A 57671-nucleotide genomic window follows, 5' to 3' on the forward strand; every position below is an offset into this window, starting at 1 on the left:
GCCCCTCGTGACGCCTCTCGCGGCCGCACCTGCAGCGCCGACAGTGGTTGCTCCGCGGCCGACTCCGCAGATTGCGCAGCGCGGGCGCCAGGGCGGGATCATCGAGAATCCGGCCGACACCACGGTGGACAAGCTCACGCGCGCGATGGGCAGCGCAAGCCTGAAGGGCAGCCCGAGTGGCCGCGCCGCAGTAGCGCAAGCGATCTTGGGCGAGGCCGGCGCGCGCCAGGCAGAGCGCGCATCTGCGCTCCGCACGCAGGACGAAGCCGACCTTGCCGCCGGCCAGGTCAACGCCGTCGCTGCCCAGGGCGATGCGAACCGCGCGCTGCAGGCCGGCCAGTTCAATGCCCAGATGCAGGACAACGTCGCCAATCGCCAGGCGTCGCTGGAAACGGCCCGCATCGCTCGGCGGCCGGAGATCTCGGTTGCGGCGGATGGAAGCATGGGGGTTGTGGGCAGCGACGGCGGCTGGCGCCCCGTGACTGGTGCCGACGGACAGAACGTGCGGGCGGTCCAGGCGCCGCGCCAAACCGGCGAGCTCACCGATGCCGACCGCCTGAAGTCCTACACCGATCGATTCAACGCCATTTCCGGGAACGTCACGATGGACGAAGCCGCGAAGACCGCCGCTCTGGCCCAGCTCGATGCGGATCCGCTCTATGCCGGCCTGCGCCCGCAAGAAGCCCCGCCTGTGGCCGGTGCGCGTAGGGCACCCGATGGCAACTGGTACGTGCAGAACAACGACGGCAGCTACTCGAAGGTGAATCTCTGATGGCAACGTTCGAGAAGGTTGATGGAAATCCGTTCGGTGCGAGCCCGGCGCCGACTCAGGCGCCAGCGCCAACCACCGGCAAGGTTGCGCGCCGGCCGACGCTTTCACCCGTCCAGGGCGACCCGTTCCAGAAGGTCGCGAAGCGCCCGGAGCGCACCTGGGGGGAGGCCATCAAGGACACCGGCCTGGGCATCGCATCCGGCGCCGCCAACATCATCGGTGGCGCCGTGGAGCAGCGAAACTCCATGGAGCCGACCAACGTCGTGCGGCAGGGCCTGCGCTTCCTGGACAGGCTGGGTGTCAAGGGCGCATCTGAAACCGCTGCCCTGGTGCCGGGAACGCCCTCGGAGATCTTCGGCGGGCGCCGTGCTGGGTCCGATACAGCGGCCCTGTCCAAGGCAACGCAGGCGGCCACCGACTACCTGGCCGAGAGTCAGTCGGATGCGCTGAAGCAGGAGAAACAGGACCTGCAGGACACCAAGGGGTTCTTCCCCAGCGCCGGCAAGGTACTGTCCTCACCGCGACTGATCGGCAACTTCCTGGCAGAGCAGGTGCCCAACGTCGCCGCGATGGGAGCCGGCACTCGACTTGCTGCTGCGCGTGCCGGTGAACGCGCACTCGCGGGTGCGGTGGCCAAGGGTCTCGGTACCGAGGCCGCAGAAACGGCTGCCACGGCCGCTGGTCACCGCGCAGCGACCGCCGCTGCCACTGGCATGACGACCATCATGGAGACCGGGTCGGCGGGCCAGCAGACCTACCAGCAGGCCATGGCGCAGCCGCAGTCGGTCTGGGATGCCAACCCGGAGTACAAGCGCATGGTCGCCGCCGGCGGCGATCCGCAGACGGTGAAGGAAACGATCGCGCGCGGCGCATCGATGGAGGCGCAGGCGATCACTGCGCCGATCGCGGCGATCGCCGGCCGCATTGCGGCACCCTTCGAAGCGGACGTGTTCACCCGTGGCCTGGCTCGCAAGCCCAAGGCAATGCTTGCCGGCGCCGCTCGCGAGACCGTGGAAGAAGGCATCCAGGAAGGCGGCTCCCAGCTTGCCGGCAACCTTGGCCAGCGGCAGATCGATCCGACCCAGGCTGCATGGGAGGGTGTCCCCGAAGCGGCCGGTACCGGCGCGGCGATCGGCGGCCTGCTCGGCGGCGGCATGGCCGCCGGTGGTGCTCTGGCCAGCCGCGGCGACAACCAGGCTGCGGTGGCAGCCGATGCGGAACGGGAGCGCCTGGCGCGTCGGCCGACTCCGACACCCCCGTCACTGCCGCCGCCGCCGATTCCCCAGATGCTGGCGCTGCCTCCGCCGGAGGTAATGACTGCAGGACCCGATGGCACTATCACGCCGGGCAGTGTTCGCCCGGAGGTCATGGCAGAACCCGAAATGCGGTTCCCACAGGGTCGCGGCATGTCCGCGCCGTTTGACGGGCGCCGAGTCGCCGCGCGGCCGCAGCCGACGGTCCCGTTCCCGGATGCGGCACCTGACTCGATCGCCGGCATCGCCAACCTGGTATCGCGTGCTCGTCGGTCGGCAGATCCAGCTGCTGCAGGTGCACCTGCAACTGCAAGCACAGAGGCCCCAGCTCCGCAGGTTCAAGATGTGCAGCCCGGCCTGGCGACGCCGGAGGTCCCCGCGCCGGCATCGCCTGCATCGCCGCCGGCGCCGGCGGTGGCGCCGCCGTGGGTCGATGCGCAGACGGGCGAAACTCTGCGGGAGCCGACCTCGACCGACATCAAGCAGCTGCTACACACCGGTCTGCAGTACCAGGTCGAGACCCATGGCGGGATCAACACGCCGACCCTGCTGCGCTCCATGCGCGACCAGTACGGGCTGCCCAGCGCCCGGGTGCGGCCGCTGCTGGAAGAGGTCAAGGGCGAGCGTCGACGTGGCTTGACCGAGCCGCCGGCGGACGCCGGCAACGAGGCAACGGGTGAAGTAGCAGGCGCGGCGCAGCAGCCGCCGAAGGGCGCGGCGCCGCAGGCTGATCTGCAGCTGGATGGCACCGCAACCGCCGACCGTGCCGCGCCGGCTCCACTGGCCAGCGAACTGCAGCTCGAGCCAAGGCAAGCAGAGGCGCAAGGGGATACCGGTTCGTCTCGCGAACCGGTCGGCGAGCCGCGTGCGGTTGGCACCAGGCAGGCTACCAGCGCGGGCGATACCGCTCCGGAGCAGCCCATTGCAGAGGCGTCGGCTGGCCAGAACAGCGCGGCGGTGCCCGCGGACGCACCGAAAGTGGCCACCGCGGCAGCCGAGGCGGCGACCAACCCGGGGAACGACTTGCCGCTGCCTTCGGATGCGCAGAAGGAAGCTGGGAACTACAAGAAGGGCCATGTCCGCATCAATGGCCATGACATCAGCATCGAGAACCCTGCAGGTAGCCAGCGTGATCCTCGCTGGCCGGCGCTGAAGAACCACTACGGCTACTTCAAGGGCACGGTCGGCAAGGACAAGGACCACGTCGACGTGTTCATGACCGACCGCGCAGAAGATCCGTCCCTGCCGGTCTACGTGGTCGACCAGGTCAACAAGGACGGCTCCTTCGACGAGCACAAGGTCATCATGGGAACCGCGTCGGAGCAGGAAGCGCGCGACACCTACCTGGCCAACTATTCGAAGGGCTGGACCGGCCTGGGCGGCATCAAGGAAATGTCGCAGGAGCAATTCAAGGCGTGGGTGCGCGACCCGAAGAAGACTACGCGCCGGGTAACCAAGGCCGTGCCGGCGGCGCAGGCGCCAGCCACGAACGTAAGTGAACCAGGGCAGGGCGTCAGCGCTTCGGTCGAAAGCGTCAGTGCGCCGGCAGAAAGCGGCGGTGCGTTGGCCAAGACCGGGATGGAACCTGCAGCAGCTGCAGCTGCTGCAGCGCCGGCCGCAGGTGAGGCTGGCCCGGTCTATACGCCCAAGGTGCGACGCATCGGTGGCTCCCCGCAGTATGACCGCGGCGACATTGGCACCCTTGGTACGTACTTCGCGCCGGGGCGCATCGTGAACGCCTATGGCAACACCCGGGATCGAGTGATTGAGTTTCGTCCGCCGGGGAAGGATCCGCGCTGGCAGGTGAAGGTTCAGCAGGTCGATTCCGCTGGCAACCCGCTGCCAGGTGAGGAGCCGCGCTGGCACAGCACGATCCCGTCGCCGAACGACTTGGAACAGGTGCTCGGCAAGCCGGTCGCGAAGGCGCGCAAGGCTACCGCCTCTGCACAGAACAGCACCGCGGCGAACGACGCCGCGCCCGCGCTGCCGCAGAAGCAGGCCGCCACTCCGGCGGTGATCGAAGACCTGGGTGAGAAGCTGGGCGGTGCGCGCAAAGACCTGGCCAAGCCGACCGGTGCCCGGCCGCAGCGTCGGGCAGATCCGGACGGCGACCAGGACACCGGCGCCGCCTGGTCAAAGAAGTACGTCGCGATGGAAGACACCCGCAACCCGGGAACCTGGCGCCTGTTCAAGGCGAAGAAGGGCCGCTTGGGCAACCCGTTGGCCAGCCGGCAGACCTTTGCCAGCCAGGCCGAGGCCGACGCGGCAATCCCGATGGTCGAGCTGGCTCGCAATCACCGCGCTGTAGAGCGCGAGCCCAACAACTGGGCGATCGCGCGCGACGTCACCGACCGCAAGCGCGTCTATCTCAAGGACGGCTTCGACACCCGCGCGGCGGCGCTGCAGTACATGGCGGAGCACGCGCCAGCGCTGATCGATACCAAAACCACCGTGGGCGAGGATGCACTGCCGCGGCCGGACAAGGTCATGCGCATCGGTGAGGCGCGGCGGGAAGGTGATGTCCAGGGCCAGCAGTTCATGGACACCTTCGGCTTCCGAGGTGTCGAGTTCGGCAAGTGGAACAACCAGGACGAGCGCCAGGAGGTGATGAATCACGCCTTCGACGCGCTGGTCGACCTGTCCGAGCTGCTGAACCTGCCTCCGCGGGCGATGAGTCTGGACGGTCAGATTGGGCTGGCCTTCGGCGCGCGTGGCCACGGCCTCAGCGGTGCCCGTGCGCACTACGAGCGCGACTACGCGGTGATCAACCTAACCAAGCTGAAGGGTGCCGGCTCCCTGGCCCACGAATGGATGCACGCGCTTGACCATTACCTCGGCAGGCAGGATGGCCGGGGATCGGAGCAGGTGACCAACGGCCGCGGTGACAAGGTCATGAAGGCGTCCGGGGTCGAAGACTACCTGAGCAATGCGAGCCGCCTGCGGGGCAATGTGCGCCCGGAGCTCCGCGCGGCATTCCAGGAGCTCATGGACACCATGCGTACCCGTGCCGAGCAGTACGTCGAAGACACGGCGCGCGCTGAGTCCTTCCTCGGCAAGGCCCGTGACCAGGTGCAGAAGCAACTGGGGGACCTGCGCGCCCACATCGAGAAGGAGCGGGCCTGGGGCTCGCGGAAGCGACCCGCCACCCAGCAGGAGCTGGCCACCTTCGATGCTGCTGCCGATCGGCTGCTCAACGGTGACACGTTCAGCACCGATGCGAAGCCGACCAAGGGTGGTGGCGTCCGGTTCACCAACGAAGAACTGGACACGCTGGATGGCGTCCTGAAGGCGGTTACCAACCGCACCGGCTTCAACTCCGATCGCACCGGTTCGCTCGATCGGCTGCGCGACGCAATGGGTACGTACCAGCGCCGGGTGGAGCTCTGGCGGTCGGCTGATGCCGGCGAGACGAAGACCAAGAGCGTGCCGACCTCGTTCATGACCGAGGCCCGAAAGCTGGATGATGGCCGCGTGGGCAACTACTGGACCACGCCGCACGAGCTCCTGGCGCGCGCCTTCAGTTCCTACGTTGAAGACCGCCTGCAGGACGCCGGCCGCGCCAGTGCGTTCATGTCTTTCGGTTCGGATCCGCGCTTCGCTGTGCCGGTCGGTACCGAGTTCGCTCGGCCGTTCCCCGGCGGGGTCGAGCGCCAGGCCATGAATGCCGCGTTCGACCGCTTCTTCGCCGAGGTCAAGCACGAAGAGACCTCGACCGGTGGTGTCCGCCTCTTCTCCCGCCGTGGGTGGGAGGCCGACTTCCCCGATGTCGTGACGGCTCACCGTCCCGGTCGCCTGAGCGCGCATGCGGATTACGCAGCAGCCAAAGCCGGTGACGACACTGCGGCGCTGCGCGTAGCGCGCGACGTCATCACCCCGGAGTTTGTCCAGGACGTGCGTGCTGCGCTGCCGGAGGGCAGCAAGCCCCTGGTGGTGGCCGTGCAGTCCCAGGAAGCCACGGGCAACAACCGCATCCCGCGGATGGCTGCCGAGGTGCTGGCCCAGCGGCTGGGACTGCAGGTGTCCGAAGACATCGTCCAGGCCGCGAAGGTCAACCGTAGTGCCGGCGATGCTCTGCACCGGCTGGCCAACCAGCCCCCGTTCACCGGCAAGGTGGAGAAGGGCCGCGACTATGTTCTGATCGATGACACGCTGACCCAGGGCGGCACGCTGGCTCAGCTGAAAACCCACATCGAGGACAACGGCGGGAAGGTGGTGCTGGCCACGGCTTTGACCGGCAAGGACTATTCGCGGAAAATCGCCCTCAACTCCCAGAGCCTGGCCGACGTCCGTGAACGTTTCGGATCAATCGAACCCTGGTGGCGCGACCAGTTCGGCTACGGCTTCGAAGGCCTCACCGAGTCCGAAGCGCGCACCATCCTCACCCTCGACAAGGGACGTCTCGATGCTGACGCCCTCCGAGATCGAGTCGCTGAAGGCCGAGTATCGGGCCTCCGGCCAGTGGGCGAAGGAGCAGCTGGCGAAGGATCCGGAGCTGAAGCACCTGGGCCCGGCGGGCGGGTAAACCGATCCGCTGCACCGGCTGCCAGCGGCGGCCTTGACTTCGACCGCGCGCTGCAGCTCAAAACCGACCTGACCCAGCACTGGGGCGAGAACGCGCCCAGCGTGGTCGTGGTGCGCTCGGCCGAGGACTTCCCAGCCAGCGCCAAGGTCGACCCGGGCTATCGCCGGGCCGAAGGTGTGTACGACGGGCGGCCCACGGTCTGGATCAACGCCGGCAACATCGCCACCGAGCAGCGCTTCGCTCAGGTGCTGGCCCACGAGGCAATTGGCCACTACGGCGTCGAGTCCGTGGTGGGGGCCAAGGATTGGACCCAGATCGTGGACGCGATCGACAAGCTGGCCGCCGACGGAACCGGTACCGCTGCATTGAAGTCGGTGCTGGCTGATGTGACCAGGCGCTACGGCACCGTCGATCGCGAGACCTTCGCCAAGGAAGCGATCGCCGTCATGGCCGAGCGGGGGATCCGCAACAGCTTCACCAGTCGCGTCGCCGCCGCGGTGCGCCGGTTCCTGCGCCGCGTCATGCCGTCGCTGAAGTGGTCCGAGGCCGAGGTTCGGGACCTGTTGAGCCAGGCCGACGGCTTCCTGCGCGCCGGCATGTCGGCGCAGGCACAGCGGGAAATGGTGCGCTCCTACTCGTTCTCACAGCCGCAGATTGATGGCCGCGGCGAAGCCTTCCTCGAGCAGAATGGCGGTCGATTTCTTCGCCGCGACGATCAGTGGTACCTCGCCGACGAGCGCGGTCGACCGGCCGACTTCCTGACCCTTGGCGCCGCGCGTGCTGAGGCCGAGCGCACCGGTGGCCAGGTCCTGGCCGATCCGGTCGAGAATGGGCCGCGGACCTGGAGCGTGGTCCTGCCCAACGGTGCCGAGGTGACGCGCGCTGCTCGCGGCCGCCTCTTCAGCATGCCGCCGGCGGACGCACTGGCTGACATCGATGCGATCCAGCAGGGCATTCAGGGCGAGGGTGTGCTGGCGCGTGCCCGGCAGAAGCTGGCAGACCTCAGCCTGAGCAAGGTGAAAGACACATTGCGGCCCACCTGGCTCGGTACGCTGGCCACCCGGCACCTGACGGAGCTGGGACGCGACTATTTTCCGACCATCGATCGCTATTCGGACTACCTGGCCGAAATGCAGGCCGATCGGAACAAGCTGCAGGCGGAGGCGGACACGATCGCGGAGGCGGCGCGCCAGTGGGCCAGCAAGAACAAGGCCGAAAGCAGGCGCCTGTTCGATCTCATGCATCAGGCCACTATGGACGGCGTGGACCCGTCCCGCGAGTACCAGCCCCTGCAGTTCCGGATGCCTGGCGAGAAGGGCCTGCAGGAGGTCAACCGCAAAAACGTGCTACATGCCATCAAGGTGAAACAGCAGCAGATGCGGGAGCGCAGCGGCGACAGCAAAACGAACATCATGAACGAGGTCAAGGCGCTGAAGGCCATGCTGAAGGCGGAGCCGCGCCGGCGCCGGCAGTACGCTCCGTTGGTTGAGCAGTGGTCGCAGCTGTCGCCTGAAGCACGGAGGTTCTACATCCAGTTCCGTGATGCCTATCGAGCCAGGTCCGACGCGGTGGAGGAGGCCTTGGTACAGCGCATTGAGGATCTGAAGGGCGGCGACATGGTGGGAGGAACGGCCCTAAGCGATAGCAGTCGCCGCATGTTGGTGCACAAGGTTCGAGAACAGTTCGAATCGGCACGCCTGCAGGGTGTCTACTTCCCCCTGCAGCGCTTCGGCAAGTTCTTCGTTGCAGCGGAGAAGGACGGCACCAACACCTTCCTGATGTTCGAATCGCTGAATGAGCTGGATCGTGCGGCGGAGGATCTGCAGCGCAGGGAGTGGGTCATTACCGCTCGAGGGCAGAAGATGGAGGGCAAGGCAGCTGACGCACCGAGCGGCACCTTCGTTGCCGACGTGATCGACCAGTTGCGCACGGCCCATGTGTCCGACGCGGTCCAGGACCAGGTCTACCAGCTGTATCTGCAGACCATGCCGGAACTGTCGATGCGCAAGCATCAGATTCACCGCAAGTCGGTGCCTGGCTTCGATCCCGATGCCGTGCGTGCGTTCGCCTACAACATGCAGCACGGTTCCCACCAGCTGGCCCGGCTGCGCTACGCCCATAAGTTGCAGGGGGTGCTGACCGACCTGAAGGACGCACAGAAGAAGATCCAGGCGTCCCCCAGCGTCGACACGCGAAAGATCGTGGCCGGTGACGCTCTCCTGGAAGAGCTGGGCAAGCGGCACGACTGGATCATGAACCCCACCGACTCGGCGCTGACCAATCTGATTTCGTCGTTCGGCTTCACCTACTACCTGGGCGCCACGCCGGCGGCCGCACTGGTGAACGTTACCCAGACCGCCCTGGTCAGCTACCCCTACCTGGCCTCCCGGCACGGTGGGGTCAAGGCCATGAACTACCTGCTGGCCGCAAGCCGCGACGCCGTGCGCACCGTGGGCAACATCCAGAAGACCCTGACCGATCCTGACGAACTGCGTGCATATCAGGCGCTGGAAGTCGCCGGCGCGATCGAGAAGACGCAGGCCCACAACCTGGCCGGCATCGCCGAAGGCGGCATGACCGGCTACAACCCGGCCTGGAGCAAGGCCATGGAGATCATCGGCTGGGGCTTCCACAAGACCGAGGTCATCAACCGCGAGGCGACGGGCATGGCCGCCTACCGTCTGGCGCGCGCGGATGGCAAGTCGTTCGACGAGGCGGTGAAATTCGCCCGGGACGCCATCTTCGACACCCACTTCGACTACAGCAACGCCAACCGCGCCCGCTTCATGCAGAGCGGCACCGCCAAGGTGCTGCTGATGTTCAGGCAGTACAGCTTGAACATGACCTGGGCGCTCGGGCGAATGGTGTGGCAGGCCACCAAGGGGCAGGATCCGCAGGTGCGCCAGATTGCCCGGCGCAACTTGACCGGCCTGCTGGGCATGAGCGCGCTGTTCTCCGGCGCGATGGGCCTGCCGATGATGGGCATGATCATGGGTGCGCTGAACGGGATCCAGGCCACCTTCGGGGATGACGACGAACCCTGGGATGCCGAGACCGAGCTGCGGGCTTTCCTTACCGGCATGCTGGGGCAGGGCGGCGCGGATCTGCTGCTGCACGGGCCGGCCGACAAGCTGACCGGTGCGAACATTTCCGGCCGAGTCGGCCTGGACAGCCTGTGGATCCGAGACGCCGATCGCGAGCTCGACGGGCGCGGCATGTTCAACAACCTGCTCGAGCAGGCCGCAGGGCCGATGGGCGGCGTCCTGAAGAACGTGCTGGTCGGCAAGCAGCAGGTCGACGAGGGCCACATCATGCGCGGCGTCGAAACCATGCTTCCGAAGGGCCTGAAGGACATGATCAAGGCCGGCCGCTACGCCACCCAGGGCGTGAACACCCTGCGTGGCGATCCGGTCGTCGAGGACCTGTCGCCCTGGGAGATCCTGCTGCAGGCCAACGGGTTTGCGCCGGAGAAGGTGTCCCGCCAGTACGAGACCACCCGCGCGCTGAAGAACTACGAGCAGCACATCCTCGACCGCCGCAAGTCGCTGGTGAACGCTTTCGCCATGGCCTTGCGCAACGGCGACGCCAGCGACCGGGCTTCGGTGCTCAGCAAGATCGGCGCCTTCAACAAGGCAAACCCGGAGCTGGCGATCACCTCGAGCGGTCTACAGCAGTCCATCAAAAACCGGGCCCGCTACAGCGCCAGGGCGGAGGCCGGCATCGTGCTCAACCCGAAGCTGGAGGCGCGGCTGAACAAAGCCGTGACCGAGTGATTGTTGGAACTTAGTGGCCCAATCGGATCAGTCGGGATGAAAGCAATGTGAAGGCGCCGGCGCTGGTGCCGGCGTTACCGATACAGGGGTCAGTAACCGATGGACAAGAAGGACTCGCAGGTGGTGGCCATTGGAGAAGGAAAGCAGGAGAAGGGCCAGCCCACGGGCAGTGGTGCTGGTTTTCTTTCCCCTGCAACAGGCCTGGAGGTGGTGCCCAAGGCATCCAGGGGGCGGCACTCCCGCCGCCAGACGCTGGAGAAGGGCATGGAAGATGAGCGCCACAAGGCTCAGGTGGTCTCGATGGAGGCCTTCAAGGCAGGCCGGGTGGGGCAAATCCCCCCGGAAGTGCTGGACATGTATGACCAGCTGACCCGTGACCAGCACGCGCTGGTTCGGACCTCGATCGTCCTCCTGGCCGCCCTGCGGCGGCGATTGGGCTTGCCGGACCTGTAACGGTCCACGGGGCCGCCGAGGCGGCCCCTTTCGCGGCCTCAGGCGCTCACGGCGCCATAAGGCCGGCATGGTGTAATCGAGCCATGTGCTATTCCGCCCAGATCACCGCCGCCTATCAGAAGCTGGTCCGCATGACTGGCGCCACGATCTCCCTGCAGGAGTTCGCTGCTCTCTACGCCCATGACCCGGGGAAGAAGCGGCCGAAGACGCCGAAGGCGATGGATGATGCGTTCCGCGCCGGCGCGAGCCCGGCTGAGCTGGCCGTGTGGGCTGAGATCGAACAGTGGAACCGCGCCGAGACCGCCGTCCTGGAGCAGGAGCTGTTCGCGAACCGGAAGCGCCTGGCCGACGCGGAGCGCGCGCTGCAGGTGAAGGAAACCAAGAAGGCCCGGGAAGACGTGCGGATCGCCGGCAACAAGATCGAGCGCGCCCTGGGCAAACTGGCTGACCTCAAGCGCTCCGAGCCGAAGGACCGTGACAGCCGAATCTTCCCCGGGGTCTATGCCCCGGTGATCATTTCAGAGGGCGGGAAGCTGGTCATCAAGCCCATGCGCTACCAGTGCCGCCTGGCCGGGAAGCCGGCCAACTACGACCAGCGCTTCCCGGGCACCTACAACGCGCGCCGGGATAGCCTGGAGAAATTCTGGGCGCCGGCATTCGGCCACACCCACGGGCTGATGGTGGTGGAGACGTTCTACGAGAACGTGGAAGGTCCGGACGGCAAGAACCAGGTGGTGCAGTTCACGCCGCGCACCGGCGAACCGATGCTGGTGGCGTGCCTGTGGTCGCACTGGACGGACCCCGCGGGGAAAGAGCTCGATCTCCTGTCGTTCGCGGCGATCACCGACGATCCCGAGCCCGAAGTCGCTGCGGCTGGCCACGATCGAACGATCATCAACATCAAGCCCGAGCACGTCGACGCCTGGCTCCATCCGGACCCGGCTGACCTGGCCGCGTTGTATCGGATCTTCGACGACAAGCGTCACCCCTTCTACGAGCACCAGCTCGCGGCGTAGGAGGGGAGCGACGGTGGCGTGGCAATAGAGTGCTCACAATCGCAGCCGCTGCGACCGAGATTCGTATCCTGCCGGCCATGCCGCTTCCCGACTCCTTCTACTGGACCACACGTTCGGCCAGCTGGCCAAGCGACCCGCTGACTGTGATCGCCTGCCAGGGGATCTGGGTCGTCTCCATGACCCAGCGTGTCGATGACGGGATCTGGGTGGCACACCTCGATCGACATAGGAATGGTCCTGGCGGACCATGCCGGCGCTGCAGTAGCTACGACCAAGGTCGGGTCGGCGCCGAGCTCTGGGTCACTAGGCACCAAGCTCGATTGCGGGAGGACGTGGCCAAGATCACCGCCTGGCGGGAGGCTGTGCGGGCAAACAGGCTGACCAAGGCGCACATCGAGCCACCGTTCGGCTGGACGGGATAGCGAGGCGTGGAGAGCCTTGGCTCTCGATCAGCGTTGAATCCAGCTCGGTTTCTTGGCAAGCACGGCTCTGCTAGAGTTCCTGAACGAAATGCAAGGAGCACTCATGTCCGGTCGATGGCAGGGGATAGCATTTGCAGTCGCCGCAGTGGTGATTGCTTGCGGCACAGCATGGGCGGGCTACTGGATGGGCTTTGCCGGGCATCTGCCGAGCGACGCCTTGTTGCAAGCAGATCGCCACGTGGCCGGCTTGCTGAAGGCAGCAGCCCTCTTCACCCCACTGTTCGTCCTCTACTTGACGTGGAGGAACTGGCTGACCGCTCGACACAAGATCAAGGTTGATTTGTTCGATCGACGTTGGGGTCTTTGGCGCGAAGTGGAGCGCATCTACTCCGAAACAATAGAGGGGCGTGATTTCACCAGGGCGCTGCAGCTCAGTGCCATTCAGGCTTCTTGGCAGGCGCAGTACCTCTTCAGTGACGCTGCCGGAGAATACCTGCGCGACAGCTTCTTCGCGGATTTGAATGCTTGGTCGCTGGAAATGAATCGATCGGTTGCACCCGAACAAGAGGCTGATTGGTCGAAACGGGTGGACGAGCTGAACGATAGGCTGGGCAAACATGCATTTCGGTTTCACGAGGTGGTTGGCCAGCAGATGACAATTCGAGAGTAGTGTCGAAAGTGCCGCGGTGAACGCCAAAACTTCGGGTTGGATGGCAGAAGATCCCTGGGGGAATTGAAGATGCTGGAGGCTTTCTTCCTGGCGACCGCCAAGGCGGCGCCGGCGACCACTGCCGCGGCGAGTGCCGGCGAAGACTGGAAGTGGCTAGTGCCGGTAGCTACGCTGATCTTGGGCTTCGCTCTGAAGTGGTTTCAGGATTTCGTCACTGAGCGCCACCGTCGGGGCCATGAGCGGGCGTTGCGCCGAGAACAACGGTTTGACCAACTCCGAGCACGCAGGGTCGATGCGGAACGCGCGAATCTTCTAGAGTTGCAGCCCCTAGTGGTGAACTTCGTGCAGGCTGCGACCGACGCATACAGGCTGAAGATGAGGTCGTTTGCACAAGGGCTTGGACCGGCCTCGTATTTGCCGGGCAGCGAGTATCAGCATGAGGGGTCGCGTAAGGCCATGGCTGCGGTCGACGACGCGGTACGGCGGTCGTCGGCGGCAATTATCCCGCTACAGGCTCGGCTGCACTCCGTAGAAGTGCGAGTAGCGCTGAACGATCTGATCGACGTGGTCTGGGCGGCAATGGACGCCAAGTCCAGTGAGGACATGAGAAGGGCTTGGGACCAAGTCGATCTACCGCACAACAATCTGCACGGAGTGATGGGGCGAACCATCAAGCAGCTCGAGGACGAGAACCAGCAGCTCGGGGATCCGCCGATCCGCTGATCGTGGTGTTGGTCAACATCTAATGTTGACCAAGAAGTTGACCAAACGCTGCCAATCGATGCCCATTTCAGCCCATGCGGCAGTGATCAACGAAAAAGCCCATCAAGCTAAAGCATTGATGGGCTTCGTTATTTCTGCTTTCTGGAAGCCGGCGCCGATGGCGTCACGGGGACAATGCACCCCCGGTTTCTACAGTGCTGCAAGGTACAGGGCCGATTCCGTGTCGCCACGGGCAGGGCCTGCCCAACGATGCGAATGTTACGGCAATCTTGCTGAACAGTCACGCGGTCGGGCTTCACGTAGAGGCAGCAGTGCATTCCCGGCCGCGCGGCGGGTCACCTGGCACATTGCCGTGCCTGGTTCGACATGTTCGAATCCGTGGGTGCCTCTCCAGGATTGCGCGATGGCCGTTTTCATCAGTTCCGGCAGGATGCGGTTGCGATGGATGGGGATGGTGGCCGTGGGGGCCCTGGCACTGCAGGCCGGGACTGTCGCGGCCGCAGAATCCTCGCGTGCGTCGGTGGAGGTGGCGTACAGCCCCCCGCTGGACCTGTTCAACCTGCTCGACAACCTTCCGGATTGGCTGCCGGGCTATACCACTGCGGCCTACCAGCAGGAATGGCAGCGGCACTTTGGTCTGGACGAGCGTGATCGCCACTTGCTCGCCGGCTACGCTGCATTCCGCCGGCGTACGTCACCATTGGCACGGGACGATGAGGCCAAGGGCACGCCGGCTGATCGCCTGTTCGCGGGCTCCGATACCCGCACGGGTGATTCATATACGCGCCATTTCCTCGCTGCGGCCTCTTTCGATGCCGCCACTGAGAGTGCGATCGCCGCCCAGACTCCCGACGATCAGGCGCTGCTGAGGCAGTATTACGCGCGCTTCGCGCCGCGTGCACGGCGCCTGTTGACGGCGGCGCAACCGTTCCACGAGCAGCAGGACGCGCTTGCCCGTCAGCTCACGTCGCCTCCAGTGGGCAGGCTTGCGGATGAAATGAAAGCCTTCTTCAAGGTGGATGCTCCCCCGACCTTCCAGGTTCGTTTCCTCTGGTGGCCGGATGCCACGCAGACGCAGGCAAAGCTCCGTGGCGGTTACATTTTCCTGTTCTCGACGTTCGATGCCAAAGAAGACTGGGCACCGATCGTGATGCATGAATACAGCCATTTTCTTTCCGCGGGACAACCATTGAAGCAGCGGCAGCTGTTGGCTGGGGCGTTTGCTGCGCTATGTCCGGAAGCATTGACGTTGCCCAATCCGTTGAATGCCCTGGAGGAGCCGCTGGCCATCTACTGGGGCCAGTATCGGTTCCAGCATCAGGTGCGTGGCGAGACGCTGTCGGCGGCGTCCTCGTGGTACATCCAGCCGCGTGCGGATCGTGCGGCGAAGGCACTTGCCATTGCGTTTCCGGCGGGACGGCCCGCGCCACGCCTGGAGGTCGGCCCGCTGCTGGATGCGGCGGCATCGGTGTGTGCTTACGCCAAGGTTGAATAGCGTTGGGTGCTGTGACGGGCCCAGGCAGGATCGATGGCATCGGGACTTCGGCGTGACCTGCGCGCGGGCCGTCAATGTGCAACCTGTTGCAGTGCGCCGGTCATAGCGGATTGGTAACTTCATTGGCACGAATTTGCGACACACTGAAGACCACCATCCGAGCCAGGACAGACACGGAGACTGTGGGTGACCGAGGCAAGCCAACAACGCAGCCTGCGACAGCTGGTCGGACCCGTCGGGGCCGACTACCAGCGGCGGGCGTTGCCCCCCGGCTGGGTCTGGGCCGTGCTGGGCGTGCTGCTGGCGGCCACTTGGTTGACCGAGTTGCCGGCCACGGCCACGGCGGCGGCGGCCTTGGTGGCCAGCGCGGTGGTGGTGCATTGGCCGCAGCGCGACCGCACCCACTGGCTGGGCTGGCGCCTGCCGGCGCTGGCGGTGATGGCGGCCCTGCTGTGGGGGCCGGAGGTGCTGTCGCAGTGGTTCGAACATGGCCTGGCCGTGGTCCTGATGTCGCTGGCCAGTCTCAGCATCGGTGTGCATGTCTGGCAGTCACGGCAGCTGGCGCGCCAGTTGCAGGGCGCGGCCGATTCGCTGGATGACGCCCAGCTGCTGGCCCTGTTGCCGGCCGACGCGGCCCGGATGGCGCAGCAATGGCGCGCGGGCGATGACCGTCATGCGCTGGAACTGGCGGTGGTGATGCACCTGGCCGTGATGCACACGGCGCTGGCACCACGCATGCGCGGGCGGGGCCTGCTGGCAGGCTGACCGGCAGGCAGCTCCAGCGCCGACGCGACTACGAGCCCGACAACGACTTGCGCAGGTGGACCCGCTCGTGCCCGGGCGGGCAATCGGGCAGCCGCCCATAGACGGTGTAGCCCTGCCGCAGGTAGAAGGTTTCGGCCTGCCAGTCGAAGGTATTCAGCATCACGTTGCGGGCGCCATGGTGGCGCGCGGCGGTTTCTGCCTCCGCCAGCAGGCGCTGGCCGATGCCTTGGCCGCGCAGTTCCGGGTCCACCCACAGCACGTGCACCTGCAGCCAGCCGGCACAGACGTCGGCCAGCACGCCACCGCGCAGCGCGCCGTGCTGGTCATGCCAGGCCAGGCGGACCGGAATCTCATCGAACGCATCGCCGCCGTTGGCCTGGTTGAAGGCCAACAGGCGCGCGCACAACGTGCGCGATTCATCGGCGCTGGCGGTCACCATGGCGCCGATGGGGGCGGTCATGCGTCACGGTTGCCGCGACGCATCACACGCTGTTTCTCGATCGCCCAGTCGCGGTCCTTGGCAGCATCGCGCTTGTCGTGGGTCTGCTTGCCCTTGGCCAGCGCGACTTCGAGCTTGATCTTGTTCTTGCTCCAGTACATCGCGGTGGGCACGATCGTGTAGCCATCGCGCTCGACCTTGCCGACCAGCTTGTCGATCTCGCTCCGGTGCAGCAGCAGCTTGCGCTCGCGCCGATCATTGGCCACCACGTGGGTGGAGGCCTGGATCAACGGGGTGATCTGCGCGCCGATCAGGAAGATCTCGCCGTGTTTCACATAGGCGTAGGCGTCGATGATGTTGCCGCGGCCCGCGCGGATCGACTTCACCTCCCAGCCCTGCAGGGCCAGGCCGGCCTCGAAGCGCTCTTCGATGTGGTACTCGTGGCGGGCACGCTTGTTCAACGCGATGGTTTTGTTGGCCGTCGCGCTCTTTGCTTTATCCTTGCCGCTGTTCTTGCTCATTTCCGTATTGTCTCCGATTCGGGCCCGCCCGGTCGATTGCCGAAACGTCCTGTATTCATGCCTACTATCCGCCGCAGCGCCCTGGTCGAACATTCGGCCGCGCGCATGTTCGACCTGGTCAACGACGTCCAGGCCTATCCGCGCCGTTTCCGCTGGTGCTCGGCTGCCCAGATCCTGGAGCAGGGCGAGGACCGCCTGGTGGCGCGCCTGGACCTGGGCCTGGGCTCGTTCAGTACCTGGTTCCAGACCGAGAACACCCTGCAGCGCCCGCACAGCATCGACATGCAGCTGCGCGATGGCCCGTTCAAGCAGCTGCACGGCCGCTGGGAATTCCATGCACTGGCCGAGGATGCCTGCAAGGTCACCCTGACCCTGGAGTTCGAACCCAGCTCACGCCTGCTCGGTCCGGCACTGGCGATCGGCTTCCAGGGGCTGGCCGATCGCATGGTCAACGATTTCGTCCGCGTCGCCGACGAGGGCTGAGCGATGATCGAGGTCGAGGTGGTGCTGGCCTGGCCGCAGCGCGTACTGTCGCGCCACTTGCAGCTGGAAGAGGGGGCGACCGTGGCCGACGCCATCGCCGCCGCCGCGTTTGAAGGCAGTGCCGATTGTCCGGCCGCCGCCGTGCATGGCGTGCTGGCACGTCCACAGCAGGCGCTGCTGGACGGGGACCGCATCGAGCTGCTGCGCCCGCTGCTGGCCGACCCCAAGGACAACCGCCGGCGTCGCGCGCTCGGCGGTTGATCCCGGCAACCCGTCCTCGCGGACGGGCAGGGGCCTCAGCGGCCCTTCTTCTTCTTGTCCTTCGGCAGGTTGCGGCCGAACTGGCGCACGGTCTGCTGGGCCAGGGCCTTGTCGTTGCCCGGGAAGTAGTCGCCTTCCCAACGGGTCACGGCGTCATTCTCGAAGAACACCACGAAGTTCTTCACTTCGGTACGGCCGAGGCGGTTCACGCGCTGGCTGGAGGTGTAGTCCCAGCGCTGGGCGTGGAACGGGTCGGGAATGGACGGGGTGCCCAGCAGCGCGGTGACCTGCTGCTTGCTTTGCCCGACCTGCAGCTTGGCCACGGCATCTTCCCGGATCAGGTTGCCCTGATAGATGGGTTGCTTGTAGATGATGCCGCACCCGGCGGTGGACAGGGCGACGGCGGCGACCAACAGGAGATTGCGCATCGGGACTGGCGGTTGGGGAAATCAAACCGATGATACACTCCCGGCGTGCCACCGCGACCCAATCCGAGGCAGCTGGCGCTAAATCGCCAATGAACGGAGACCTATGGAAACCCACGACCTGCGTAAAGTCGGCCTGAAGGTGACCCATCCGCGGATGCGGATCCTGGCGCTGCTCGAGCAGCGCAATGCCCAGCACCACATGACCGCCGAAGACATCTACCGCCAGCTGCTGGAGCATGGCGACGAGATCGGCCTGGCCACGGTCTACCGGGTGCTGACCCAGTTCGAGGCCGCCGGCCTCGTGCTCAAGCACAATTTCGAGGGCGGCCAGGCCGTCTACGAGCTGGACCGTGGCGGCCACCACGACCACATGGTCGACGTGGACAGCGGCAAGATCATCGAGTTCGAAAGCCACGAGATCGAGGAGCTGCAGCGCAAGATCGCGGCCGACCACGGCTACGAGCTGGAAGAGCACTCGCTGGTGCTGTACGTGCGCAAGAAGCGCAAGTAAGCCGATCCGGCCAGCTGGATGCGACGAAACCCCGGGCTTGCCCGGGGTTTTTCGTTGGGTGGGGTCAGATCCCTTTCCCCTGGGAAAGGGATCTGACCCCAGGGGTTTCGGATGCGCCCAGCAACACCTCCAGATCCACCGCCTCGGCCATGGCCCGGTTACCTGCATCGCCCGGATGCAGGTGGTCGCCGGAGTCGTAGGCGGCGGCCATCCGTGATGGATCGGCCGGGTCGCGCAGCGCCGCATCCAGGTCGATCACCGCATCGAACGGGCTGTCGCTGCGCAGCCAGGCATTGAGCTGTTGGCGCAGGGCCTCCTTGTCCGGCTGGTAGTAGTCGTCCAGCGGCGTGCCGGGCAGGGCGTCGGCGAACGGCGTCAGGGTGGCGACGAGGATGCGTAGACCCCGCCGATGGGCCTGTTCGGCCAGGGCGCGATAGCCGGCCTGCAGTTCGGCCAGGCTGGGCCGGGGCTGCGCGCGGGCAAAGGCGGTGCCGGGCCAGCTGATGTCGTTGATGCCGATCAGCACGATCACACTGTCCACGCCGGGCTGATCCAGTGCGTCGCGCTGCAGGCGGGCCAGAACCGACTCGCCCATGCCGTCACGCAGCAGCCGGCCGCCGGAGATGCCGGCGTTGACCACCGCCACGCCCCGCGGTGCCAGGCGTGCGGCCAGGTGGTCGGTCCAGCGCAGGTCCTGGTCGAGGCTGGCGGTGGCGCCATCGGTGATCGAATCGCCGATCACCACCACGCTGCGCGCGCTGGCGCTGGCCTCGACCTCGATACCGGTCAGGAACAGGCGGGCGGTAGTGGAACTGGCACCCTGCAGGTCGCGCGCCAGGGTCTGGTTGCCGCCGGCGATCCAGCTGGTCTGGCGCCCCTCCCAATGGAAGGTCTGCAGTGGCGTCGGCCCCGGCACAAAGACATTGACCTGCAACGCCTGGCGGTCTTCCGTGGCCACCGCCAGTGGATCGCTCAGCCGTTCCTGACCGGGCTCGATCGATACGCCGGGCTGGCCGTCGAAGCTGAGCGGCTGCGGGGTGACACCCGCGTGTGCGGCCACGCTGGCCGCCCCGATCCGCAGCGGCTCGGTGCCGTAGGCATTGCTCAGCCGCACCCGCAGCCGGGGCCCGCCCAGGCTGATGCGCGCGGTCTGGCGGAAGGTCTGGTCCTGCAGCGTGGCCGGAACCAGGGTCGGGAACAGGAAATCGGCGCCCCAGACCGGTTGCGGACTGGCCTGCCAGCTGGCGACCCAGTGCGGGTCCGGGGCGGCGCTGGCTGCGCTGGACAGGGCGATCAAGGCGGTCGCGGTGAGCTGGCTGAAGCGGTTCATCGGGCAATCCCGGGAGGAGGGACGGCCATGGTGATTCTCCATCGATCTGTGAACTAGACTGCGCATGGATAATCATCTGTGAACTGGATTCATCGCCATGGCGCGACCCGACATCAACCGATCCGGCGAACTGGAAGTGTTCGTGCGGGTGATCGAGACCGGTGGCTTCTCCGCCGCCGCACGCACCCTGGACATGACGCCGTCAGCGGTGAGCAAGCTGGTGGCCCGGCTGGAGCAGCGGCTGGGTACGCGCCTGCTGCAACGCTCCACCCGCCAGTTGCAGCTGACCCCGGAAGGCTGCGCGTTCTACGAGCGCGGCCTGCGCGTGCTGGCCGACCTGGAGGAGGCCGAGCGCTGTGCCAGCGCCCATGCCGAGCCGCGTGGGCGGTTGCGGGTCAATTCCAACGTGCCATTCGGCCAGCATTTCCTGTTGCCGCTGCTGCCGGCGTTCCTCGAACGCAACCCGCAGGTAGGCGTGGACCTGACCCTCAACGACGAGGTGATCGACCTGCTTGAGCAGCGCACCGACGTGGCGGTGCGGGCCGGTCCCCTGAAGAGCTCCAGCCTGGTGGCGCGGCGGCTGGGTGCGACGCGGATGATGATCGTGGCTGCGCCCGCCTACGCGCTGCAGCACGGGCTGCCACGCACGGCTGAGGAGCTGCAGTCGCATAACCGGCTGGATATCGGCCATGCGCGGGCGATGCAGGGCTGGCCGCTGTTGCAGGACGGTCGCGAACGCATGCTGCTGCCCAGTGGCAATGCGCGCGCCAGCAACGGCGATGCACTGCGCCAGCTGGTGCTGGGTGGGCTGGGCATGGCGCGGCTGGCAGCGTTCCAGGTGCAGCAGGATATTGCCGCCGGGCGCTTGTTGCCGGTGCTGGAGGAAGCCAACCCCGGTGACCTTGAAGAGGTGCACGCCGTGTTCCTGGGGCAGGGCGGCTACCTGCCGCTGCGGGTGCGCGCCTTCCTCGATTTCCTGGTGGAAAAGGTCGATCTGACGCGGCCACGGGGGTAGTGCGGGCCGCTGGCCGCAACCTCACGATCTTCGCCGACCCCCATCGGGTTGCCGGCCAGCGGCCGGCACTACCGCGCGGAAGCCGGGCCCATGCTCGGCTCGGCCCGCGTTACACCTGCAGCAGCTTGCGGGCGGCGGCGCGCGCTTCCTTGCTCACTTCCACGCCACCGAGCATGCGCGCCAGTTCTTCCTCGCGCGCCTTGCTGTCCAGCTTTTCCACTGCGCTCTGGGTCATGCCTTCCACCGGGGCCTTGCTGACCCGGTAATGGGCATGACCCTTGGAGGCGACCTGTGGCAGGTGGGTCACGCACAGCACCTGGCGCTTTTCGCCGAGGGCGCGCAGCTTCTGGCCAACAATGTCAGCCACTGCACCGCCGATGCCGGAGTCGACCTCGTCGAACACCATGGTCGGCACCGCATCCAGGTCCAGCGCAGCCACTTCAATGGCCAGCGAGATACGTGACAGTTCACCGCCCGAGGCCACCTTGCGCAGTGCGCGCGGCGGCTGGCCGGCGTTGGCCGCCACCAGGAATTCCACGCGCTCGGCACCCTGCGGGTCGGGCTTGCCGGCGTCCTGCGGTTCCAGCTCGATCAGGAACTGGCCGCCGCCCATGCCCAGCTCGGCGATGATGCCGGTGGTGGTGGCCGACAGTTCGGCAGCGGCGCTGCGACGGCTGGCGGTCAGCACCTCGGCCTGTACGCGCCAGGCGGCGGCGGCCTTGTCGATCTCGCCGGCCAGGCGCTGCAAGCGTTCGTCGGCGCCGCGCAGCTGTTCCACTTCGGCATGCATGCGCTCGCGCTGCGCGCCCAGCTCGTCCATCGGCACGCGGTGCTTGCGGGCCAGGTCGTGCAGACGGCCGAGGCGACGCTCGTTCTCCTCGAACTGCTCCGGGTCGGCATCAAGGTCGTCGTGCACCCGGTCCAGCAGCGACAGGGCTTCGTGCAGCTGGATCGAGGCATTCTCGATCAGGCCGTCCACCTCGCCCAGGCGCGGGTCGTGTTCGATCAGGCGCGACAGTTCGTGGCGCACCTGCTGCAGCAGGTCCAGCGCGGAGCTGCCGTCGTCGCCATTGAGCTGGTTGCTGGCCGCCTGGCAGGCGCTCAGCAGGGCGCTGGCATGGGCCTGGCGGCGGTGGCTGGCACCGAGTGCGACGATCGACTCCGGTTCCAGGTCTTCGCGGTCCAGTTCGCGCAGCTGGTGTTCCAGGAAGCCGATCCGGTCACTGACGTCGCCCTGTTGCGACAGCGCCAGCGATTCATCGACCAGCGCCTGCCATGCGGCAGCGGCGCGGCGCACCTGGCGGCGCTCGTTCTCGTTGCCGGCATAGGCATCCAGCAGGGCCAGCTGCGATGGGCGCGCCAGCAGGGCCTGCTGTTCGTGCTGGCCGTGGATTTCCACCAGCAACGAAGCCAGGTCACCCAGCTGTGCCAGGGTCACCGGGCGGCCATTGATCCAGGCCCGCGAGCCGCCGTCGGCGCGGATCACCCGGCGCAGCTGGCATTGTTCCTCGTCGTCCAGCTCGTTGTTGGCCAGCCACTGGCGCGCGGCCTGCAGCTGGTCCAGCGCGAACTCGGCCGAAAGCTCGGCGCGCGCAGCGCCATGGCGGACCACGCCACTGTCGGCGCGCAGGCCGGACAGGAAGCCCAGCGCGTCGACCATCAGCGACTTGCCGGCGCCGGTCTCGCCTGAAACCACGGTCATGCCTGGCCCGAACTCCAGTTCGGTGGCGCGGACGACGGCGAAATCCTTGATCGAAAGATGTCTGAGCATGGGTAAGGGGGTGTCAGCAGCCGCGCAACGCTAGCACGCGGGCGAGGGAGGTCCAATGACTTGCCAAGGTGATCCGCCGCCATTATCTAGTGTCCGTGTCTCACAGGTTGATTCCATGCACGGTTCTCCCGACCAGCTTGCCCCGCGTGCGCGCCATCTGCTGCGCACGCTGATCGCGCGTTACATCCAGGACGGTGAGCCGGTCGGCTCGCAGACGCTGGCGCGCGTGGCCGGCCTGGAGGTCAGCCCGGCCACCATCCGCAACATCCTGGGTGACCTGGAAGACCTGGGGCTGCTGGCCTCGCCACACACCTCGGCCGGGCGCATCCCGACCGCGCATGGTTACCGGGTGTTCGTCGACAGCCTGCTGCAGATGCAGCCGCCGGGCGAGGGCGAACTGGCCCGCCTGCGCCAGGAGCTGGCCGGCGGCGGCAGCACCCAGGCCCTGCTTGGCAGCGCCTCGGAGCTGCTGTCGGCGATGAGCCACTTCGTCGGCGTGGTCAGCGCGCCGCGGCGCGAGCAGTTCGCGTTCCGGCAGATCGATTTCGTGGCGCTGGACGGGCGCCGGGTGCTGGCGATCCTGGTGTTCGCCGACAACGAGGTGCAGAACCGGGTCATCGAGACCCGCCAGGAGTTCGCGCCGGGGCAGCTGGAACAGGTCGCCAACTACCTCAATGCGCATTTCGCCGGCCTGCCGATGGCCGAGATCCGCACCCGCCTGCTGCTGGAGCTGCGCGATGCCCGCTCGGAGCTGGAGCAGCTGCTGGCGCACAGCATCGAACTGGCCGAGCAGGCCCTGCAGCCGGCGGCCGATGACATGCTGGTGGCCGGCCAGACCCGCCTGATGGGGGTGCAGGACCTGTCCGACCTGGAACGCCTGCGCGAGCTGTTCGAGCTGTTCTCCAGCAAGCGCGAGATCCTGCAGTTGCTGGAGCGCACCATCCAGGCCCCGGGGGTGCGCATCTTCATTGGCGAAGAGACCGGGATGATGCCGTTGCAGGGGGTCTCGCTGGTCACCGCCCCGTACACCGCCAATGGCCAGGTGCTGGGCGTGCTGGGCGTGATCGGCCCCAAGCGGATGGCCTACGACCGCATGATCCCGCTGGTCCAGGCCACCGCCGATGTGCTTGGCGCGGCCTTTTCGCCGGCCGGGCGCACTCCCGGAACATCCGACGCTTGAAACGCAGCATCCCGCCCACACTAGGGTGGGTGGAGGCGGAGACTGACCGCCAGGGACCCAGACATGAACCACGAACATCCAGATATCGAATCCCAGCAGACTGCCGCCGATGCGGCCGCCGCCGCCGGCGTCAACGACGAAGTGGAGCGCCTGCGCGCCGAAGTCGAGCAGATCAAGGTCGATGCGCTGCGTGAGCGCGCCGACCTCGAGAACCAGCGCAAGCGCGTTGCCCGTGACATCGAGCAGGCCCGCAAGTTCGCCAACGAGAAGCTGCTGGGCGAGCTGCTGCCGGTATTCGACAGCCTGGATGCCGGCCTGAAGGCTGCCGGCGATGACCCGCATCCGCTGCGCGAGGGCCTGGAGCTGACCTACAAGCAGCTGCTGAAGGTTGCCGCCGACAATGGCCTGGTCCTGCTGGACCCGACCGGCCAGCCATTCAACCCGGAGCACCACCAGGCGATCAGCCAGGTGCCGGCCCCGGGCGCCGCTCCCGGCACCGTGGTGACCGTGTTCCAGAAGGGCTACCTGCTCAACGAGCGCCTGCTGCGGCCGGCGCTGGTGGTGGTGGCCGCCGACTGATCGATCGGACCGGGCGATGCCCGGTCCCGGTCGTGCCTGGCCATGCCCGGCAAGGTTTTCCAGGCGCTGAACACAGCGTTCGGGAGATGGCTTGAATGTTCCACGAGCCTCCCCCACATCGTATTCATCCACCGGCCGAACGGCCGGACTGACCCCAACAAGCATCCTCAGGAGTCTCCCCCATGGGCAAGATCATTGGTATCGACCTCGGCACCACCAACTCGTGCGTGGCGATCATGGACGGCGGCAAGGCCCGCGTCATCGAGAATTCGGAAGGCGATCGCACCACCCCGTCGATCGTCGCCTACACCAAGGACGGCGAAGTCCTGGTGGGCGCCTCGGCCAAGCGCCAGGCCGTCACCAACCCGAAGAACACCTTCTACGCGGTGAAGCGCCTGATCGGCCGCAAGTTCACCGATGCCGAAGTGCAGAAGGACATCGCCCACGTCCCGTACGGCATCCTGGCCCATGACAATGGCGACGCCTGGGTGTCGACCAGCGATGGCAAGAAGATGGCCCCGCAGGAAATCTCGGCCAAGGTGCTGGAAAAGATGAAGAAGACCGCCGAGGACTTCCTCGGTGAGAAGGTCACCGAAGCGGTCATCACCGTGCCGGCCTACTTCAACGACAGCCAGCGCCAGGCGACCAAGGACGCCGGCCGCATTGCCGGCCTGGACGTCAAGCGCATCATCAACGAGCCGACCGCGGCCGCGCTGGCCTATGGCCTGGACAAGGGCGACAACAAGGATCGCAAGATCGTGGTGTACGACCTCGGCGGCGGCACCTTCGACGTCTCGGTGATCGAGATCGCCAACGTCGACGGCGAGAAGCAGTTCGAAGTGCTGGCCACCAACGGCGACACCTTCTTGGGCGGCGAAGACTTCGACAACCGCGTCATCGAGTACCTGGTTGAAGAGTTCAACAAGGACCAGGGCATCGACCTGCGCAAGGATCCGCTGGCCCTGCAGCGCCTGAAGGATGCTGCCGAGCGCGCCAAGATCGAGCTGTCCAGCGCCCAGCAGACCGAAGTGAACCTGCCGTACGTCACCGCTGACGCCTCGGGCCCGAAGCACCTGAACATCAAGCTGACCCGCGCCAAGCTGGAAGCACTGGTGGAAGACCTGATCAAGAAGTCGATCGAGCCGTGCCGCGTCGCCCTGAACGATGCCGGCCTGCGTTCGAGCGACATCAGCGAAGTGATCCTGGTCGGTGGCCAGACCCGCATGCCGAAGGTGCAGCAGGCGGTGACCGAGTTCTTCGGCAAGGAACCGCGCAAGGACGTCAACCCGGACGAAGCCGTGGCACTGGGTGCTGCGATCCAGGGCGGCGTGCTGGGCGGCGACGTCAAGGACGTGCTGCTGCTGGACGTGACCCCGCTGTCGCTGGGCATCGAGACCATGGGTGGCGTGTTCACCAAGATCATCGAGAAGAACACCACCATCCCGACCAAGGCCTCGCAGGTGTTCTCCACCGCCGAGGACAACCAGTCGGCCGTGACCGTGCACGTGCTGCAGGGTGAGCGCGAACAGGCCCGCTTCAACAAGTCGCTGGCCAAGTTCGACCTGTCCGGCATCGAGCCGGCCCCGCGCGGCCTGCCGCAGGTGGAAGTGTCCTTCGACATCGACGCCAACGGCATCCTGCACGTGTCGGCCAAGGACAAGAAGACCAACAAGGAACAGAAGGTCGAGATCAAGGCCGGTTCGGGCCTGTCCGAGGAAGAGATCGCGCGCATGGTCGCCGACGCGGAAGCCAACCGCGAAGAAGACAAGAAGTTCCAGGAGCTGGTGCAGGCCCGCAACCAGGCCGACGCCCTGATCCACGGCACCCGCAGTGCCATCACCGAGCACGGCAGCAAGGTCGGCGGCGAAGTGATCGGCAAGGTCGAGGCGGCCCTGGCCGACCTGGAAACCGCGATGAAGGGTGACGACAAGGCGCAGATCGAAGCCAAGTCGAAGGTGCTGGAGGAAGCTGGCCAGTCGCTGTTCGCCGCTGCTTCGGCCGACCAGGGCGGTGCCCCGGGTGCCGACGCCGGCAACGCCGGCAAGGCGCAGGACGACGTGGTCGACGCCGAGTTCACCGAAGTCAAGGACGACAAGAAGTCCTGATCCGGACCGACACGGGACGCTGGCCATCAGCGTCCCGTTGTCGCATCAGGGTCCTGACCGCCCACCGGCGTGTCGGGGCGCCCGACGCAAGAGCGGACCTGGTTCCGCTCTTCCGCTTTGACGAATCCCGACTTTCCGGAACCCGATTCACGATATGAGCAAGCGCGATTACTACGAAGTGCTGGGCGTTGCCCGCACCGCCACCGACGACGAGCTGAAGAAGGCCTACCGTCGCTGCGCGATGAAGTTCCACCCTGACCGCAACCCGGGTGATGCGGCGGCCGAAGCCTCCTTCAAGGAGTGCAAGGAAGCCTACGAAGTGCTGTCCGACGGCAACAAGCGCCGCATGTACGACAGCCACGGCCACGCCGCGTTCGAGCACGGCATGGGCGGCGGTGGTCCGGGCGGCCCGGACATGAACGATATCTTCGGCGATATCTTCGGCAACATCTTTGGCGGTGGCGGCGGTGGTCCGCGCCAGGCCCGTCGCGGTGCCGACATCGGCTACGTGATGGAGCTGGACCTGGAAGAGGCCGTGCGCGGCGTCGAGCGCCGCATCGAGATCCCGACCCTGGCCGAGTGCGGCGACTGCGATGGCAGTGGCTCCGAAGATGGCAAGGTCGAGACCTGCAACGTCTGCCATGGCCGTGGGCAGGTGCGCATCCAGCGCGGCATCTTCGCCATGCAGCAGGCCTGCCACAACTGCGGTGGCCGTGGCCAGATCATCGCCAAGCCCTGCAAGACCTGCCACGGCAACGGCCGTGTCGAGGAAGACAAGGTGCTGTCGGTGAAGGTGCCGGCGGGCGTCGATACGGGCGACCGTATCCGCCTGCAGGGCGAAGGCGAGGCCGGTCCGGCCGGTACGCCGCCGGGTGACCTGTACGTGGAAGTGCGCGTGCGCGAGCATGCGATCTTCCAGCGCGATGGCGACGACCTGCACTGCGAGGTGCCGATCCGCATCTCGCAGGCGGCGCTGGGTGACACCGTACGCGTGGCGACCCTCGGCGGCGAAGCGGAAATCCGCATCCCGGCCGAGACCCAGACCGGCAAGCTGTTCCGCCTGCGTGGCAAGGGCGTACGTTCGGTGCGCAGCCGCAGCGAGGGCGACCTGTACTGCCGCGTGGTGGTGGAGACCCCGGTCAACCTCACCAACGAACAGCGCAAGCTGCTGGAACAGTTCGAAGCCACCTTCGTCGGCGAGGAAGCGCGCAAGCATTCGCCGAAGTCGGCCACCTTCATGGATGGCGTTAAGGGCTTCTGGGACCGGATGACGTCCTGAGTTTTTCGACGGAAGCGATGAACGATAGCGCCGGGCCATGCCCGGCGTTGTCGTTTGTGGTGCAGTAGATCCACGCCATGCGTGGATGCCGTTCAAGGGATCATCGGAAAAATGCCGCCGGCGTCTGCCCCAGCTGCCGCTTGAACATGCTGGTGAACGCGCTCGGGCTGTCGTAGCCCATCGCCAGCGCCACATCGATGACCTTGTCGCCGACCGCCAGTCGCTCCAGGGCGGCCAGAAGCCGCGCCTGCTGCCGCCACTGCCCGAAGGTCATGCCCAGTTCGCTGGCGAAATGGCGCTGGATGGTCTTCACGTCCACCTGCAGCGCCTGCGCCCAGTCCTGCAGCGTGGCATCGTCGCCAGGATGCTTCTGGATGTGCTGGCAGATCCGCTGCAGGCGCGGGTCGGTGGGCGAGGGCAGGTGCAGCGGCAGCACGTCCATGCGGTGCAGTTCGTCCAGCAGCAGGCGCACCACGCGGCCGTCGCGGCTGTCGTCCACGTGCGCGGACTCGATCAGGCTGGCGGCCAGCAGCAGTTCGCGCAGCAGCGGCGCCACCTGCACTGCGAACGCCCCATCCGGCAGTTGCGGTGCAAAGTCCGGTTCCACGTACAGGCTGCGCATGTGCACTTCGGCGATGCAGTCCACCGCATGCGCCATGCCGGCCGGAACCCAGATCGCGCGGGTGGAGGGCACGACCCAGCGGCCGCCGTCCGCGCGCACCACCATCAGACCGGACATGGCGAAGACCAGTTGGTGACGGCGATGCCGGTGGGGCGCGATGTGGGTGCCGGGCGGGTAGTGGCGGGCGCGGCTGGTCACCGGGCGATGTACCGGCACCTCGTTCCACGGCGCGGTCTCGCGGATCGGGCAGGGAGTGTCCTTTTTGCGATATGCCATGACCCGAACGCGGCAGAAGGGAGTGGGGGCCCACCGTAGCATGCGTGGCTCGCCCCCAACCTGACTGTGTCCATGTCGACCCTGGCTTCTCCCGCAACGACCTCACGCCCGGTGGCTCCCGGCGTGCTGGCCGCCATCTCCACCTCGCATGTCGTCAACGACATGATGCAGTCGCTGATCCTGGCCATCTATCCGGTGATCAAGGGCGGCTTCAACCTCAGCTTCACCCAGATCGGCCTGATCACGCTGACCTACCAGCTCACCGCGTCGATCTTCCAGCCGTTGATCGGCATGGCCACCGACCGTCGCCCGGAACCCTATTCGCTGCCGATCGGCATGGCCTCGACCCTGTGCGGCATGCTGCTGCTCGGCTTCGCGCCGAACTACGCGGTGGTGCTGATGGCGGCGGCAATGGTCGGCATCGGTTCGGCCATCTTCCATCCCGAGGCCTCGCGCATTGCGCGGTTGGCTTCGGGCGGCCGTCACGGCTTCGCGCAGTCGGTGTTCCAGGTCGGCGGCAATTTCGGTACGGCGTTGGGCCCGCTGATTGCAGCGGCGGTGATCGTGCCGTATGGCCAGCATGCCGCATCGTGGTTTGCCGGCGCCGCCCTGATCGGCATCGCTCTACTGACCTATGTCGGCCGCTGGTACGCGTTGCATCTGGGCACGCCACGACCGGTCAGCACGGCTGCGATGGTGCCGCGGCATCCGCCGCGCACCGTGGCCAAGGTGCTGGCGATCCTGCTGGTGCTGATCTTCAGCAAATACTTCTACATGGCCAGCATCGGCAGCTACTTCACCTTCTACCTGATCCACCATTTCGGCATTCCGGTGGCACAGGCCCAGTTGCACCTGTTCGCGTTCCTGGTGGCGTCCGCCGCTGGCGGCTTCCTCGGCGGCCCGCTGGGTGACCGCATCGGCCGCAAGCCGATCATCTGGACCTCGATCCTCGGCGTGGCCCCGTTCGCGCTGATGCTGCCGCATGCGGACCTGCTGTGGACCACGGTGCTGGCGGTGCTGATCGGCTTCGTGCTGTCCTCGGCGTTCTCGGCGATCGTGGTGTACGCGCAGGAAATGATGCCGCACCGCATTGGCATGGTGTCCGGGCTGTTCTTCGGCTTTGCATTCGGCATGGGCGGGCTGGGTGCTGCCGTGCTCGGCCTGCTGGCGGACAAGACCAGCATCGAGTACGTCTACCAGCTGACCGCGTTCCTGCCGTTGCTGGGCATCGTGGCGGCGTGGCTGCCGCCGTCGCGGCCTGCGCACTGAGGGGTTTCGGTTTGCAGGGCTTGCAGCCCTGCACCTGCCGAAGCCAAGGCAACGTCAAAAGCGGGCTATCCGTGGGTTGGCGGGGTGGGTCCGGTTGAGGGGGCGTGAGCCGCATGGATGCGGCGACCGAGCTTACATGGACGTACTTGCAGCGTCCCCCTCAACCGGACCCACCCCGCCTTCGACAGTTTTCCGTGATCTGTCGGAACAGCTCTTGGGGGTCAGATCCGTTTTCCGAAGGAAAACGGATCTGACCCCATTTTTGTCTATCGATATCTGAAAGATGTGTCGACCAAGGTCGACACCTACCAACAGACATCCGGAGTCTGTCAGAGGTGGGGCGGTGTGGGTGGGCAGGACCGTTGGCGCCATGGATGGCGCCATCGAGCCCCATGGATGGGTTTACGGCGTGTCCTGCCCACCCACACCGTCCCGCCAACTCACGGAATGCCGCTTTGGCTTTTGACGTTGACGTTGACGTTGATTCTGCAGGTGCAGGGCTGCAAGCCCTGCCGAAAACCCCCTTGGGCGTAGAATGCGGGCATGAGCGAATCTCTCGATAACCACCTCGTCCACGGCCGCCGCCAGCGGCCCGACGGCCCGTCGCCGATCGATGTCATCTCGGTCCAGTCGCAACTTGTCTACGGCCACGCCGGCAACAGCGCCGCCGTGCCGCCGATGCGTGCACTCGGCGTGCGCGTCGCGGAAATCCCGACCGTGTTGCTGAGCAATGCGCCGTTCTACGACACCACCCGCGGCCGCGTGCTGCCCGCCGACTGGTTCGCCGACCTGCTGCTCGGCGCCCGCGAACGCGGCCTGCCGCAGCGGGCGAAGATGCTCGTCTCCGGCTACTTCGGCAGCACCGCCAACGGTGCCGCCTTCGCCGACTGGCTGGACAACATCCTGCCGGCCTGCCCGCAGCTGCGTTACTGCCTGGACCCGGTGATCGGTGACACCCATACCGGCCCCTACGTGGAACCGGGCCTGGAAGCGATCTTCGCCGAGCGCCTGCTGCCGCATGCCTGGCTGGTGACGCCGAACGCCTTCGAGCTGAATCGCCTGACCGGCATGCCGGCACTGGCCGAGGCCGATGCCATTGCCGCCGCGCGCACGCTGCTGGACCGTGGCCCGCATTGGGTGATCGCGCACAGCGTGGGCGGCAACCCGGGTGAACTGGTGACCCTGGCGGTCGGTCGCGAGGAAACCTGGCGCTGGACCTCACCGCTGCTGCCGGTGGATGTGGCCGGCACCGGTGACGTGCTGATGTCGCTGGTGGTGTCGTTCCTGCTGCGCGGTGAGTCGATGCAGCAGGCGATTTCGCGTGCCATCGCTGGCACCCATGCGGCGCTGGAGGCGACCCTGGACAACGGTTTCGAGGAGTTCGACGTGATCGCTGCTGCGCCGGCGGCGCTGGCCGAAGGAACGCGCTTCCGCGCTGAACGCGTGGCATGAGCGGCCTGGATCCACGCACGCCGCGCACGGTCGGCATCATCGGCAGCGCCGGTGCCTATGGGCGCTGGCTGACCCGCTTCTTCCAGCAGCACCTGCAGCTGCAGGTGATCGGACATGATCCGGCGGACCCGGACTCGCACACGCCGGAACAGCTGCTGGCGCAGGCCGATGTACTGGTGTTCTCGGCACCGATCCGGCACACGCCGGCATTGATCGCCGAGTACGTGCGGAAGTCGGCGGGCCGCGAGCAGGGCAGGCTATGGCTGGATGTGACCTCGGTAAAGGAGGCACCGGTGCAGGCGATGCTGGCCTCGCAGGCCGAAGTGGTCGGCCTGCACCCGATGACCGCGCCACCGAAGGCGCCGACGCTGAAGGGCAGGGTGATGGTGGTCTGCGAAGCGCGCCTGCAGCACTGGCAGCCGTGGGTCGATACGCTGTGCACGGCGCTGCAGGCCGAGTGCGTGCGCGCCACGCCGCAGCACCACGACCAGATGATGGCGCTGGTGCAGGCGATGGTGCATGCCACCCACCTGGCGCAGGCAGGCGTGCTGCGCCAGTACCAGCCGCTGCTGGGCGATCTGGCCGCGATGATGCCGTACCGTTCGGCGTCGTTCGAGCTGGACACGGCGATCATCTCGCGCATCCTGTCGCTGAATCCGGCGATCTACGAAGACATCCAGTTCGGCAACCCGTACGTGGCACCGATGCTGGAGCGGCTGGTGGGGCAGCTGCAGGCCCTGCAGGTGCAGGTCGGGCAGGGCGACGACCGCGCGCGGGCTGCATTCCGTCAGCAGCTGCTGTCGGCCAATCGCAGTGCCTTCGGCGAGCAGGCGCTGGCGGATGGCAACTACACGTTCGAACGCGTGGGGTACCTGCTGGCCGACCTGACCGAGCGCAACGCGCTGTCGGTGCACCTGCCAGAGGACCGGCCTGGCTCGCTGCGCGAGCTACTGAACGTGTTCGAGCAGCATGGCGTCAGCCTGGCTTCGATCCATTCCTCGCGCACGCCCGGCGGTGAAGTGCACTTCCGCATCGGATTCGTGGCCGGCAGCGACCCGGCGGCGATCACCCGGGCGGCCGCCGACGTGGACGCCAGCGGCATCGGGCGGGTGCTGGGCTGAATTCATCCACAGGCGGTGTGGATGGTTTCTGAGCAAACGTGTGGATAACCCTGCGCAGCCCTTGTCAGGCAAGGCTGTCAAGATGCTTGGCGAAAAATTGATCACGCCTTTCTGTAGCGTCGAGCCGTGCTCGACTGCTTTTCGCAGCCGCGCCCGTCAGGCGCAACGATAAACCCAGTGCCCACCAAGGTGGGCACCCACCAGGCAGGGTGGCAGCGCTAGATCATCAACCGCAGTTCGCCGCCGCTGGTAGTGAATTCCCGGCCATTGCGTACCAGATGACGCCCGTCATCCAGCTCGTAACGCGGCGTGGCTTCAGAGTGATGCCCGCTGCCATTCGCCTCGGGCTTGAACTCGATGATGATGTGGCTTTCGCCGTTGCTGTCGACTGCAGGGAACTGACGGAATGACATCACGTACCTCCTTCAGCGGATGCTGCTGATGCGAGGCCAGCTTGGTCCGGCCGATGTTAGCCGGCCGTCATCAATCGATGAACTGCAGTCGTGCCAGTTCAGCGTACAGTCCGCCTTCGGCCAGAAGCTGGGCATGGGTGCCTTCGGCGACGATACGGCCCTGGTCCATCACCACGATGCGGTCGGCCTTGAGCACGGTGGCCAGGCGGTGGGCGATGACCAGCGTGGTGCGGCCAGCCATCAGACGCTCAAGCGCCTGCTGCACACCATGCTCGCTCTGCGCATCCAGCGCGCTGGTGGCTTCATCGAGCAGCAGGATCGGCGCATCCTTCAGCAGTGCGCGGGCAATCGCCACGCGCTGCTGCTGGCCACCGGACAGGCGCGCACCGCGTTCGCCCAGCTCACTGTCGTAGCCCTGCGGCAACGCGCGCAGGAAGCCATCAGCCTCGGCCGCACGCGCGGCAGCTTCGACCTCGGCGTCACTGGCCTGCAGGCGGCCGTAGCGGATGTTGTCGCGCGCACTGGCCGCGAACAGCGTCGGCTGTTGCGGCACCAGCGCCAGCTGCGCGCGCAGCTCGGCCGGATCGACCTGGCGCACGTCGATGCCATCGACGCAGATGTGGCCGCTGGCCGGATCGTGGAAGCGCAGCAGCATCGACAGCACCGTGCTCTTGCCCGCGCCCGACGGGCCGACCAGCGCCACGGTCTCGCCCGGGCGCACATGCAGGTTGAAGTGGTCCAGCGCGGCATGGTCCGGACGTTGCGGGTAGTGGAACACCACGTCGTCAAACTGGATTTCGCCGCGCAATGGTTGCGGCAGAACGTGGGGCTGCGCTGGCGCGCGGATCTCGATGTCTTCCTGCAGCAGCTCGCCAATGCGGCCCATGCCACCGGCTGCACGCTGCAGTTCGTTCCACACTTCGGCCAGCGCACCCACCGAGCCGCCGCCGATCAGCGCGTACAGCACGAACTGGCCCAGCGTGCCAGCACTGAGGCGTCCGTCGATGACATCGTGCGCGCCCAGCCACAGCACGCCAACGATGGCGCCAAACACCAGCAGGATAGCGCTGGCGGTGACCAGTGACTGCGCACCGATGCGGCGGCGCGCGGCACCGATGGCATCGCCGAGTGCCTTGTCGAAGCGCCCGCGTTCATAGGGCTCGCGTGCATGCGCCTGCACCGTGCGTACGGCGCCCAGCGTCTCGCTGGCCAGGCTGTTGGCATCGGCGATGCGGTCCTGGCTGCTGCGTGCAACCGTGCGCAGCTTGCGCGCACCGATGATGATCGGCAGCACCGCCAGCGGGATGCCGAGCAGCGACCATGCCGCCAGCCGCGGGCTGGTGACGAACAGCATGGCCAGGCTGCCGACCACGGTGACGCTGCTGCGCAGCGCGACCGACATGGTCGAGCCGACCACGCTGCGCAGCAGTTCGCTGTCAGCGGTCAGGCGGGAGACCAGTTCGCCGCTGCGGCTGCGGTCATGGAATCCGGCACCGAGCTGGATCAGGTGTGCATACAGGCGGCTGCGCAGGTCGGCGACGACCTTTTCGCCCAGCAGCGACACGAAGAAGAACCGTGCGGCCGTGGCCAGTGCCAGCACCACCGCCACCAGCATCAGCAGGGCGAAGGCGCGGTTGATCTGGCCACCGCTGGTGAAGCCGTGGTCGATCATCTGCTTCACGGCGGGGGGCAGGCTCAGCGTGGCGGCCGAAGACACCGCCAGCGCCAGCAGCCAGGCGGTGAACAGCCCGCTGTGGCGGCGCACGAACGGCCACAACGTCCGCAGGCTGCCGAGGCGGCGCAGCGGTGGGGTCGAGGCGGGGGCGTCGTCCTTGTCAGTCATCCTGGTCGTCGTCTTGTATGCGGATACGGTCACGGGTGGCGTCGCGCAGGCGGATTTTCAATGCATCGACCTGATCGGCCGGCAATTCGACCCGCAGGCACACGCCGTTGGCATCGAACTGTTCATCGCGCTTTTCGGCGCCGAAGGTGGGCAGGGTGGCGTGCAGGGTGCCCAGATCCTCGAAGCCGGCCAGCAGCTGCAGCCGGGCCATCGCCACCAGCGGCACGCGCGGGGCGGTGCGCAGGCATTCGGCGGCAGCGCCACCGTAGGCGCGCACCAGTCCACCGGCGCCGAGCTTGATACCGCCGAACCAGCGCGTGACCACCACCATCACCCGGTCGAAGCCCTGGCCGTCGATCGCAGCCAGGATCGGCCGCCCAGCGGTGCCGGCGGGCTCGCCATCATCGCTGGAACGGTAGTCCTGGCCGTGCCGGTAGGCCCAGCAGTTGTGGGTCGCGTCGGCTACCGCCACCTGTTGCAGGAACGCCAATGCTGCCGCGGCGCCATCGATCGGCGCAGCATGGGCAATGAAGCGGCTGTGTTTGACTTCCAGCGTGTGGCTGACCGGCTGGGCGAGGGTATCGGGCATTCCCGCCATTCTACGGGGTTGCCGGAGGTCACTGTCCGCTTCAGTCGTCCAGCAGCGGGCGCAGGTCGCGCGGCAGGCGCGCTTCCGGATACTGCTGCACGTAGCGCTCCAGGCTGGCGCGGGCCAGGTCGCGCTGGCCGTCGTCGCGCCGCGCGCGGATCTTCTGCAGCCACTGCCGTCGCGGCAGCTGTGCATCCGCGTCCACTTCGGCCTGCACGGCATCCGCACTGAGCCCCGCGTCGGCGCCGCGGCGCATGACGCCGGGTGCGGAGCGGCTCGGGGCCTGGCGCTTCATCGAGGTGATCTCTACCCGATCCAGCGCCTGCGCCCGTTCGGCATCGGCAGCGTTGGCTACTGGCGCCTCGGCAGTGCGTGCTTTCAGCGCCCCTGCCGGGGCTGGCGCCAATGCCGGTGCAGGTACCGAGTAAGCGGCGGGTGCGGGTGGCGCGGGCGGTGCTGCTGCCGGCGCTGCGGCCGGAGCGGGCGGGAGCGCGGCAAAGGACGTATCGGTGGCCGCATCCGCCGCCACCGAACGAGCAGCCTGGGCAGGTGCTTCAGCGGTTTCGGCCGGCGCAGGCTTGGGTGCGCGCGCGGCGGACGGTGCCGGAGGGGCGGCAACAGGGGCTGCCTGCGGTACTGCGGGTTCGGCCGCGGTTTCCGAAGCGGCAACCGCGCTGTCAGCTGCACTGCTCTCAGCGACCTGATTGGCGGCCGCGACGTCTGCCGCAGCCGGTACCGCAGCAACAGCGGCCTCGCCTGCCGGAACCGGTGGCGGTTCCGGGCGCAGCTGCCAGGCAATGCCGATGGCGAACACCATCGAGGCGGCGATGCCGAACACCGCCGGCCAACGCGGACGTGTGCGCTGCGTGCGTGGCGCGTCCGGCGAGGCGACGGCCTCGGCAGCCGGTGCGTCCACGGCAGCGCGCGCCGCGGCCAGGATGGTGGCGTCCAGTGCAGCCGGTGGGGCCTGTTCGACGCGGCGGCCGAGCAGGCGCGCCAGCTCGCGTTCTTCCGGCGTCAGCGGTTCGTCTCGGTTCATGCGTTCAGTCCCGCACGCAGCTTGTCCATCGCATAGCGCAGCCGCGATTTCACGGTTTCCCGGCCTACGCCGGTGATCTGGCCGATCTCCTCCAGGCTCAGTTCCTGATCCAGCCGCAACTGCAGCACTTCGCGCTGCTCGGGCGGCAGTTGCTCCATCGCCAGCTGGATGCGGCGACGTTGTTCGAATTCGGAAAGCTCGGCTTCCGGGGTCTGCCCGTCCTCGATCGCGGCCAGGCGCAGGTCGGCGTCGGCCGGTGCGGCGGGACGATGGCGGGCGGCCCGCCAGTGGTCGTTCAGGCGGTTGTGGGCGATGCGGAACAGCCAGGTGCTGAATGCGGCTTCAGGTTGCCAGCCGGCACGGGCGCTGATCACCCGCTGCCAGACATCCTGGAAGATCTCCTCGGCCAGCGCGTTGTCGCGCAGTTGCCGCAGCAGGAAGCCGAACAGGCGCTTGCGATGGCGCGCATACAGGCTTTCGAACGCGCGCAGGTCGCCACCGGCCCAGGCCAGCATCAAGGCTTCATCGGTTGGCAGTGCGCTGGCTTCCACGGCGTACAGGGTAAGGCCTGCAGGCGGTGGCGCATAGCCGGTGACGGGGGCGGGCAGGGCGAGGTTCATGGCGTGGAAGCGGCTACGGACAGCAGGAAAAACGTACGGGCGCACGATTCGGGGTTTACGGGCTTCCATTGCCCCCCGGGTGGCGCGCTATGCTCGGCGGCTCAGGGGAGGCGACGCACAGACGGCGCCAAGAGATTGTCATTTGTCCACGCACGTTGAACCGGCGGAAGAGCCACCACACGAGGCCGTGCTGAGCACGGCGCTGGTGCGCGCATTGCATGCGCTGCTGCCGGATTCGGCCGTGGTCCGCGTTGGCTGGGACGACCCGCAGCTGGGCCGCGGCCAGGGCGGCTGGCCGGCTGTCGTGGTGGCTGGGGCGGTCACGGCGCCGGGCGCTGGCGACGGTTGCCATGGCTGGGAATACGACGGTGCCCGCCTGCAGTTGTCGGTGGAAGGTGCCGTGCCTTCCGCGGCGTGGTGGGGGCTGGCCCGGCAGGCCATGGAGCTGGCGCTGCAGCGCGGTCGCCAGGCCGGGCAGATCAAGGCGCTGGAAGAGGCTGAGCGGCTGCAGCAGGCGCTGTTCCAGATCGCCGATCTGGCCGGCGCCGACCTGGAGATGTCGGAGATGCTGCGCCACGTGCACGGCGTGCTTGGCACGCTGATGTACGCGGAAAACTGCTACATCGTCGAATACGACGATGTCCGCGACCAGATCCGCTTCCTGTACTTCGCCGACCAGGTCGACGACTTCGTCGCCGATCCGTCGCAGAGCCATGATGCCGGCGAGATGCCGCGCAGCCTGACCGTGGCGTTGCTGCGCCACGGCAAGCCGCTCAGTGGCCCCTCGCGCGAGCTGCTGGCGCGCGTGGTCGAGCAGGAGCACGACCCGCAGCGTGGCCCTGAAAGTCTGGACTGGCTGGGCGTGCCGATGCTGCGCGATGGCCGGGTCTGCGGTGCCATCGTGGTGCAGAGCTATGAGCTGGCGGCCCGCTATGGCGAGGCCGAGCGGGCGCTGCTGGGCTTTGTCGCGCAGCATGTGCAGACCGCGATGGACCGGCGCCAGGCGCAGGTCCGGCTGGAACAACAGGTGGAGCGGCGCACGCTGGAGCTGCAGCGCGCCAATCGCAGCCTGCAGGATGAAGTGGCCGAGCGCCGCCGCGCCGAACAGCTGCAGACCGCGCTGTACAACATCGCCGAGATGGCGATGTCGGCCGACAGCCTGGCCCAGTTCTACGGGCAGGTGCATGGCGTGGTCGGGCGCCTGCTTGACGCGCGCAATTTCTATATCGCGCTGGTGAACGGGGCCGGCAATGGCCTGGACTTCGTCTATTCGGTGGACGAACACAACGCCAGCCGCGCGCCACGCCCGTTCAGCCGCGGCCTGACCGAGTATGTCGTGCGCAACCGGCGCCCGTTGCTGGCTTCGCGGCAACAGATCGACGCACTGCTGGCCAGCGGCGAAGTACGCGAATCGGGCGCACGTTCGCATTGCTGGCTGGGCGTGCCGCTGCTGCGCGACGACGAGGTGGTCGGTGCGATCGTGGTGCAGAGCTACAGCGAGAACAGTACGTTCAGCGTGCACGATCAGCGCCTGCTGACTTTCGTTGCGCAGAACATCGGAACCGGGCTGGCGCGCCAGCGCGACCAGCAGCGGCTGCGTTCGGCGCATGCAGAGCTGGAGAAGCGCGTGGAGGAACGCACCCGCGAGCTGGCCGAGGTTAACGAAAAGCTGCTTGGGCAGATCGGTGAGCGCCTGCGTGCCGAGCAGCGCCTGACCCATCAGGCCATGCACGATGCACTGACCGGCCTGCCCAACCGCCTGCACCTGCTCGATCGCCTGCAGGATTCACTGGCGTTGGCCAAGCGTGAGGGTGGGCCGGTGTTCGCCGTGCTGTTCCTTGACCTGGACCGCTTCAAGCTGGTCAACGACAGCATCGGCCACGCCGCTGGCGACCGCATGCTGGTGGAGGTGGCCAAGCGCATCGTATCGATGGCCGGCACCGACGACGTGGTGGCGCGGCTGGGCGGCGATGAGTTCGCGGTGCTGCTGCAATGCCCGCAGGGGCTGGCACAGGCGCTGGATTTCGGCCAGCGGCTGTTGCTGGCACTGCAGGAATCGATGTGGATCGCCGGGCGCGAGCTGTTCCCGTCCGGCAGCCTGGGCATCGCCTTGTGGAACCCGCGCTACCGCACCGGCGAGGAGCTGCTGCGTGACGCCGATGCGGCGATGTACCGGGCCAAAGCGCAGGGCCATGACCGCTGCGCGATCTTCGACGAAGACATGCGCGAGCAGGCCATGCGCAGCCTCGATCTGGAAGCCGACCTGCGCCGTGCGATCAACAACCGCGACTTCGTCCCGTTCTACCAGCCGATCGTGCGCCTGTCCGATGGCGAGGTGGTGGGGCACGAGGCCTTGCTGCGCTGGCAGCACGAGCGTCGTGGCCTGCTGCTGCCCGGGGCGTTCCTGGAGCTGGGCGAGGAAAGCGGCCTGATCGAACAGGTCGACTGGCTGATCTACGAACAGGTCATCGCGGGACTGGCCGAAGGCGGCCACGGCTATGTCTCGGTGAACGTATCGCCACGCCATTTCCGTTCGGCCGAATTCAGTGGCCGCCTGTTCGGTCTGCTCGACGCATGCGGCGCTGATCCGCGCCGGCTGCGCCTGGAGATCACCGAGGTGGCGCTGCTGGACGATGGCCCGCACACGCTGCGCATCCTGCAGGGCCTGCGCGAACGTGGCATCCAGGTACAGCTGGACGATTTCGGTACCGGTTTCTCGGCGCTGTCCTACCTGCACCGTTTCCCGATCAGCACGTTGAAGATCGACCAGAGTTTCATCGCCGGCCTGCATGGGCCGGAAGTGCAGAGCACGCGCGCGCTGGTGGAAGGCGTGCTGTCACTGGCCCGGACCCTGGGCATCGAAACCATCGGCGAAGGCATCGAGACCGAGGCGCAGCGGCAGACGCTGCGCGAACTCGGTTGCGACTACGGCCAGGGCTACCTGCTGGGCCGTCCGGCACCGTGGGAGCGCGCGGTGGCCTGAGCCACCGCGCCGGGGCGCCTCAGCGCAGGGCGGAGCGACGCTTCTCGTCGATCCACTTCGAGGCCTGCGCCGGCTGGTAGTTCTGCATCCACTCCAGCATTTCCTCGATGTCCGAGCCGTACCACAGGTCCTGGCGCTGGTCCGGATGCAGGAAGCGTTCTTCCACCATGCGATCGATCATGCCGATCAGCGGGGCGTAGAAGCCTTCCACGTCGAGGAAGGCGCACGGCTTGTTGCCGATGCCCAGCTGGCGCCAGGTGAGCATCTCGAAGATCTCTTCCATGGTGCCGAAGCCGCCGGGCAGGGCGACGAAGCCATCGGCGAGGTCGAACATGCGCGACTTGCGCTCATGCATCGAACCGACGATCTCCAGTTCGGTCAGGCCGCGGTGGGCCACTTCCCAGTCGGCCAGCTGGCGCGGGATCACGCCGGTCACCTCGCCGCCGGCGGCGAGCACGGCATTGGCCACGGTTCCCATCAGGCCGACGTTGCCACCGCCGTACACCAGGCGCAGGCCGTCGCGGGCGATGCGATCACCCAGGGCAATGGCGCGTTCGGTGTAGGCCGGCTTGCTGCCAGCGTTGGAACCACAGTAGACGCAGATCGACTTCATGGGGGGGTCTTGTCTCTTGGTGCGGAAACGAAAACGCCCCGCCGGCAACCGGGTCAGCGGTTGCGGGCGGGGTGCGGGTGGATTATCGCCGCTTCTGTAGCGCCGAAGCGAAGCGGCCGCTTACGCCGCCGCAGCCTGCTCGCGGCGCGGGCCTTCACGCAGGGCGCGGCCCACCATGCCGACCAGCAGGTCCAGTTCGTCGCTGTCCATGCCGAAGTGCGGGGTGAAGCGCAGCGAGTTCTCGCCGCCGTGGATCACGTTGATGCCGTGCTGGCGCAGCCATTCCTCGGTGGAGTTGGCGCCGTAGCACTTGAACTGCGGCGCCAGCTCGCACGAGAACAGCAGGCCGGTGCCCTGCACCTTGGTGATCAGGCCGCCCAGCTCGCTCTTGAGCTGTTCCAGCTTGCGCACGGCCTCGGCACCGCGTTCGGCGATGTTGGCGCGCACCTGCGGGGTCAGCTGCGCCAGGGTGGCGCAGGCCACGTCCAGCGCGCGCGGGTTGCTGGTCATGGTGTTGCCGTAGATGCCCTTGCGGTACAGCTGCGCGGCATGCTCGGTCACCGCCAGCACCGACAGCGGGTACTGCGCGGCGTTGAGCGCCTTGGAGTAGGTCTCCATGTCCGGCGGATCCAGGCCTTCGAAGCCCGGGTAATCGACCACCGACAGCACGCCATGCGCGCGCAGGCCAGCCTGGATCGAGTCGAGCAGCAGCAGGCTGCCGTGCGCACGGGTCAGTTCGCGGGCCACGGCATAGAACGCCGGCGGCACCGAGCGGCCCGGGTCGCCTTCGCCCATTACCGGTTCCAGGAACACCGCCTCGATGAACCACTGGTTGCGTGCAGCGTCCTCGAACACCTTGCGCAGGCCGGCCTCATCGTACGGCGCCACGGTGATCACCGAATCCTCGCCGCGGTAGCTGGCCAGGTGCTGCATGTAGCTCTTGCGGCTGGAATCGGAATACAGGGCAGGGCGGTCGGTACGGCCATGGAAGCTGCCCTTGACCACCACGCGCTTGATCGTGGCGCCGGCGTGGCGCGCGCCGGGGTCGGTCTGCAGCTTGGCGTTGACGTCGGCGATGCGCGCGGCCAGGCCAACCGACTCGGAGCCGGAATTCAGGCACATGAAGCGCGCGAACGGGCAGCCGCCACGGCGGTGGCCGATCTCGGCGCGCAGGGCGGTGATGAAGCGCTGCTGCGACAGGCTGGGGGTCATGATGTTGGCCATCACCTGCGGGCGGGCCATCGCCTCCAGCACGGCGTCCGGGGTGTGCCCGAAGCCGAGCATGCCGTAGCCACCGGCGTCGTACAGCACCGCACCCTTCAGGGTGACCACCCACGGGCCGCGCGCGGCCAGCGCCACGTACGGAGTCACTGCATCATCGGCATAGAAATTGACGAAGCCGTCCTGCATCGCGTCGATCTGCGCCTGTTCGTCCTGCGCCAGCAGCGGCCCCAGGTCGGCCTGCACGCGCGCGAATTCCTCGGCGGCGGCATCCACTGCGGCGATCAGCTGCGGGTGGCGGGCGGACAGGGCGGTCAGGGTGGCATCGTCCAGGCCGGTGGTGAGGCGGGTGCCGGGCTGGGTGCGCAGGGGGGCGAGGCGTTCGATGAAGCTCATTGCAGATCTCCTGAAACGATGGGTCGCACGGGCCTTCAAAAGCAAAACGCGCGTCATCACGCGCGCTTGGGGGCAGGCTCGTGCAGCGGACTTCCGACTCGATGCTAGCACTTGTTTTTTTGCGCGATAACCCCGCAAAAACCTGCTGCATAGCAGCATTTTGCGCGACGTTCGCCGCGAAGCGCGCCGGCTCGCAGACGCTGGACGTACAATGCGCGCCATTGTCGACCTGTTGCCGCCCACTGCCTTGAAGAAGTCCGATTTCAACTACGACCTGCCGGCTGAACTGATCGCGCAGGCTCCCCTGGCCGAACGTTCCGCAAGCCGCCTGCTGCTGGTGCCTCCGGCGCCCGATGCCTTCACCGATCTGCAGGTGCGCGACCTGCCGTCGCTGCTGCAGCCGGGCGACCTGCTGGTGTTCAACGACACCCGGGTGATCCCGGCGCGCCTGTTCGGGCAGAAGGCCAGTGGCGGCCGCGTCGAGATCCTGATCGAGCGCCTGCTCGGCGCCCAGCAGGCACGCGCGCAGGTCGGCGCCAGCAAGTCGCCGAAGGCCGGCAGCCGCATTGCGCTGGATGCCGGTGGTGAAGCCGAGGTGCTGGGTCGTGACGGCGAGTTCTACGTGCTGCAGTTCCATGTGCCCGAGTCGCTGGAGCAGTGGTTGCTGCACGCCGGCCGCCTGCCGCTGCCGCCCTATATCCAGCGCGAGCCGGGCGTGGACGACCGCGAGCGCTACCAGACCGTGTTCGCGCGTGAAGTGGGCGCGGTGGCTGCGCCGACCGCCGGCCTGCATTTCGACGAGCCGTTGCTGGCCGCGCTGAAGGAAAAGGGCGTGGACTTCGGCCACGTCACCCTGCACGTGGGGGCGGGCACCTTCCAGCCGGTGCGTGCCGATGACCTGAAGGACCACGTGATGCACCGCGAGTGGCTGAACGTCGGTGCCGAACTGGTGCAGCAGGTGCGGCGCACGCGCGCCGCCGGCGGCCGGGTGATCGGCGTCGGCACCACCGTGGTGCGCGCGCTGGAAAGCGCGATGCGCGATGGTGAGCTGTTGCCGTTCGCGGGTGAAACGCAGATCTTCATCACCCCGGGCTACCGCATCCGCAGCGTCGACGCGATGGTGACCAACTTCCACCTGCCGGAAAGCACGCTTCTGATGATGATTTCCGCGTTCGCCGGCAAGGAGCGCGTGTTCGAGGCTTACCAGCACGCGATCGAGCAGCGCTACCGCTTCTTCAGCTACGGCGACGCGATGCTGCTGTTCCCGCAGGCGGGGTAGGGCACCTGCATCCGGTTGTGGTGGGTGCGCACCGTTGGTGCGCACTTGCCGGAACCTGGGTGGCAGGAAAGCCACGCATGGCATGGCTCTACTGCCGGTCCGTTCAGGCCTGAATGGGCGGTCGCCCTGGTTTTGGGAGACAATGGGCGACTATTTGCCTGAATGACCGCTCCATGTCCCGACTGCAGTTCCAGCTCAAGACCCGCGACGGCCGTGCCCGCCGTGGCCGCCTGACCTTCCCGCGTGGCACGGTGGAAACGCCGGCCTTCATGCCGGTGGGAACCTATGGCTCGGTCAAGGGCATCCTGCCGGACCAGGTGCGTGCGCTGGGCGCCGAGATCATCCTCGGCAATACCTTCCACCTGTACCTGCGGCCGGGCCTGGACATCATCGCCGACCACGGCGGCCTGCACGGCTTCTGCCGCTGGGATGGCCCGATCCTGACGGACTCCGGTGGCTTCCAGGTGTTCTCGCTGGCTCACCGCCGCAAGATCACCGAGCAGGGCGTGACCTTCGCCTCGCCGACCGACGGCGCCCGGGTGTTCCTGGGCCCGGAAGAGAGCATGAAGATCCAGAAGGTGCTCGATTCAGACGTGGTGATGATCTTCGACGAGTGCACCCCGTACCCGGCCACCGAGGATGTCGCCCGCCGTTCGATGGAGCTGAGCCTGCGCTGGGCGCAGCGCAGCCGCAACGCGCATGACGAGCTGGGCAACGACGCGGCCCTGTTCGGCATCGTCCAGGGCGGGGTGCACACCGACCTGCGCAGCCGCTCGGCCGAGGCCCTGCAGGCGATCGGCTTCGACGGCTACGCCATCGGCGGCCTGGCCGTGGGCGAGCCGGAGCACGAGCGCAACGCCATGCTCGACCACCTGGACCCGGAACTGCCGGGCGACCGCCCGCGCTACCTGATGGGCGTGGGCCGGCCGGAGGACCTGGTCGAGGGTGTCGCACGTGGCGTGGACATGTTCGACTGCGTGATGCCCACCCGCAACGCCCGCAACGGCCACTATTTCACCTCGTTCGGCACCGTCCGCATCCGCAACTCCCAGTACGCGCGCGACATGGACCCGATCGAGCCGGGCTGCGGCTGCGTGGCCTGCACCGGCGGCTACACCCGGTCCTATCTGCGCCACCTGGACCGCTGCAACGAGATGCTGGCGCCGATGCTGGGCACCCTGCACAACCTGTTCTATTACGAAAAGCTCATGGCCGACATCCGTGCGGCGATCGAGGCGGGAACCTTCCTGGCCTTCCGTGAGTCTTTCTACGCGGCACGCGGGGCGGTAGCACCGCCCCTGTAACCCGAACACCCCCTGCCAAACGGCCCAAGGACGAACGCCCGGGGCCGTGGCATACTTCAAGGCTGACCCAGATCCGCGGTCGACACCCCGTGCCCGTGAAAGGGCCGGAGCGCCGCCCAACCAAAGGACCAACGATGAACCTGCTTGCCTTCCTGATTCCCGCCGCCCACGCCCAGGCCGCCGGCGGCCAACCGCAGGGCATGGGCCTGACCACGCTGCTGTTCCCGATCATCCTGATCGCCATCATGTACTTCCTGATGATCCGCCCGCAGATGAAGCGGCAGAAGGAGCACAAGTCCATGCTGGAGAAGATCAAGCGTGGTGACGAAGTGCTGACCAACGGTGGCATCGCCGGCAAGGTCACCGACATCGGCGACAACTTCATCACCATCGAAGTGGCCGAGAACGTGCGCATCCGCGTGCAGAAGGGCGCTGTCGGCAGCGTGCTGCCGACCGGCACCCTGGATTCGGCCAAGTAAGCCACTCCCTTTCCGAAGCACAACCGCGGCGCCGGGGATGGCGCCGCGCGGGACCCAAGCAATGCTCGAATTTCCACGCTGGAAGTACGTCGTCATCCTGATCGTACTGGCGCTCAGTGCGCTGTACGCGCTGCCCAACATCTACCAGAAGGACCCGGCCCTCCAGATCACCGCCAACCGTGGCGGCCAGATCGACGATGCGCTGCGCGACCGTGTGCTGGCCGACCTGAAGACGGCCGGTATCACCACCATCGGTGTCGAGAAGGAAGGGGAGAGCCTGATCGTCCGCCTGCCGGACCTGAAGGCGCAGTCCGCTGCCAGCGACGCCCTGCGTGACACCGTCGGCGAGAAGTACACCGTGGCCCTGAACCTGGCCTCGACCGTGCCGGACTGGCTGGCCAAACTCGGTGGCCGCCCGATGGTGCTGGGCCTGGACCTGCAGGGCGGCGTGCACTTCGTGCTGCAGGTCGACCAGAAGGCCGCCCTCGACAAGCGCCTGGACGCCTACACCGAAGACGTGCGCAGCACCCTGCGTGACGCGCGCATCGCCTACCAGTCGGTGGAACGCCGCGCTGACAACAGCATCGTCGCCAACCTGAGCCCGTCCGCCGGCGATGACGCCGCGCAGCGTGCGCGTACCGCCCTGGTCAAGGCGCAGCCGACCCTCGGCTACGACGTCAGCGGCAACCGCATCACGGTGACCGTGCCGGATACCGAGATCGCGCAGATCTCCAATGGCGCCATCGAGCAGAACATCAACACCCTGCGCAACCGCGTGAACCAGCTCGGCGTGGCCGAGCCGATCATCCAACGCCAGGGTGCCGACCGGGTGGTCGTGCAGCTGCCGGGCGTGCAGGACACTGCCGAAGCCAAGCGCATGATCGGCGCCACTGCCACCCTGGAATACCGTGCGGTGGTTGAAGGCAACGCGCAGGACGCCATCACCGCCGGCCGCATCCCGCCGGAAGCGAAGGTCTACCAGCGTCGTGACGGCGGTGGTCCGATCCTGCTGAACAAGCGCGTGATCGTCACCGGTGACCAGATGGTCGGCGCGCAGGCCGTGACCGATTCGAACAGTGGCTCCCCGGCCGTCAGCGTGACGCTGAACAACGTCGGTGGCCAGCGCATGTTCGACTTCACCAGCGCCAACGTGAACAAGCCGATGGCGGTGGTCTACACCGAGCGCGTGCCGACCGTGACCGTCGTCGACGGCCAGGAAGTGCGTGGCTTCAAGGTCAACGAGGAAGTGATCTCGGTGGCCAACATCAACGGCGTGTTCGGCAAGAACTTCCAGACCACCGGCCTGCAGAAGAAGGAAGCCGAGGACCTGGCCAAGCTGCTGAAGTCGGGCTCGCTGGCCGCGCCGATGGACTTCGTCGAAGAGCGCGTGGTCGGCCCGAGCCTGGGTGCCGAGAACGTCAAGAACGGTATGCGCGCGGTGGTGTTCGCGTTCCTGTTCACCCTGGTGTTCTTCAGCGTCTACTACCGCATGTTCGGTGTGATCACCTCGATCGCGATGCTGTTCAACCTGCTGATCGTGGTGGCGGTGATGTCGCTGTTCGGCGCGACCATGACCCTGCCGGGCTTCGCTGGCCTGGCGTTGTCGGTCGGCCTGTCGGTGGACGCCAACGTGCTGATCAACGAGCGTATCCGTGAGGAGCTGCGTGCCGGCGTGCCGGGCAAGACCGCGATCGTGACCGGTTACGAGCGTGCCTCGGGCACCATCCTCGACGCCAACCTGACCGGCCTGATCGTCGGTGTGGCGCTGTTCGCATTCGGTACCGGTCCGCTGAAGGGCTTCGCGCTGACCATGATCATCGGTATTTTCGCCTCCATGTTCACCGCGATCACCGTGTCGCGTGCGCTGGCGACGCTGATCTACGGCCGCCGCAAGAAGCTCCAGAACGTGGCCATCTGACGGGACGACACGCACATGAAACTGTTTCCGCTGCACATCCTCCCGAACGACACCAAGATCGACTTCATGCGCTGGCGCCATGTCGCGATGGTCGTCACGGTCATCGTGTTCCTGGCCTCGGTCGCCATCATCGGCGTCAAGGGCTTCAACTACGCCCTGGACTTCACCGGCGGCACCCTGATCGAAGCCCGCTTCGACAAGGCCGTGGACGTCGAGCAGGTCCGCACCAAGCTCGAGCAGAGCGGCTTTGAGGGCGCGCAGGTGCAGAGCGTCGGTGGCAACACCGACCTGCTGATCCGCCTGGCCCCGCATGGCGAGCACGCTGCCGGTACCGGCGACGCCGCGCACGAGGACAAGGCCACCGCCGCCGCCGTGGTAAAGGCACTGTCCACCGCCGACAATCAGGCCACCGTGCTCCGCAACGAGTTCGTGGGTCCGCAGATCGGCAAGGACCTGGCGATGAATGGCCTGTATGCCACCATCTTCATGCTGGCCGGCTTCCTGATCTACATCGCGGTGCGCTTCGAATGGAAGTTCGCGGTCACCGCCAGCATCGTGGCGATGTTCGACCTGATCGTGACGGTGGCTTACGTGTCCCTGCTGGGCCGTGAGTTCGACCTGACCGTGCTGGCCGGCCTGCTGTCGGTGATGGGCTTTGCGATCAACGATCTGATCGTGGTCTTCGACCGCGTCCGTGAGAACTTCCGCAGCCTGCGCGTGGACTCGATGGAAGTGCTGAACCGTTCGATCAACCAGACGCTGTCGCGTACGGTGATCACCGCGGTGATGTTCTTCCTGTCGGCACTTGCCCTGTACATGTACGGCGGCAGCTCGATGGAAGGCCTGGCCGAGACGCACATGATCGGTGCGGTGATCGTGGTGCTGTCCTCGATCCTGGTGGCGGTGCCGATGCTGACGATCGGTTTCCTGCGCGTCAGCAAGCAGGACCTGCTGCCGAAGGCCAAGGACGTCGAGGCCCTGGCCCGTCGCCCGTAAGCATTCGCGCTGCACGCAACACACAGAGAACCCCGCGCAAGCGGGGTTTTTTGTTGGCAGGGCTTGCAGCCCTGCACCTGCGGTAGTGCCGGCCGCTGGCCGGCAGCAACAGCAACAGCAACAGCGTGCATTCCGTGGGATGGCGGGGCGGTGCCGGAGTGCGGGGACGCCGCAAGTACGTCCCTGTAGGCTTGGCAGCCGCATCCATGCGGCTGACACCCCGCACTCCGACACCGCCCCACCTCTGACAGATTCCTGCGGCAGTTGGTAGGTGTCGACCTTGGTCGACACATCGGTCAGATATCGAGCAATCCAGATGGGGTCAGATCCGTTTTCCAGAGGAAAACGGATCTGACCCCAAGAACTGTCCTGACAGATCGCGGAAAACTGTCGAAGGCGGGGTGGGTCCGGTTGCGGGGGTGTCCGCGGCATGGATGCCGCGGCCAAGCCCCCATGGATGGGTTCACGGCGTCCCCCGCAACCGGACCCACCCCGCCGATCCTCAGGAATCCAGCTTTTGACGTTGCTTCCGCCCTGGCCGTTGCTTCGGCCGGTGCAGGGTGCAACCCTGCAAAACAAACTCCACCCTACGCCGCCGTCGGTTGTGCATTCGTGCCCCGCGCACTACGATCCTGCGGTTCGCGCGCGCAGGCGCGCACCCGTATTCCTGCTGAGCGCCCCGTGCGCCGCATCTGCCAACCCGAGGTATCCATGGTCATCAAACCGCGCGTCCGCGGCTTCATCTGCGTCACCACCCACCCGACCGGCTGCGAGGCCGCGGTCAAGCAGCAGATCGACTACATCCGCGCGCGCCCGCCGATCCAGAACGGCCCGAAGCGCGTGCTGGTGATCGGCGCCTCCACCGGCTACGGCCTGGCTGCACGCATCACTGCCGCCTTCGGCAGCGGCGCCGCTACCCTCGGCATCTTCTTCGAACGCCCGGGCAGCGAGACCAAGCCGGGTACTGCGGGTTGGTACAACTCGGCTGCGTTCCACAAGTACGCCGAGGAAGCCGGCCTGTACGCCAAGAGCATCAACGGCGATGCCTTCTCCGATGAAGTGAAGGCGAAGACCATCGAAATGATCAAGGCCGATCTCGGCCAGGTCGACCAGGTCGTCTACAGCCTGGCGGCGCCGCGCCGCAAGCACCCGAAGACCGGCGAGATCATCAGCTCCACGCTGAAGCCGATCGGCGAGCCGATCACCCTGCGTGGCCTGGATACCGACAAGGAAGTGCTGACCGAGACCCACCTGCAGCCGGCGACCCCGGAAGAAATCGCCGGCACCGTCGCGGTGATGGGGGGCGAGGACTGGCAGATGTGGATCGATGCGCTGGCCGATGCCGGCGTGCTGGCCAACGGCTGCACCACCACTGCCTTCACCTACGTGGGCGAAGAGATCACCCAGGCGATCTACTGGAATGGCTCGATCGGTGCCGCCAAGAAGGACCTGGACACCAAGGTGCTGGGCCTGCGCGAGAAGCTGGCCAGGATCGGCGGCGACGCACGCGTATCGGTGCTGAAGGCGGTAGTCACCCAGGCCAGCTCGGCGATTCCGACCATGCCGCTGTACCTGTCGCTGCTGTTCAAGGTGATGAAGGAAAAGGGCACTCACGAAGGCTGCATTGAACAGCTCGACGTGCTGTACGACATCCTCTACGGCGGCAAGGCCGAGGGCGTGGCGGTCGATCGCCTGCGTCACGATCTGGTTGACGGCGAGGGCCATACCGTCGCGCTGGTCGACGAGGAAGGCCGCCTGCGTGCCGACTACAAGGAAATGGCTGCGGACGTGCAGGGCAAGGTGGTGGCGCTGTGGCCGCAGGTCACCAACGAGAACCTGTACGAGATCAGCGACCTGGCCGGCTACAAGGCTGACTTCCTGCGCCTGTTCGGCTTTGGCGTGGAAGGCGTCGACTACGAGGCCGACGTCAATCCGGACGTGAAGATCGAAAATCTGGTCGACATGACCTGATCAACGAAAAGGCCGGCGAATGCCGGCCTTCTCGTTTGGTAGTGCCGGCCGCTGGCCGGCAACCCCGGGTACCAGAGGCTGCCGGCCAGCGGCCGGCACTACCCTCGGTCACCCGAACTCGAAGCCCATCTCCGGCAGCGCGGGGCCGACGAAGTCGCCCTGCACGTAATCCACGCCGGCACTGAACAGCAGCGTCATCGAATTGGCATCGCTGACGAACTCGGCAATGGTGCGGATGCCGGCTTCCTGCGCGCGCGCGGTGATCTGGCTGATGCGGTCGATGTTCTCACGCGTGGCCGCCAGGTCGCTGGTGAAACCGCGGTCCAGCTTGAGGAACTGCGGCTGGAAGTGGGCCAGCAGCTGGAACGAATCCAGTCCCGAACCGAACTGCTCCAGGCCGATGCGGCAGCCCAGCGGTGCCACTTCGGCAAGGAACTGCTGCGCACTGCGCAGGTGGGTGAATACCTTCGCCTCCGGCGCATGCAGCCAAAGCCGTTCGCCGGGCACGCCCTGTGCCTGCAGTTCGCGGCGCAGGGTGGCGATCATCTGCGGATCGTCGAACGACTCCGGCGTCACCTTCACCAGCACCTGGGTGGCGTTGCCTTCGCGTGCGCGCTGGCCAAGCACCGCGATGGCCTGCGAAACCACCCAGCGGTTGATGTCGGCCAGCAGGCCGTGTTCCTCGGCGATGCCCAGGAACGCGGTCGGGCTCAGCAGCTCGCCGTTGTTCTCCAGGCGCAGGTAGGCCTCGTACAGCTCCAGCGGCTCGCCCTGCAGGTTCAGCACCGGCTGGTAGTGCAGCTGGAAGCCGTCGCCGGCCAGCGCCTCGCGGATGCGCGCAACCCAGCGCTGCACACGTTCCTCCTCGACGCGGTCGGCGGCAGCCGGGTCGAAGATGCGGCAGGTGTTGCCCAGCTCCGCGGCGGCCTGGGTGCACTCGCTGGCGCGCGCCAGCACCTGGCCGATGCTGGCGATCTTCTCGCCCACCTGCACGCCACCGATGCTGACCGTCACCGTGGCCGAGCGTGCGCCGATGCTGAAGACGTGTGCCGCGTAGGCTTCGCGGATGCGCTCGGCCAGCGCCACGGTCTGCGCGTAGGGCCCGGCCTGCAGTACAGCGAAATTGTGCTCGCCGAAGCGGGCCAGCTGTGCGTCCTCGCCGACCACCTCGGCCAGCAGGCCAGCGAGCGCGCCGATCAGGGTGTCGGCCGACGCCAGGCCGATGTCCGGCAGCAGGCGCGCGTAGTGGTCCGGCTCGATCAGCAGCAGGCCGAACTGGCCCTCGCTGCGCCCGGCCTGGGCCACCGCGCTTTCCAGCTGCAGCATGAAAGTCGGGCGATTGAGCAGGCCGGTGACCTGGTCGCGCTGACGCAGGTCCTCGACCTCGCGTGCCAGCTCGGGGTCGAATTCCATGCGACGGCGGAGCACCACCTGCAGGCAGGACTCGCCCTCATATGTGGCAGCGGCAAACTCCATGGTCGCCGGGAACGCACTGCCGTCCTCGTGGCGCGCGTCGAGCTGGTACTGCGGCGGCGGCGCCTCGCCACGGCTGAGGCCCTTCAGCAGCTGCTTGAAGCCCTCCACGTGCTGGGCGGCGACCATGTCCAGCAGCGAAATGCCTTCGATGTCGTCGAAATGCTCGTAGCCGAACATCTCCAGGTAGGCGTCGTTGGCGCGGATGTGCATGCCTTCATGCACGTAGGCGATGGGGTCGCGCGAGGAGGCGATCAGCGCGTCGCAGCGGCGCTCGGTCTCGCGCATCTGCGCCTCGATGCGGCGCAGGCCGCGACGCGCCTGCAGGTCCACCCACTGGTCGCGGACCACGGCGAGCAGGTGCTCGGGGCGCTGGCGCAGGGCGAGGGCGCGGATGCCATGGCTGCTGGCCTGCACCAGTTCGTCCTCGTCGATGCGCTCGGCCAGCAGCACCAGCGGGATGTCCTTGCCGCTGGCGGCGATGTGCTGGGCCGCCAGCTGCAGCGGGATGCCCTGCGAAGGCGAGGCCAGCACCAGGTCGATGGCCTGGCTGGTCAGCACCTGGGCCAGCTCAGCCGCGTCCTGCGGGCGCCACGGGCGTACCGCGATGCCGCTGTTGCGCAGGGTGCTGACGATGGCTTCGGCATTCTCGCCGCTGTCATCGACGATCAGCAGGCGGATGGTGATGTCGTTCGCGTTCTGCATGCACTGCTCCCCAATCTGCGAATCTAGATACACGATGCGCGGCGAACCGTCCATGCGCGCACCCCTTGCGCGCGTCGAACGGCGAAGTGGTTCACACCACGCCGCCCGCTGCATGGCCGCTGGCCCAGGCCCATTGGAAGTTGTAGCCGCCCAGCCAGCCGGTCACGTCCAGCACCTCGCCAACGAAGTGCAGGCCGGGTACGCGCTTGGATTCCATCGTCGAGGATGACACTTCGGCGGTGTCCACGCCGCCCAGGGTGACCTCGGCGGTGCGGTAGCCTTCGGTGCCGCTGGCCACCAGCGGGAATGCGCCCAGCAGCTGCGCGGCCTGGCGCAGCACCGGCTCGTCCAGCTGGCGCACCGGGCGGTCGGGCAGCCAGTGCTCGCACAGGCGCTGCGCCAGCCGCTTCGGCAGTACCTCGCCCAGTACCGTGCGCAGCTCGGCGGCGGGCCGGTCGCGCTTCATCTGGCGCAGCCACTCGCCCGCATCCTGGCCCGGCAGCAGGTCCAGCTCCAGCGCATCGCCGGGCTGCCAGAACGAAGAGATCTGCAGGATGGCCGGGCCGCTCACGCCACGGTGGGTCAGCAGCATGAAGTTCTGGAAACTCTTTCCGTTGCAGCGCGCCTCGATCGGCAGTGCGACGCCGCTGAGGTCGGCCAGCCGCTCCTGGTGCTTGCCGCTGAGGGTCAGCGGCACCAGGCCGGCGCGGGTCGGCAGGACCTGGTGGCCGAACTGGCGGGCCACTTCATAGCCAAAGCCGCTGGCACCCATGCTGGGAATCGACAGGCCACCGCTGGCAACCACCAGCGAGGCGCAATGGAACTGGCCCTGCGTGGTGTGCACCCGGAAACCATCGCTGCCGTGCTCGATGCGCTGCACGCTGCAGTCGGTACGGATCTGCACGCCCGCCGCCTGGCATTCGTCCACCAGCATCTTCACGATCTGCTTGGACGAGACATCGCAGAACAGCTGCCCCAGTTCCTTTTCGTGATAGGCGATGCCGTGCTTGTGCACCAGCTCGATGAAGTGCCAGGGCGTGTAGCGGGCCAGCGCCGACTTGCAGAAGTGCGGGTTGGCCGACAGGAAGTTGGCCGGGGTGGTGCCGGTGTTGGTGAAATTGCAGCGGCCACCGCCGGACATCAGGATCTTCTTGCCGACCTTGTTGGCATGGTCGATCACCTGCACCTGGCGGCCGCGCTGGCCGGCAGTGATCGCGGTCATCAGCCCGGCCGCGCCGGCACCAATGACCACCACATCGCAGCGGATGGTGCTCATGCCTTGGCGCGCTTGCGCCAGTTCGGGATCACGTCGAGCTGGATCTGGTCGTTGAGCAGCTGCACTTCGCCGTCCTGGATCAGCACGCTCCAGCGCATGGCACGCTGGATCTGCTGGCCCCACTGTTCAACGAAGGCACCGTCGAGGTCGACCACCGAGAGATTGTCGAAGCGCGCCAGGCCCTTGCCCTGCTTGCCCCACCAGATCTCCGAGGCGTTGCCGCCGTAGTTGACCACCTGCACCTGGCGGCTGCGGTTGCTGGCCTTGCGGATGCGCGATTCGTCCGGATGGCCCAGGTCGATCCACTGCAGGATGTCGCCGGTGTAGTCGTGTTCCCACAGATCGGGTTCGTCATCGGTGCTCAGGCCGCGGCCGAACTCCAGGCGGTCGCCGGCGTTCAGCGCGAAGGCGAGCAGGCGCACCATCAGGCGCTCGTCGGTCTCGGACGGATGCTGGGCCAGGGTCAGGTTGTGGGTCGCGTAGTAGCCGCGATCCATGTCGCTGATCTGCAGTTCGGCCTTGCGGATGGTGGCGGTAAGAGCCATGGGGGATCCGTGGACTAAAGACGACAATGATAGAGGTTTGCTCCAGGGGTGTCCGTTGCCGGGCTGTCTGCACAGCGTCAACGGTGGCACTCTTGCGCTCTTTTCCGTGGCCGGAGTGGACGCCATGACCTTGCCCAGCCGCCTGCAGCTGCCGCCCGGCCACTGGCCCAGCCTGCTCGATGGCTTGTGCGCGCGTTTCCCGCGCATCGACCGCGTGCAATGGCAGGACCGTTTCGCCCGTGGCCGCGTGCAGGATGCGCAGGGCAGGGCAGGGCACTGGCGCCGGACATGCCCTGGCAGGTGGGGCTGGAAATCCAGTACTTCCGCGAGGTGGCCGACGAGCCGGTGATCCCCTTCACCGAAACCCTCGTCCATCTGGATGCGCACCTGCTGGTCGCCGACAAGCCGCACTTCCTGCCGGTGACACCCGCGGGTGGGCATGTGCGCGAGACGCTGCTGGCGCGGCTGGTCGCCCGCACCGGCAATGCCGATCTGGTGCCGCTGCACCGGCTGGATCGGCTGACGGCCGGGTTGGTGCTGTTCTCGACCCAGCGTGCGTCGCGCGATGCTTACCAGCGCCTGTTCCGTGAGCGGCGCATCGAAAAGACCTATGAGGCCCTGGCACCAGCGCTGCCCGCGCGGGAGTTCCCGTTGCAGCGGGACAGCCGCCTGGTGCCGGGCGAGCCGTTCTTCCGCATGGCCGAAGTGTCCGGCGAGCCCAATGCGCGCAGCCGGATCGAGCTGATCGAGGCCGAAGGGCCGATCTGGCGCTACCGGCTGCTGCCGGAGACCGGCCGCAAGCATCAGTTGCGCGTGCACTTGGCGATGCTGGGGGCGCCGATCGTGGGTGACGATCTGTACCCGCAGCTTCGGCAGCGTCCGCCGAACGTCGCCGAGGCGCCGCTGCAGCTGCTGGCGCGGGCCCTGGCCTTCGACGACCCATTGAGCGGCGAACGACGGGTGTTCAGCAGCGGCCGCAGCCTGAGCCTGCCGACCGGGGGCGGCTAGGCGTTCAGCGGGCCGGGCGTCGCGCCAGCCAGCGGTCCAGCTCGGCGGCGAACAGCTGCCGGTCACGGGGTCCCAGCGGCGGCGGTCCACCGGTCTGGACCCCGGCGCCGCGCAGTTCCTCCATGAAATTACGCATCGACAGCCGCTCGGCCATGTTGTTAGGTGTGTACAACTGGCCGCGCGGGTTCAGCGCGACGGCATTCTTCTCCAGCACCAGCGCGGCCAGCGGGATGTCCTGGGTGACCACCAGGTCGCCCGCGGCGACCCGCTCGACGATGGCGCTGTCGGCCACGTCCAGCCCCTGCGGCACCTGGATCGAGCGCAGCCAGCGCGAGGGCGGGGTACGGATCCACTGGTTGGCGACCAGGGTCAGTTCGATCCCGACCCGTTCAGCTGCGCGGAACAGGATGTCGCGAATGACGGTGGGACAGGCGTCGGCATCCACCCAGATGCGGGGGGAGGCGTGTTCAGCGGGGGTTTCAGCTTCAGTCATTTACCCAGTGTAGGGTAGGAAAAACCTGAATGGGGACTCGGAGTTAGGCGCGAAAGGCTGCCAACCCTTGTCACGCCTAGCGGGTGACGTATTCCCATGAACGTCGGGACTATCGCTTTTTGCAGAAAACACGCGTATCGTGCGACCCACTGTGTTTGCTAGGGTCACCGTGAATCGTGGCCTGGTGCAGTTGATCTCACGATCCGCTCATCGATCCGCTTTACCAACGCCTGCAACTCAGTCTCGGCCCCGATACCCGGTGGCTGCGATTTTTTTCAACATGTGTTTCAGGAGTTAGTAAAATGTCTGAACGTCAGACCGGCACCGTCAAGTGGTTCAACGACGCCAAGGGCTTCGGCTTCATCACCCCGGAAAGCGGCCCGGACCTGTTCGTGCACTTCCGCGCGATCCAGGGCACCGGCTTCAAGACCCTGCAGGAAGGCCAGAAGGTTACCTTCATCGCCGTCCAGGGTCAGAAGGGTATGCAGGCTGACCAGGTGCAGGCGGTCTAATCCGTCTGCTACCGTTGGGTAGCCAAAACGCCGGAAGCGAAAGCTTCCGGCGTTTTTTATTGCCCGCCGTTCTGTAGAGTCGAGCATGGCGCGACTCTACAAAGGACATGCAGCCGGCGCGGTACGATGCGCGTCTCCCCAAGGGATCACCCCCATGCGCATCGTCCACCACCTGGAAAACTCCCGTTCGCTGCGCGTGCTGTGGATGCTGGAGGAGCTGGGGTTGGACTACGAACTGCGCCGCTATCCGCGGGATCCGAAGACGCTGCTGGCGCCGCCGGAACTGCGCAACGTGCATCCGCTCGGCAAGTCGCCGGTACTGCAGGATGGTGAGCTGGTACTGGCCGAGTCCGGCGCGATCCTCGACTACCTCGCTGACCGTTACGACACGCAACGCCAGCTGTCGCCGTCACCGATGCCGGCCGACGGGGCCGAACGCATCGCTTATCGTTACTGGCTGCACTACGCCGAAGGCTCGGCGATGCCGCCGTTGCTGCTGACCCTGGTGATGGGCCGCATCCGCAACGCGCCGATGCCGTTCTTCGCGCGCCCGATCGCACGCAGCATTGCCGACAAGGCCGAGCGCGGCTTCATCGGTCCACAGCGGCGGCTGCACCTGGAGTGGATGGAGCGCCGTCTGGCCGAAAGCCCGTGGTTCGCCGGCGAGCGCTTCAGTGCGGCCGACATCCAGATGAGCTTCCCGATCCAGGCCGCTGCCGCGCGTGGCGGTGGTCTCGACGACAAGCCGGCGCTGCGCGGCTTCCTCAAGCGTATCGGTGAGCGCCCGGCCTACCAGCGTGCCGAGGCCCACGGCGGCCACCTGCAGGCGCTCAGCGGCAATTGAGGCGGGCGGCCGTCGCCCCCATCTTCAGCACCATGCATACCGACAGCCCCCGTTTCGACAACCGCCTGCTGCATACCCTCCCGGGCGACCCCGAGTCCGGCCCGCGTCGCCGCGACGTGCTGGGCGCGGCCTGGTCACCGGTGATGCCGACCCCGGTGGCGGCGCCCACGCTGCTGGCCTGGTCGCCGGAGGTGGCCACGCTGCTGGGTTTCGATGCCGCTGACGTCGAGAGCGAAGGTTTCGCGCGTGTATTCGGTGGCAACGCACTGTATGCAGGCATGCAGCCATGGGCCGCCAACTACGGTGGCCATCAGTTCGGCCACTGGGCCGGGCAGCTCGGCGACGGCCGCGCGATCTCGCTGGGCGAGCTGGTCGCACCGGATGGCCGCCACTGGGAGCTGCAGCTGAAGGGGGCCGGACCGACGCCGTATTCACGCGGCGCCGATGGGCGCGCAGTGCTGCGCTCGTCGATCCGCGAATTCCTGTGCAGCGAGGCGATGCACCACCTGGGTGTGCCAACAACCCGCGCGTTGTCGCTGGTCGGTACCGGCGAGGACGTCGTGCGTGACATGTTCTATGACGGCCACCCGCGTGCCGAGCCTGGTGCCATCGTGTGCCGGGTCTCGCCGTCGTTCCTGCGTTTCG

At 67.0% G+C, this 57671-nt stretch carries 46 protein-coding genes and 1 pseudogene (2 of these 47 only partly in view); 30 read left to right on the forward strand and 17 right to left on the reverse strand.

Annotated elements, in window-relative coordinates:
- The 8 genes from DFO63_RS21055 to DFO63_RS21100 form a co-directional block, all read left to right on the forward strand.
- Positions 1-772: the 3' portion of a hypothetical protein gene (locus DFO63_RS21055; RefSeq protein ID WP_119007812.1), read on the forward strand. 728 nt of this gene lie to the left of the window's left edge; the window shows 772 of its 1500 coding nt (coding positions 729-1500); the start codon falls outside the window, past its left edge; it ends in the stop codon at positions 770-772.
- A complete protein-coding gene (locus DFO63_RS22380; protein WP_259337462.1) occupies positions 772-10320 on the forward strand; it encodes a PLxRFG domain-containing protein in 9549 nt (3182 codons plus the stop codon). Before DFO63_RS21055 ends, DFO63_RS22380 begins: the two co-directional genes overlap by 1 nt.
- A 99-nt stretch (positions 10321-10419) precedes the next feature.
- On the forward strand, positions 10420-10773 hold the full coding sequence (locus tag DFO63_RS21070) for a hypothetical protein (RefSeq protein ID WP_119007813.1): 354 nt from the start codon (positions 10420-10422) through the stop codon (positions 10771-10773).
- An 83-nt stretch (positions 10774-10856) separates the two neighbouring features.
- A complete protein-coding gene (locus DFO63_RS21075) occupies positions 10857-11789 on the forward strand; it encodes an SOS response-associated peptidase family protein (protein ID WP_119007814.1) in 933 nt (310 codons plus the stop codon).
- Between the two features lie 525 nt (positions 11790-12314).
- Positions 12315-12881 (forward strand): hypothetical protein, encoded by a 567-nt coding sequence (locus DFO63_RS21085; protein ID WP_119007816.1) that lies wholly within the window; start codon positions 12315-12317, stop codon positions 12879-12881.
- Positions 12882-12950: 69 nt separating this feature from the next.
- On the forward strand, positions 12951-13604 hold the full coding sequence (locus tag DFO63_RS21090; RefSeq protein WP_119007817.1) for a hypothetical protein: 654 nt from the start codon (positions 12951-12953) through the stop codon (positions 13602-13604).
- 403 nt (positions 13605-14007) lie between these two features.
- The gene (locus DFO63_RS21095; protein ID WP_119007818.1) at positions 14008-15099 is read left to right on the forward strand and encodes a hypothetical protein; all 1092 of its coding nucleotides are present in this window, start codon (positions 14008-14010) and stop codon (positions 15097-15099) included.
- A 186-nt stretch (positions 15100-15285) separates the two neighbouring features.
- Positions 15286-15864, forward strand: coding sequence for a hypothetical protein (locus DFO63_RS21100; protein ID WP_119007819.1), 579 nt, complete (start codon positions 15286-15288; stop codon positions 15862-15864).
- A 28-nt stretch (positions 15865-15892) separates the two neighbouring features.
- On the opposite strand, the gene DFO63_RS21105 is transcribed toward DFO63_RS21100, so the two are convergent.
- A complete protein-coding gene (locus DFO63_RS21105; RefSeq protein ID WP_119007820.1) occupies positions 15893-16324 on the reverse strand; it encodes a GNAT family N-acetyltransferase in 432 nt (143 codons plus the stop codon).
- Positions 16321-16824: an SsrA-binding protein SmpB gene (gene smpB, locus DFO63_RS21110; protein ID WP_005409231.1), complete on the reverse strand. Its 504-nt coding sequence runs from the start codon at positions 16822-16824 to the stop codon at positions 16321-16323. Before smpB ends, DFO63_RS21105 begins: the two co-directional genes overlap by 4 nt.
- Before the next feature lie 57 nt (positions 16825-16881).
- Between smpB and DFO63_RS21115 the strand changes: the two genes are divergently transcribed.
- Positions 16882-17307 (forward strand): type II toxin-antitoxin system RatA family toxin, encoded by a 426-nt coding sequence (locus tag DFO63_RS21115; protein ID WP_032959119.1) that lies wholly within the window; start codon positions 16882-16884, stop codon positions 17305-17307.
- A 3-nt stretch (positions 17308-17310) separates the two neighbouring features.
- The gene (locus tag DFO63_RS21120; protein WP_049445420.1) at positions 17311-17568 is read left to right on the forward strand and encodes an RnfH family protein; all 258 of its coding nucleotides are present in this window, start codon (positions 17311-17313) and stop codon (positions 17566-17568) included.
- Between the two features lie 35 nt (positions 17569-17603).
- On the opposite strand, the gene bamE is transcribed toward DFO63_RS21120, so the two are convergent.
- Positions 17604-17996 (reverse strand): outer membrane protein assembly factor BamE, encoded by a 393-nt coding sequence (bamE, locus tag DFO63_RS21125; RefSeq protein WP_049445417.1) that lies wholly within the window; start codon positions 17994-17996, stop codon positions 17604-17606.
- Between the two features lie 103 nt (positions 17997-18099).
- On the opposite strand from bamE, the gene fur reads away from it, so the two are divergent.
- The gene (fur, locus tag DFO63_RS21130; RefSeq protein WP_005409235.1) at positions 18100-18507 is read left to right on the forward strand and encodes a ferric iron uptake transcriptional regulator; all 408 of its coding nucleotides are present in this window, start codon (positions 18100-18102) and stop codon (positions 18505-18507) included.
- A gap of 64 nt (positions 18508-18571) precedes the next feature.
- On the opposite strand, the gene DFO63_RS21135 is transcribed toward fur, so the two are convergent.
- Complete coding sequence (locus tag DFO63_RS21135; protein ID WP_119007821.1) at positions 18572-19837, reverse strand: SGNH/GDSL hydrolase family protein; 1266 nt, start codon at positions 19835-19837, stop codon at positions 18572-18574.
- Between the two features lie 97 nt (positions 19838-19934).
- Between DFO63_RS21135 and DFO63_RS21140 the strand changes: the two genes are divergently transcribed.
- On the forward strand, positions 19935-20852 hold the full coding sequence (locus DFO63_RS21140) for a LysR family transcriptional regulator (RefSeq protein WP_119007822.1): 918 nt from the start codon (positions 19935-19937) through the stop codon (positions 20850-20852).
- A gap of 109 nt (positions 20853-20961) precedes the next feature.
- On the opposite strand, the gene recN is transcribed toward DFO63_RS21140, so the two are convergent.
- A complete protein-coding gene (recN, locus tag DFO63_RS21145) occupies positions 20962-22623 on the reverse strand; it encodes a DNA repair protein RecN (RefSeq protein ID WP_049446497.1) in 1662 nt (553 codons plus the stop codon).
- Between the two features lie 115 nt (positions 22624-22738).
- Between recN and hrcA the strand changes: the two genes are divergently transcribed.
- From hrcA to dnaJ, 4 genes are all read left to right on the forward strand, one after another.
- A complete protein-coding gene (gene hrcA / locus DFO63_RS21150) occupies positions 22739-23803 on the forward strand; it encodes a heat-inducible transcriptional repressor HrcA (protein ID WP_008266321.1) in 1065 nt (354 codons plus the stop codon).
- Between the two features lie 63 nt (positions 23804-23866).
- Positions 23867-24382 (forward strand): nucleotide exchange factor GrpE, encoded by a 516-nt coding sequence (gene grpE, locus DFO63_RS21155; protein ID WP_119007823.1) that lies wholly within the window; start codon positions 23867-23869, stop codon positions 24380-24382.
- 182 nt (positions 24383-24564) lie between these two features.
- Complete coding sequence (gene dnaK / locus DFO63_RS21160) at positions 24565-26487, forward strand: molecular chaperone DnaK (protein ID WP_049446494.1); 1923 nt, start codon at positions 24565-24567, stop codon at positions 26485-26487.
- 154 nt (positions 26488-26641) lie between these two features.
- Positions 26642-27766, forward strand: a complete 1125-nt coding sequence (gene dnaJ, locus DFO63_RS21165; RefSeq protein WP_014036853.1) for a molecular chaperone DnaJ — start codon at positions 26642-26644, stop codon at positions 27764-27766.
- 100 nt (positions 27767-27866) lie between these two features.
- Here dnaJ and DFO63_RS21170 read toward each other — a convergent pair whose 3' ends face one another.
- A complete protein-coding gene (locus tag DFO63_RS21170) occupies positions 27867-28664 on the reverse strand; it encodes a helix-turn-helix transcriptional regulator (RefSeq protein WP_075674721.1) in 798 nt (265 codons plus the stop codon).
- Positions 28665-28736: 72 nt separating this feature from the next.
- Here DFO63_RS21170 and DFO63_RS21175 point away from each other — a divergent pair, with 72 nt between their 5' ends.
- The 3 genes from DFO63_RS21175 to DFO63_RS21185 all read left to right on the forward strand — a co-directional run bounded on the left by DFO63_RS21175 (position 28737) and on the right by DFO63_RS21185 (position 32506).
- Complete coding sequence (locus tag DFO63_RS21175) at positions 28737-29933, forward strand: MFS transporter (protein WP_119007824.1); 1197 nt, start codon at positions 28737-28739, stop codon at positions 29931-29933.
- 543 nt (positions 29934-30476) lie between these two features.
- Positions 30477-31385: a pyridoxal kinase gene (pdxY, locus tag DFO63_RS21180; protein ID WP_101765296.1), complete on the forward strand. Its 909-nt coding sequence runs from the start codon at positions 30477-30479 to the stop codon at positions 31383-31385.
- Positions 31382-32506: a prephenate dehydrogenase gene (locus tag DFO63_RS21185; RefSeq protein WP_119007825.1), complete on the forward strand. Its 1125-nt coding sequence runs from the start codon at positions 31382-31384 to the stop codon at positions 32504-32506. Before pdxY ends, DFO63_RS21185 begins: the two co-directional genes overlap by 4 nt.
- 218 nt (positions 32507-32724) lie before the next feature.
- Here the strand turns inward: DFO63_RS21185 and DFO63_RS21190 are convergent, their stop codons facing one another.
- The 5 genes from DFO63_RS21190 to DFO63_RS21210 form a co-directional block, all read right to left on the reverse strand.
- Complete coding sequence (locus tag DFO63_RS21190) at positions 32725-32919, reverse strand: hypothetical protein (protein ID WP_049442817.1); 195 nt, start codon at positions 32917-32919, stop codon at positions 32725-32727.
- A 70-nt stretch (positions 32920-32989) separates the two neighbouring features.
- Complete coding sequence (locus tag DFO63_RS21195; protein WP_119007826.1) at positions 32990-34762, reverse strand: ABC transporter transmembrane domain-containing protein; 1773 nt, start codon at positions 34760-34762, stop codon at positions 32990-32992.
- Entirely contained in the window at positions 34755-35351 is a 597-nt protein-coding gene (locus tag DFO63_RS21200; protein ID WP_101766394.1) for a YigZ family protein, read from the reverse strand. The genes DFO63_RS21195 and DFO63_RS21200 overlap by 8 nt, the downstream gene beginning before the upstream one ends.
- A 40-nt stretch (positions 35352-35391) precedes the next feature.
- Entirely contained in the window at positions 35392-36390 is a 999-nt protein-coding gene (locus DFO63_RS21205; RefSeq protein ID WP_119007827.1) for a hypothetical protein, read from the reverse strand.
- Complete coding sequence (locus DFO63_RS21210; protein ID WP_229298213.1) at positions 36387-36905, reverse strand: RNA polymerase sigma factor; 519 nt, start codon at positions 36903-36905, stop codon at positions 36387-36389. The genes DFO63_RS21205 and DFO63_RS21210 overlap by 4 nt, the downstream gene beginning before the upstream one ends.
- A 247-nt stretch (positions 36906-37152) precedes the next feature.
- Here DFO63_RS21210 and DFO63_RS21215 point away from each other — a divergent pair, with 247 nt between their 5' ends.
- Positions 37153-39993, forward strand: a complete 2841-nt coding sequence (locus DFO63_RS21215) for an EAL domain-containing protein (protein ID WP_119007828.1) — start codon at positions 37153-37155, stop codon at positions 39991-39993.
- A 19-nt stretch (positions 39994-40012) separates the two neighbouring features.
- Here DFO63_RS21215 and DFO63_RS21220 read toward each other — a convergent pair whose 3' ends face one another.
- Positions 40013-40606, reverse strand: a complete 594-nt coding sequence (locus tag DFO63_RS21220; protein WP_014036864.1) for a TIGR00730 family Rossman fold protein — start codon at positions 40604-40606, stop codon at positions 40013-40015.
- Positions 40607-40726: 120 nt separating this feature from the next.
- Positions 40727-42223, reverse strand: a complete 1497-nt coding sequence (locus DFO63_RS21225; protein ID WP_119007829.1) for an aminotransferase class III-fold pyridoxal phosphate-dependent enzyme — start codon at positions 42221-42223, stop codon at positions 40727-40729.
- A 211-nt stretch (positions 42224-42434) separates the two neighbouring features.
- Between DFO63_RS21225 and queA the strand changes: the two genes are divergently transcribed.
- The 6 genes from queA (at position 42435) to fabV (ending at position 50170) form a co-directional block, all read left to right on the forward strand.
- Positions 42435-43502, forward strand: coding sequence for a tRNA preQ1(34) S-adenosylmethionine ribosyltransferase-isomerase QueA (gene queA / locus DFO63_RS21230; RefSeq protein WP_119007830.1), 1068 nt, complete (start codon positions 42435-42437; stop codon positions 43500-43502).
- Between the two features lie 173 nt (positions 43503-43675).
- Entirely contained in the window at positions 43676-44806 is a 1131-nt protein-coding gene (gene tgt, locus DFO63_RS21235; protein WP_006434331.1) for a tRNA guanosine(34) transglycosylase Tgt, read from the forward strand.
- A gap of 134 nt (positions 44807-44940) precedes the next feature.
- A complete protein-coding gene (gene yajC, locus DFO63_RS21240; protein ID WP_014036867.1) occupies positions 44941-45285 on the forward strand; it encodes a preprotein translocase subunit YajC in 345 nt (114 codons plus the stop codon).
- A gap of 61 nt (positions 45286-45346) precedes the next feature.
- Positions 45347-47203 (forward strand): protein translocase subunit SecD, encoded by a 1857-nt coding sequence (secD, locus tag DFO63_RS21245; protein WP_049442810.1) that lies wholly within the window; start codon positions 45347-45349, stop codon positions 47201-47203.
- 15 nt (positions 47204-47218) lie between these two features.
- A complete protein-coding gene (secF, locus tag DFO63_RS21250; RefSeq protein WP_101765305.1) occupies positions 47219-48199 on the forward strand; it encodes a protein translocase subunit SecF in 981 nt (326 codons plus the stop codon).
- 711 nt (positions 48200-48910) lie between these two features.
- A complete protein-coding gene (gene fabV / locus DFO63_RS21260) occupies positions 48911-50170 on the forward strand; it encodes an enoyl-ACP reductase FabV (RefSeq protein WP_101765306.1) in 1260 nt (419 codons plus the stop codon).
- Positions 50171-50278: 108 nt separating this feature from the next.
- Here the strand turns inward: fabV and DFO63_RS21265 are convergent, their stop codons facing one another.
- The 3 genes from DFO63_RS21265 to DFO63_RS21275 all read right to left on the reverse strand — a co-directional run bounded on the left by DFO63_RS21265 (position 50279) and on the right by DFO63_RS21275 (position 54169).
- Positions 50279-52348: an EAL domain-containing protein gene (locus DFO63_RS21265; protein WP_042359143.1), complete on the reverse strand. Its 2070-nt coding sequence runs from the start codon at positions 52346-52348 to the stop codon at positions 50279-50281.
- Between the two features lie 91 nt (positions 52349-52439).
- The gene (locus DFO63_RS21270) at positions 52440-53624 is read right to left on the reverse strand and encodes an NAD(P)/FAD-dependent oxidoreductase (RefSeq protein WP_049442808.1); all 1185 of its coding nucleotides are present in this window, start codon (positions 53622-53624) and stop codon (positions 52440-52442) included.
- The gene (locus DFO63_RS21275) at positions 53621-54169 is read right to left on the reverse strand and encodes a YaeQ family protein (protein WP_049442807.1); all 549 of its coding nucleotides are present in this window, start codon (positions 54167-54169) and stop codon (positions 53621-53623) included. The genes DFO63_RS21270 and DFO63_RS21275 overlap by 4 nt, the downstream gene beginning before the upstream one ends.
- A 124-nt stretch (positions 54170-54293) precedes the next feature.
- On the opposite strand from DFO63_RS21275, the pseudogene DFO63_RS21280 reads away from it, so the two are divergent.
- Positions 54294-55177 (forward strand): annotated as a pseudogene (locus DFO63_RS21280) (pseudouridine synthase).
- Positions 55178-55181: 4 nt separating this feature from the next.
- Here DFO63_RS21280 and DFO63_RS21285 read toward each other — a convergent pair.
- Entirely contained in the window at positions 55182-55670 is a 489-nt protein-coding gene (locus DFO63_RS21285; RefSeq protein WP_119007832.1) for a YaiI/YqxD family protein, read from the reverse strand.
- A gap of 302 nt (positions 55671-55972) precedes the next feature.
- On the opposite strand from DFO63_RS21285, the gene DFO63_RS21290 reads away from it, so the two are divergent.
- The 3 genes from DFO63_RS21290 to DFO63_RS21300 form a co-directional block, all read left to right on the forward strand.
- Complete coding sequence (locus tag DFO63_RS21290) at positions 55973-56182, forward strand: cold-shock protein (RefSeq protein WP_005416210.1); 210 nt, start codon at positions 55973-55975, stop codon at positions 56180-56182.
- Positions 56183-56336: 154 nt separating this feature from the next.
- Positions 56337-57026 (forward strand): glutathione S-transferase, encoded by a 690-nt coding sequence (locus DFO63_RS21295; RefSeq protein ID WP_049442804.1) that lies wholly within the window; start codon positions 56337-56339, stop codon positions 57024-57026.
- Between the two features lie 32 nt (positions 57027-57058).
- Positions 57059-57671, forward strand: partial view of a YdiU family protein gene (locus DFO63_RS21300; protein ID WP_119007833.1) — the 5' end (the start) only. The gene runs 953 nt beyond the window's last position; only the first 613 of its 1566 coding nucleotides appear in the window; it begins with the start codon at positions 57059-57061; its stop codon lies off the right edge, out of view.

The organism is Stenotrophomonas sp. AG209 (genome assembly GCF_003550055.1).
Taxonomy (GTDB): Bacteria; Pseudomonadota; Gammaproteobacteria; order Xanthomonadales; family Xanthomonadaceae; genus Stenotrophomonas.

Excerpts from the sequence above, each read along its gene's own strand:
- smpB (WP_005409231.1), bottom strand. The coding sequence starts at position 16,824 with ATGAGCAAGAACAGCGGCAAGGATAAAGCAAAGAGCGCGACGGCCAAC.
- secF (WP_101765305.1), top strand. The coding sequence starts at position 47,219 with ATGAAACTGTTTCCGCTGCACATCCTCCCGAACGACACCAAGATCGAC.
- tgt (WP_006434331.1), top strand. The coding sequence starts at position 43,676 with ATGTCCCGACTGCAGTTCCAGCTCAAGACCCGCGACGGCCGTGCCCGC.
- DFO63_RS22380 (WP_259337462.1), top strand. The coding sequence starts at position 772 with ATGGCAACGTTCGAGAAGGTTGATGGAAATCCGTTCGGTGCGAGCCCG.
- recN (WP_049446497.1), bottom strand. The coding sequence starts at position 22,623 with ATGCTCAGACATCTTTCGATCAAGGATTTCGCCGTCGTCCGCGCCACC.
- DFO63_RS21225 (WP_119007829.1), bottom strand. The coding sequence starts at position 42,223 with ATGAGCTTCATCGAACGCCTCGCCCCCCTGCGCACCCAGCCCGGCACC.
- grpE (WP_119007823.1), top strand. The coding sequence starts at position 23,867 with ATGAACCACGAACATCCAGATATCGAATCCCAGCAGACTGCCGCCGAT.
- secD (WP_049442810.1), top strand. The coding sequence starts at position 45,347 with ATGCTCGAATTTCCACGCTGGAAGTACGTCGTCATCCTGATCGTACTG.
- yajC (WP_014036867.1), top strand. The coding sequence starts at position 44,941 with ATGAACCTGCTTGCCTTCCTGATTCCCGCCGCCCACGCCCAGGCCGCC.
- pdxY (WP_101765296.1), top strand. The coding sequence starts at position 30,477 with ATGAGCGAATCTCTCGATAACCACCTCGTCCACGGCCGCCGCCAGCGG.
- DFO63_RS21285 (WP_119007832.1), bottom strand. The coding sequence starts at position 55,670 with ATGACTGAAGCTGAAACCCCCGCTGAACACGCCTCCCCCCGCATCTGG.
- fabV (WP_101765306.1), top strand. The coding sequence starts at position 48,911 with ATGGTCATCAAACCGCGCGTCCGCGGCTTCATCTGCGTCACCACCCAC.
- DFO63_RS21190 (WP_049442817.1), bottom strand. The coding sequence starts at position 32,919 with ATGTCATTCCGTCAGTTCCCTGCAGTCGACAGCAACGGCGAAAGCCAC.
- DFO63_RS21135 (WP_119007821.1), bottom strand. The coding sequence starts at position 19,837 with ATGAACCGCTTCAGCCAGCTCACCGCGACCGCCTTGATCGCCCTGTCC.
- DFO63_RS21195 (WP_119007826.1), bottom strand. The coding sequence starts at position 34,762 with ATGACTGACAAGGACGACGCCCCCGCCTCGACCCCACCGCTGCGCCGC.
- DFO63_RS21075 (WP_119007814.1), top strand. The coding sequence starts at position 10,857 with ATGTGCTATTCCGCCCAGATCACCGCCGCCTATCAGAAGCTGGTCCGC.
- DFO63_RS21070 (WP_119007813.1), top strand. The coding sequence starts at position 10,420 with ATGGACAAGAAGGACTCGCAGGTGGTGGCCATTGGAGAAGGAAAGCAG.
- DFO63_RS21085 (WP_119007816.1), top strand. The coding sequence starts at position 12,315 with ATGTCCGGTCGATGGCAGGGGATAGCATTTGCAGTCGCCGCAGTGGTG.
- DFO63_RS21205 (WP_119007827.1), bottom strand. The coding sequence starts at position 36,390 with ATGAACCGAGACGAACCGCTGACGCCGGAAGAACGCGAGCTGGCGCGC.
- dnaJ (WP_014036853.1), top strand. The coding sequence starts at position 26,642 with ATGAGCAAGCGCGATTACTACGAAGTGCTGGGCGTTGCCCGCACCGCC.
- DFO63_RS21200 (WP_101766394.1), bottom strand. The coding sequence starts at position 35,351 with ATGCCCGATACCCTCGCCCAGCCGGTCAGCCACACGCTGGAAGTCAAA.
- DFO63_RS21115 (WP_032959119.1), top strand. The coding sequence starts at position 16,882 with ATGCCTACTATCCGCCGCAGCGCCCTGGTCGAACATTCGGCCGCGCGC.
- DFO63_RS21295 (WP_049442804.1), top strand. The coding sequence starts at position 56,337 with ATGCGCATCGTCCACCACCTGGAAAACTCCCGTTCGCTGCGCGTGCTG.
- DFO63_RS21105 (WP_119007820.1), bottom strand. The coding sequence starts at position 16,324 with ATGACCGCCCCCATCGGCGCCATGGTGACCGCCAGCGCCGATGAATCG.
- queA (WP_119007830.1), top strand. The coding sequence starts at position 42,435 with ATGCGCGCCATTGTCGACCTGTTGCCGCCCACTGCCTTGAAGAAGTCC.
- fur (WP_005409235.1), top strand. The coding sequence starts at position 18,100 with ATGGAAACCCACGACCTGCGTAAAGTCGGCCTGAAGGTGACCCATCCG.
- DFO63_RS21270 (WP_049442808.1), bottom strand. The coding sequence starts at position 53,624 with ATGAGCACCATCCGCTGCGATGTGGTGGTCATTGGTGCCGGCGCGGCC.
- DFO63_RS21275 (WP_049442807.1), bottom strand. The coding sequence starts at position 54,169 with ATGGCTCTTACCGCCACCATCCGCAAGGCCGAACTGCAGATCAGCGAC.
- DFO63_RS21265 (WP_042359143.1), bottom strand. The coding sequence starts at position 52,348 with ATGCAGAACGCGAACGACATCACCATCCGCCTGCTGATCGTCGATGAC.
- DFO63_RS21210 (WP_229298213.1), bottom strand. The coding sequence starts at position 36,905 with ATGCTGGCCTGGGCCGGTGGCGACCTGCGCGCGTTCGAAAGCCTGTAT.
- DFO63_RS21290 (WP_005416210.1), top strand. The coding sequence starts at position 55,973 with ATGTCTGAACGTCAGACCGGCACCGTCAAGTGGTTCAACGACGCCAAG.
- hrcA (WP_008266321.1), top strand. The coding sequence starts at position 22,739 with ATGCACGGTTCTCCCGACCAGCTTGCCCCGCGTGCGCGCCATCTGCTG.
- DFO63_RS21140 (WP_119007822.1), top strand. The coding sequence starts at position 19,935 with ATGGCGCGACCCGACATCAACCGATCCGGCGAACTGGAAGTGTTCGTG.
- DFO63_RS21120 (WP_049445420.1), top strand. The coding sequence starts at position 17,311 with ATGATCGAGGTCGAGGTGGTGCTGGCCTGGCCGCAGCGCGTACTGTCG.
- dnaK (WP_049446494.1), top strand. The coding sequence starts at position 24,565 with ATGGGCAAGATCATTGGTATCGACCTCGGCACCACCAACTCGTGCGTG.
- bamE (WP_049445417.1), bottom strand. The coding sequence starts at position 17,996 with ATGCGCAATCTCCTGTTGGTCGCCGCCGTCGCCCTGTCCACCGCCGGG.
- DFO63_RS21170 (WP_075674721.1), bottom strand. The coding sequence starts at position 28,664 with ATGGCATATCGCAAAAAGGACACTCCCTGCCCGATCCGCGAGACCGCG.
- DFO63_RS21185 (WP_119007825.1), top strand. The coding sequence starts at position 31,382 with ATGAGCGGCCTGGATCCACGCACGCCGCGCACGGTCGGCATCATCGGC.
- DFO63_RS21090 (WP_119007817.1), top strand. The coding sequence starts at position 12,951 with ATGCTGGAGGCTTTCTTCCTGGCGACCGCCAAGGCGGCGCCGGCGACC.
- DFO63_RS21220 (WP_014036864.1), bottom strand. The coding sequence starts at position 40,606 with ATGAAGTCGATCTGCGTCTACTGTGGTTCCAACGCTGGCAGCAAGCCG.
- DFO63_RS21175 (WP_119007824.1), top strand. The coding sequence starts at position 28,737 with ATGTCGACCCTGGCTTCTCCCGCAACGACCTCACGCCCGGTGGCTCCC.
- DFO63_RS21095 (WP_119007818.1), top strand. The coding sequence starts at position 14,008 with ATGGCCGTTTTCATCAGTTCCGGCAGGATGCGGTTGCGATGGATGGGG.